Source organism: Sedimenticola selenatireducens (genome assembly GCF_007625115.1).
Lineage (GTDB): Bacteria > Pseudomonadota > Gammaproteobacteria > Chromatiales > Chromatiaceae > Sedimenticola > Sedimenticola selenatireducens_A.
In genome coordinates, this window is record NZ_VMNH01000024.1 from 1 (window position 1) to 57,671 (window position 57,671).

Consider the following 57,671-nt stretch of genomic DNA (forward strand, 5'->3'; position numbering starts at 1 on the left):
GTGGCAGCACTTTCACTACCTGAAATGTTGATCTTGCGTAAAGTCATTAAGTGGCAGGCCTTGGCACTGTTCGCCGCCGTATTGGCAACCGCGTTTGTGTTGGTTGGCTGGGTCTTTAACCTGATTGCTTGAATTGTTTTGGAATACTAAACAACACCTGTGAGCAGGCGCTAACTGCAATAAATGACACTGGTCACATTGTTTTTTATAAAATCGGTAGGGTGGGCACGCCGTGTGTGCCCACGCGGAAATTATGGAGCATGCGCGTGGGCATAAAAAACGTGCCCACCCTACCTGGCTCGGAAGTCCGCGAAGCGACCATAACAGCCCCTTGGACCTACAATCGAAGATTACGTTTCGATATGAATCAAGACCACTGCTGACACGCAGCAGTTATACATGGATTGCTTATGGAGGGTGTCAGTAAATCTTACAATTTATTATCCCACAATATTTATAATGCTGAATAAGCTGATGTTATTACTTATGTATATATTTTCTGGCTTGGATTTTGCGTTCAAATTCCCCGGCAAATAAACAGTAGGATAACTATGTTTATGAGGAGAATAATACAGATGAAAATGGCGCGAAAACTAATATTTACTTTGATGTTCGTTTCTATATTCTTCACCGGAAACGCGCAAGCAGTCTACCTTAACAATTCAAATATCTCTGTGGCTTTGGGTTCTAGCATGACTGCAGAGCCGTTTTCCAACCGAACAACTGCCGCTTCATTAGCTAGTGTGATTGACGCACCTTCGGCAATCGCGAAAGAATATCACACCCAAACCACGCACGTTTGGGTCAGTGGTGGAAGTCTGGAGCTGGATTTCGATTTTGGTACCGAGTACGACCTGACAACTCTACACTTCTGGAACTATTGGGGTGAAGGTTATGACGTAGATAATATCGCGTTTACGTTCTTCGACGACGCAATGTTATTAGTCGGCACACTCGATGTTGTTAATCCATTCCTCGGCGGTTACCTGGAGACGGGCCCATTCAGTGACAGCACGCCATTAAGCGCACAGAATTATGTGCTCAATTTTCCTACAGAGGTTCAGTTTGTGAATGCTGTACTGACAGGCTCGAACGGAGAAGTTGACTTCAACAATATCGGTTTTACTGGGCAGCTGTCGATCTGTGCTACCAATCCCTCGCTTCCGCAGTGTGCGAGCCAAGTACCAGTGCCCGGCACGGCTTTGTTGCTTGCGGCTGGCTTGGCCGGTATCGGCTTTAGACGGCATCGCAGTAAGATCACTGCATAACAGGCACACAACAAAACCCCCGCTACGACTCCACTCCAGCGGGGTTTTTTCATGTACTTTGAATGTTTCTGTTGGCCGTGTAATTTCCTCACCAAAGTCCGCTTAATCACTGTACAGGCAAGATCCATCCATAAGCTGTCGTTAACAGCGACACTCGGATTGCCAATCAATGACACTAACCAACTGTTTTAAAATGATTCTGGAGGGTGCACAGTGGAGCTATTAGTCAGGCTCAGCCTGTCAAAGTGGCCGGTAACATATAATCGAAAATGGAATTCCGCTATCCTTATAGTATGCAATCATTTGAAGATCGACAGCTTGAACCACCCGAGGTGGAGGTGGTGATAGAGATCCCACGCTTCAGCTTCCTGAAACGCGGCAGCAGTGGACATGTCGATTTCATCTCGCCATTTCCCTGCCCGTTTAATTACGGTTGTGTTCCTAACTATGTCGGCGGGGAAGGTGATCTGCTGGATGCGGTCGTGCTGGGCCCCCGGCTGCCGCTCGGGACGCGGGTCAGGGTGCGTGCCTGGGGGGCAATCGGCTTGTCGGAGCGTTTTATGTATGACGACAAACTGATCTGTAGCGCCGAGCCGTTGCGGGACAAGCAGCGCCGCTCGGCGTTGCGTTTTTTTCACTTCTACGCCTTCTGTAAAGGCTGGCTCAATTTTTGGCGGGGTCGCCAAGGGCCCTCACGTTGTGAGGGTTGGGGTACGGCCAGTGATGCCATCGCTCGTGCCAAACCGATTGGTTCGGATTGGCGCGGCCCACGGATATCTTATTAAGACCGCGCAATCAATAATCAATAAGGTCAGTGTCATTGATTTCAAAGCTGAAAGAACAGGTGGCGTAGCCACCCTGTTGTTGACATGCTAATTATTTCCAACTATGTTTATGCGCATTATTAATGCGCATAAACTATGCTGGAACCCAACATGAAGCAACCTTTAATTGATGCCTCAGCTCAAAAAAAAGCCACTAACCTTAGTATAAACAAAGAGTTATTGGCGGAAGCCCGCAACCTGAACATTAACCTTTCTGCGACACTTGAGCAGGCGCTAATTGAAAAAGTGCGCCAAGAGAAGCGCAGACAATGGTTAGAGGACAATCGTGTAGCCATTGAGGCCTGTAATGAACTTGCGGAACAAAGTGGTCTCTTCTCTGACAAGCACCGGCTGTTCTAATGGATCAATTCGACTTGTATGTTAATCCTGATAAGGATACCAATAAGACTTATCCCTATTTCATTGATATTCAGAATGGACTACTCAACACACTGAATAGCAGAGTAGTCATTCCGCTAACACCCATTGGTAAATCTGACAAAGCTTATCCCGAAAATCTTTGCCCTGTGATCAAGATCAAGAATAAGAATTTTGCGCTCCTTACACACCAACTCACAAGTGTATCAGTCAGCTTTTTAAAACAGAAAGAATCATCACTCACCTCATATCGGGATAAAATTGTCGCTGCGGTAGACTTTCTGGTTACTGGAATTTAACGCCGGTCTTCATCCAGTAACGGGTACTCAGTTCGGCACCCGGATTGCCAATCAATGACACTGCCCCCATTGTTTTGGCACTGTGAGCGTTGGCTGATACAGATCGGTAGGGTGGGCACGCCGTGTGTGCCCACGCGATAATTATGGAGCATACCCGTGGGCACAAAAAACGTGCCCACCCTACCGGGCTATCTACATTCCAATCAAATCCAGTTCTTCGATTCTGATCGCCATTGCTTCCATTGATACCTTGAATTGCATAAACAATGGGATAACATGGCGAGTGTTATACCGCTCTGCTTTAGCTAATATCCTAGCCAACTCTCTCCGGGTGATATTTTTGTTGTTAAGCTTCAGTAAGCCTGATGGATCAAGCGCAAACGCAGTTTCATGATTCAAAGCAAATCTTTCGCACATAAATATCTGCTTGAAGCGAATCCGCAGAAGTTTCTCTGGCATTAAGAAAACTGAAGCGAACTTGTCGGCCTCGACTTCAATTTGCTCCCTCCGGCCTGCGCGTGAAACGGAACCATCAATGGCTCTATCGCGGTGCATCCGGATATCATTATGAAGAATAGCGTGTCCAAGCTCATGTGCTGCCGTGAAACGCAATGTTTCATAAGGGAGATGCCGCGATATACGGACACTTTTTTTACTCTGATCAATATAACCAGCTACTTTTGTACCAGTTCCGCGATCAGGAAAATATCCTAAAGAGTCGGATAATGCGTAATTAAAACCAATTGCTCCCAATGTTATTGAAGGATCAAGCAAATCCACCGGATCTGTTGGTACGCCATCAGGCCACATTTGTTGCCGTAAATTCCATATTTCTACTTGAATTTCATGGGCCAATTGCTCTATGCGGCTAACCGGATTCTTTCCGGGCAATTTAGCTATGGAGGAGAGTTTGGCTAGTGGTAGCCTTGGAAGGGTGCTTTCACCTAAATCAGCTGTATCGAATCCACCAGTGTCGTTTAGGAAAGCATAGGGATTGCCTAACTCTCTACGTCTAGCGGCAACTGATGTGATTTTAGGAGATCGTGAGTAGGTGCGAGGAGTTTGCGCTTTAGGTGAATGATCGAAGAAACCGGTATCGTTTAAGTGAGCGTATTGATTGCCGTAGCTTTTTCTGCTTGCGGAAATATTAATCGAATCGGGTGGAGAATAAGCTGATTGCCTCTTATGTGTTTTGGGTAATGCGTCGAAGCCACCAGTACCATTTATGTGGGCGTATTGATTTTGGTATTTTCTACGGCTTGACGAAATGAGCGCTTTGCCTGTTTCTGATTGATTTGAAATGGCATCGAACTCGCCTACGTCATTTAAATACGCGTAGGGGTTGCCCAATAATAGGCGGATCATCCGGATCTGATCTCGATATTTTGTGGACATCAGCAATTTTCCTAGCATTCGATAATATTTTGCGCCAACGTCTGTCTGATACTCGTTTGGCAAAAGTTCAAGGGGGCAGACTTGTTGATTTTAAGCTCATCTTTTCTGTTTTCAATTTATGCTAGCCAATTTTGTATCTTTAAATACCGTTACCCGCACTTACTATCACCACAGTTCAAACAGGTGAGACAACCATCCATCATGATCGCCGCCTTGGTGTTGCACTTTTTGCAAAGCTGGGCGCCTTCCGGAAAATCACAGTCGTGCTCTTTGTCCCGCAAGTTGATGGACTCTTCATATTGGGCGCGTTTTTCATCGATCAACTTCTGCTGATGTTCATCAGGACCATCTTCTTTCAATAGGCCGATCATCACCAGATGACAGTGAATGGCGTCACCGATTTCGGCCACCAGTGAAGGCATGTATTTGCCGCCTTTCTTGAAGTAACCACCACTGGGATCAAATACCGAGCGCAGCTCTTCTACCAGGAAGGTGACATCACCCCCTTTACGGAATACGGCCGAGATAATGCGGGTCAGTGCAACGATCCACTGGAAGTGATCCATGTTCTTGGAGTTGATGAACACTTCGTAGGGGCGGCGGACCTCATGCTCAGTACCATGATTCAGGATAATGTCATTAATGGTGACATACAGCGCATGCTCAGAGAGTGGCGTACTGATCTTATAGGTTGAGCCGAACAGCATTTCGGGTCGGGCGACCTTTTCATGCATGTGGATAATGTTGCTTTCTGCCGCTTTCTCTTCAACAGGAGCAGGTGCCTGCTCATCTTTTGCAACACTGTAGCTTACGATTTTACTGTCAATCTTGATTGCCATGATACTTAACCCTGCCAGTATTAACTGATCGGTTGATTCCTCTCTATCAGCATCGGGGCTGATAGGTTTGTTCTCTGTTATTACGGTTTAGAATTTACCGTAGTAACCCTCTTTCATCGCGTCGAACAGGTTGGCGGCCGAATGGATCTCGCCATCATATTCGATCTCATCATTACCCTTGGCCTCAATCACGGTGCCATCTTCCAAGGTAAATTTGTATGTGGTGTTGGCCAGGTCTTCCTCTTTAACCAGGACGCCCTGGAATGCCTCGGGATTGAAGCGGAAGGTGGTGCAACCCTTCAGACCCTGTTCATAGGCATAGAGATAGATGTCCTTGAACTCTTCGTAATCAAAGTCGGTCGGTACGTTGGCTGTTTTTGAGATGGATGAGTCGATCCATTTCTGTGCGGCCGCCTGTACATCGACATGCTGTTTTGGCGAGATCTGATCGGCACTGATGAAGTAGTCAGGTAGCTTTTGCTCTGCCTCATTGGAGTAGGGCATGGCCTCTTTATTTATCAGTTCACGATAGGCCAGCAGTTCAAAGCTGAATACATCGACCTTCTCTTTACTCTTTTTGCCTTCACGTATGACATTGCGGGCATAGTGATGGGCAAAGCTGGGCTCGATCCCGTTACTGGCGTTATTCGCTAGCGACAGTGAGATGGTGCCGGTCGGTGCAATAGAGCTGTGATGGGTGAAACGACAACCGTGTTCAGCGATCTGTTCGACTAACTCAGGACGTTCTGCTGCAATTTGTTGCATGTAACGGCTGTATTTGGCGTGCAAAATCTTGCCCTTGATCTTGTCGCCGATCTTCCAGTTATCGACTGCCATCTCGGGGCGCTGGGTCAGCATCTCGTTGGTGATGGTGAATTCCTGTTCCATGATCGGGGCAGGGCCCTTTTCACGCGCGAGTTCAAGACCCGTCTCCCAACCAACAAGAGCCAACTCTTTGGTTACTTTTTCGGTAAAGCGTAAAGAGGCGGCATCGCCGTATTTCATGCCCAGCATAGTCATGCAGGAACCGAGGCCAAGATAGCCCATGCCATGCCGACGCTTGTGCTCGATCTCTTTGCGCTGCTCTTCCAGTGGTAGTCCGTTGATATCAACCACGTTGTCCAGCATGCGGGTGAATATAGCCACTACTTTGCGGAACTCAGCCCAGTCAAAGCTGGCCTCTTTGTTAAAGGCGTTTCGTACAAACTTGGTCAGATTGACCGAACCCAAGAGACAAGCGCCATAGGGGGGGAGGGGCTGTTCGCCGCAATTGTGGGCGTGCAGACCGTTGGCGTCGAAGGTGTTGATACCGGGCACCTGAACATCATAGACGGCTTCAAAACCGGCGGATTCTACAGATTCGACCCGGGCAGTGAAACGCTCACGGTTCAGACTGCGCTGGTAGTTTTTCAGCAGATATTCGAGTTTCTCCTGCTTGTTGCTGTCAGCAAAACCGATTAGCTTGTTGTACTGGCTAAGATTCTCACCACTGATGACAAGTTCATGCTGTGCCTTGACGGCATACTCTTGTAAGCCTCCATTCCCATCGGGTAGTGATTTGGTTCCTTCAGGACGACGGGCACGGTAGATCGTTGAGGCGACGCCCAGCCGCAGCAACATGCGTTGTGCCGCTTCAAGTAGAGAAATACTGGATTGGGACAGGCGTATGCTCACTCCCTTCTTTTGGTTGCCCTGGACTGAGCCGTCAGCATCGAAGAGGCCGCGTAATAGTCCGCGGTGGAAACTGCTGGAGGTCTGCTCCATTCGGGGGGTGATTGCTTTATGGCCTGGGTATATACCCATCTTTTCAGCCAGTTTTTTTATGGCGCTGGTGGACAGTCGGAATTCATTTCTTCCCGGCACTTCCATCCAGCCACTGAAATCGGAACGGTGGGGCAGGGAGTGAGCAGCGGCAAGAGCCTCTTGCATCACAGCCTCTATTCCATGGTCTAAGTTGCCATTACAGCCGTTGGCCACGGCAGCTGCTTTCCAGACAGAGAGTACAGCTTTGTCTGACTTGAGTGTGCCATCACCAATCAGTAGGCCGAGCAGGTAGCCCTCCTCATGGCTCTGTTCTCCACTCCACTCACTGTTTGATCGGTGGTCGTTGAGTAGCACCCGGTCACCTGTAGCCAGCTCTCCAGCTTCACACCACTCAGTTTCGGTACGGTAACGCGTAAATTTGGTAACACGCCGTACCCGGTGGTCGGAAGTGAGGCGCAAGCTGTGTCCTTCTGTAGTTTTCAGGTGAACGACAGCTTTATCAGCAGTTTTGAAGAAACCTTCGCTTCCAGAGTTGTGGTCATTACCATCAACGCGGGCAGCAAATGGAGTGCCAATCAACTCATTTACCTGCCGTGGGCCGGCGCTGGTTTGAATCCAGGTATCCGCTGTAACGCAGGGATTGGTGGCACGCACATTTTCACAGAACCAGTTGTTGTTCATCTCATTGACTTTGTCGATCAGGATGAAACCAGGCTCGGCATAATCGTATGTGGAAGACATGATGACATCCCACAACCTTTGCGCCCGAATGGTTTTGTAAATCTTGCAGGCCACTTTGGTGCCGGTTTCGTCAACAATAAAGTTCTCTTTGTAGGGCCACTCGCGCCAGACGACTTGATCACTGTTACTCAGACTGATTCCGTCTTCCTGCACCTCTTTCTCTGTAACAGGGAAGGCCAGGTCCCATTGCGCGTCCTGTTTTACCGCTTCCATAAACTCTTCGGTAATTAACAGGGAGAGATTGAACTGGCGCAGTCGACCGTCTTCACGTTTGGCACGGATAAAATCCATCACATCGGGATGCCCGATATCAAAGGTGGCCATTTGTGCGCCACGACGGCCACCGGCAGAAGAGACGGTGAAACACATCTTGTCGTAGATATCCATGAAAGAGAGTGGCCCAGAGGTGTAGGCACCTGCGCCACTGACATAGGCGCCTTTGGGCCTAAGGGTGGAGAACTCGTAACCAATGCCGCAACCGGCCTTGAGGGTAAGGCCCGCCTCATGCACTTTGCCAAGAATCTCGTTCATCGAGTCAAAAATGGTGCCGGAAACCGTACAGTTGATCGTTGATGTGGCCGGTTTATGTTCCAGAGCACCGGCGTTGGAGGTGATTCGTCCGGCCGGGATGGCACCTCGACGCAGGGCCCAGAGAAAACGGCCTTCCCACTCCTCCTGCAGTTCCGGTGTGGTCTCAATTTCAGCGAGGGCTTTGGCAACACGCTGATAGGTGCCATCAATGTCTTTATCAACCGGCGTACCGTCTTTGGCCTTCAGGCGGTATTTAGTGTTCCAGATGTCGAGAGAGGCCGGTTGTAGGGCAATCTCAACGGCGGCATCGGGTACTGCTTTGAGGTGGGCGCTTTTCATGTCACACAAATCCTTCGGCTCTTATATTTATAGTGTTGTCGTCTCTGCATTGGTCCAGCCGCTAGATGCTGGCGCAGCTATACAGGGTACAACTTTCAAAGTTTCTAATTCAGTATGGTCTTTAACTTAAAAATAACGGGTGCCAGGGCTGGTTTCCGTTCAATATATTAAGCTCTATCCCTATATATTGTAGCTCGGCTTTCCATTGCTGGCTGAAAAACACTATATGTTGTGTTTTGATGGGCGAAGATTATGACTTGGATTGATCGCTGTCAAGCATCAGAAATGTTTATAAGAGAATAGTAATAAACAATGAAATCAATGACATAGTTTGTCATTATTTGAGTGAAGTCCCCATAAGTATCGGAAAAAAAAGGAAAATAATAAAAACACAAGATATTGTGTTTTTATTAGGAGCGGGTCACAACTGATAGCTATTTGCCGTGAACTGGCAACAATTTACCGCCCTAATGAACTGAGTCTACGATCGGGAGAAATACCTGCTCATACATGAAGCCTGTAGAGCAGGTATTCTGTTTACCGAAAAAGTTGATCGATCCCGGTTACTTGGCTTCCTCTTTTTTTTCGGGTGCAGGCGCTTGGGGGGCGGCAGGCAGATAAGGTACGCCATAGTAGGGCGCATAGCCGTATCCATACCCAGGATAACCGTATGCCGGGTAGCCATAGCCATAACCTGGATAGCCGCCGTAATAGGGATATCCTCCCCAAGGTCCACCACCCCAGGGGCCACCCCAACCATCGTTCCATGGACCCCAGCCCCAGAAAGCATCCGCAGTGAGTGGTGCCATAGCCGCAGAGGTGGCTATGAGTGCAGCAGTCAAAAATTTGTGAGTCTTATTCATGTCATCCCTCCGATCTAAGTTGATTTGTGACGCAATTTCGCACTAAATAGCTTAATAGTAGATGTACAAATTGATATTGATTCAGATCATATAATAAGAAAACAATAATAAGTTAATATATACACAGAATTCTTTTATAAGGGAAAACGATGCCTATTGATAGCAAGCGAACACTGGTTCTTGGGATCGGCAATACGATCATGACCGATGAAGGTGTGGGCATTCATGTCATTGAACATTTACAGAAGATCTATCCAGAGAAGGAGGACGTCTCTTTCGTCGATGGTGGGACGCTAAGTTTCTCGCTGGCGGGCTTCCTTGCTGAGCATGAACAGCTCATTGTGGTTGATGCAGCCAGAACAGGAGGGGCGCCTGGTAGCGTGGTCTGTTATGAGGGCAACGAAATGGATCGCTACCTGACCGGAAATCGCCAGAGTGTGCATGAGGTTGGTTTGACTGATTTATTGGATATTGCGCGTTTGAGTGATCACTATCCCGAGAATCGGGCGCTGATTGGTATTGAACCCGAGAGCATGGATTGGGGTGATGAGCCGACAGCCAGCGTTGCGCCAGCTATTCCCCAGGCGGCTGATATTGTCATTAAACTGATTGATCGATGGGGGATGCAAAAATAGTACGTATTGCCCAGTTTAAGTTTTGTGAAGTGTTTCGATTTCTCGCTGAGGAGCGATCTGATATCGGCCGAGACATTTCAGGTTAAGTCGTTGTAATTGAGTGACTAAATAGAAATTACCTAGAAAGCATAGGGAACATGACCTACGTCATCAACGTTTAACTCAATCAGCGGTAGTCTTGTGTCAAGGGTAAATAAGCATATGAGCGTATTTGATAATAAATCTTCTGAATCACCTTCCAGTTGTGGGCTGGCGGGGATGTCACACAATACGCTGCCACTCCTGAATGAAGTGAGTCATGCGCTAAAGCGCCTGGTTCGTACTGGGGAGTCAACAATAATAGATCTTCGCGCCATTCCCTTTGGACCCGGAGATGAAGCACGATTAATCAATTTACTGGGCAAAGGAGAGGTACAAGCCACGCTGGATACACTGGGAAAGACGACAGTGACGGAGACGCGCTTTGCAGGCGTCTGGCTGGTTGATCACTATAACAGTGAGGATGAGCGTATCGCTTTTCAGATAGAAATAATTGATATACCCGAACTGTTACGGGCACAAACTGAAGATATGTACGAAAGCCTCGACTTACTGGGTGAGGTGGTTGAAGTAGAGAAGCAGAAGTTGAATGGAGGATCACCGGCGATTCAGTAACGCCAGTGTGGATGTTTACCGGAAATAAGATCAATAAAAATCAACGAACAGATATCGAAGTACATTGGGAGGTAACATGGCTGAAAAAAACACCCTGGGCGAGAGCCTGAGACGTCACGGGGTATCGAGGCGCGGATTTCTGAAGTTCTGTACCGCTACAGCCTCACTCATGGCGCTACCGCCGACTATGGTCCCGGCAATTGCCGAGGCACTTGAAAAGGCGAAAAGACCTTCGGTCATCTGGCTCTCCTTTCAGGAGTGTACAGGCTGTACCGAATCCTTGACCCGAAGTCACTCTCCCTCCGTGGAAAGCCTGATTTTTGATCATATCTCCCTGGACTATCATCACACCTTGCAGGCAGCTGCAGGTGAAGCGGCTGAAGCGGCTCGCGAAGCTGCCATGCATGAAAACAAGGGGAAATATATCCTGGTTGTGGATGGTTCTATCCCATTAGGTGATCCCGGCTATTCAACCATTGCGGGCATCAGTAACCTTGAGATGCTGAAAGAGACTGCAAAGGATGCTGCCGCCATTGTTGCGGTAGGTACCTGTGCGGCCTTCGGTGGATTACCTCAGGCCAATCCTAATCCAACTGGTGCTGTCTCAGTATCCGACATCATAAAAGACAAGCCCATTATCAATGTCTCTGGCTGTCCGCCGATTCCTACCGTCATCACGGGCGTATTGGCTCACTTCCTGACCTTTGGCAGTATCCCCGACCTGGATCAATACAATCGTCCAAAGGTTTTCTATGGACAGAGTATCCATGATCGCTGTTATCGCCGTCCGTTCTATGACAAAGGTAAGTTCGCAGAAACCTTTGATGATGAAGGCGCAAAGGCAGGTTGGTGTCTCTACAAACTCGGTTGTAAAGGGCCGATGACCTACAACGCTTGTGCTACGGCCAAATGGAATCAGGGCACCAGTTGGCCAGTAGAGTCTGGTCACGGTTGTCTCGGTTGTTCCGAGCCGCGTTTCTGGGATGCAGGCGGCTTCTACAACGCACTCTCTGTCCCAATCAGTGATAACTCACAGACGGTAGCTTTTGCCGCTGCGGCCGGTCTGGCACTCGGTGCCGCTGCTGCTGGCCTCAACTATAAAAACAAAGATGAGGCAACCAAGGCACACGGAACCGTCACTATTGACGATCTGGAGAAATCATCATGAACGAACCGATGGACTTTCTCATCTGGACACGCAGTACGGCATTCGATGTGGCCGTTACGATCTTTGTGATCGGCGTGATATTACGACTGTTTGAAATTATCTCACTCGGTCGCAAACAAAATCTGGCAGAAGCGAAAGGGACCGAGTTCGGCCCCGGCATGAGAACTATATTCAGCCGGTCTGTACCCGATCTGGGCACCTTCAGAAGACAGCCACTGACCGTGGTAACAGGCTATATGTTCCACATCGGGTTATTCATTAGCCTGATTATGTTTGTGCCACATATTGAACTGTTCAGGGCTACCTTCGGTTTCGGCTGGCCAGGTCTGCCAACACCTATTGTGGATGCTGCCGCTGTGTTGGCCCTCATAGGATTGCTGGCCGGGCTCTGGCACCGGATCATGAATCCTGTGATGCAGAAGATCACAACCTTTGAGGATTGGCTGGTATGGACGTTGACATTCCTGCCCATTCTCACAGGCTATCTCGCCTACCATCGGATGGTGGATCCCTATCCATTGATTCTCGGGCTGCATGTGCTCAGTGTTGAGGCGCTCATGATTGCGTTTCCATTTACCAAACTGATGCACACGTTCACTGTATTTCTTTCACGCTGGTATAACGGCGCGATGAATGGCCGTCGGGGAGTTGAGTCATGAGTGAAGCCACACTTGAAAGAGGCATCAATGCCCTCAAAGAGCAGATCGATGCACCCGTCGCGGCCTTCTTCTCCAGTTGCGTCAGTTGCGGCATGTGTGCCGAGGCCTGCCTGTTTTATACCGAGACGGGTGATCCAAAATACACGCCCATCTATAAACTGGAACCCTTGCGTCGTGTCTGGGAGTCTGAGTACACACTGATTGGAAAGATTAAAAAGGCCCTGGGTCTGCATAAGCCCGTTACCGATGAGATGTTGGAAGAGTGGCAAGAACTGCTCTATGACAGTTGCACAATGTGCGCACGCTGTTCGATGATCTGTCCGGTCGGTAATGATATTGCCTATATGGTACGCAAGACGCGTGAAGGCATGGTGGCTTCGGGCAATGCGCCTGAAGGCGTCAAGGGTGCGTCCATGCGTGCGGTTACCATTGGTAGTCCCATGGGTGTCAAACTCAGTGCGCTGGAAGCCCAGATAAAACATATTGAAGCTGATACAGGTCTGAAGATCCCAATGGATGCCGAGGGTGCGGATTATCTGGTACTGCTCTCATCCATGGAGATCATGAACTTCCCAGAATACCTGGAAGGCTTGGCAAAGATCTTTAAACAAGCTGGCATCAGTTGGACACTTTGCTCAACGGCCTTTGAGGCCACCAACTCGGGTATCCAGATCGGTTCAACGGATATCGCACGCATTCTGGTGCAACGCATTGTCGATGGTGCAGAACGCCTGAAAGTCAAAAATGTTATCAGCCCAGAGTGCGGTCATGCCTATACCGCGATTCGTTGGGATGGTCCCAATCTGATTGGACGTCCGTTCACTTTCCGGGTGCTGCATATTCTTGAGTTGCTGGATGAGCTTCGTGCGGCCGGTAAGATCAAGACAAAGGATCTGGAAACTGACTGTTACACCTTCCATGACCCTTGTTCATTGGCCAGAAAAGGTGGTGTGATCGAGGGTCCACGCAGACTGATGAACATGGTCACCACTAACTTTGCCGAGATGAAAGATCACGGCAAGATGAACTGGTGCTGCGGTGGCGGTGGCGGTGTCTCCAGTAATGAAGATGCTGAAGAGCTACGCATCAAGGTATTCAAGAAAAAGAAAGATCAGATAGAAGAGACCGGCGCAGATGTGCTGGTGACGGCCTGTGCAAACTGCCGTCTGGTGATTGAAGAGGGGCTCGAAGAGTACAAGGTCGAGTTACCCGTCATCGGTCTGTCTGAGTTGATTGCTGATCATCTGGTTGTGGATGAAGCACAAGCCGAAGAGAAGGGTTAACGCCGGCTTCTCCCATACCATGATAAATGGGGTGGGGGAGACTGGTTCAGATATAACAAACGATTGCAGTAGCGCACACAGGCGCGAACATCCGTCCAATTGAAAACGGACGGTTATGGGAGAACAGAGTTATGAGCGAACGCATAGTCGTCGACCCGATCACTCGTATTGAGGGCCACCTGCGTATCGAAGCGCAAATGGATGGCAACAATATTGGTCAGGCCTACTCATCCGGCACCATGGTGCGGGGTATCGAAACCATCCTCAAGGGGCGCGATCCAAGAGATGCCTGGGCTTATGTACAACGCATTTGCGGTGTCTGTACATTGGTACATGGAATGGCATCGATACGAGCTGTAGAAGATGCTCTGAATTACGAGATTCCAAAGAATGCCCAACTGATTCGTAACTTGATGATTGGGGCACAATACATCCATGATCATGTGATGCACTTCTATCATCTGCATGCACTTGACTGGGTGGATGTGGTATCCGCATTGAGCGCCGATCCAAAAGCGACATCTGATTTGGCGCAATCACTGAGTAGCTGGTCAAAATCTTCGCCGGGTTATTTTTCAGACGTTAAGAAAAAACTGAAAGGCTTTGTCGATGGCGGCCAGTTGGGTATCTTCTCCAAGGCATACTGGGGACATCCGGCTTACAAACTGCCGCCTGAGGCCAATCTGATGGCAGTGGCGCATTATCTGGAAGCACTGACCTGGCAACGTGATGTGGCAAAACTCCACGCGATCTTCGGTGGCAAGAACCCTCATCCAAACTTTCTGGTCGGTGGTGTGGCATCGCCCATTGATCTGAACTCTGATTCAGCCATTAATGCCAAGAAGCTCTCCCAGGTACAGGACATCATCACCCAGATGCGAGCGTTTGTTGATCAAGTCTATCTGCCTGATACACTCGCAGTCGCTTCGTTCTATAAAGATTGGTTCAAGCGCGGTGAAGGGCTGGGTAACTTTATGTGTTATGGCGATCTGCCCTCAACAAGCATGAGTGATCCCTCCGGTTTCTTGTTCCCCGCGGGTGTCATATTGAATCGTGATCTCAGCACTATCCATGAAGTGGATGTGCATGATGCGTCGCAGATTCAGGAATACGTCAAACACTCCTGGTATGATTATGATGAGGGCAAGGATAAAGGACTCCATCCCTACGATGGTGAAACCAATCTGAATTACACCGGGCCGAAACCACCTTATAAACATCTCGATGTGGAACAAGCCTACTCCTGGCTCAAATCACCCCGTTGGAAAAACCACTCAATGGAAGTAGGGCCGCTTGCACGCGTCCTGTTGCTCTATGCAAAGGGACATGAGCCCACCAAAGAGTTGGCAGGTTTTGCATTAAAGAAACTCGATGTGCCGATTGAAGCGCTCTTCTCAACCCTGGGACGTACCGCTGCCAGAACACTGGAATCTAAAATCCTGGCGGATGGTATGCAAGGCTGGTATGACGATTTGATTGCCAATATCAAGGCGGGTGATAGCAAGACCTTCAACGATAAGCTGTGGGATCCCTCCACCTGGCCCAGTGAGTGTCAGGGAGCGGGCTACATGGAAGCGCCTCGTGGTGCATTGGGTCACTGGATTGTTATCAAAGACACCAAGATCAAAAACTATCAGGCCGTAGTGCCATCAACCTGGAATGCAGGCCCAAGAGACCCTGATGGTGTTCCCGGTGCCTATGAAGCCGCGCTTCAGGATAATCATCAACTGCATGATCCCAAGCAACCGATTGAGATTCTGCGTACCATTCACAGCTTTGATCCCTGTATTGCCTGCGCCGTACATCTCTCTGATGAAGATGGCGAAGAGATGGTACAGGTCAAAGTGACCTGATAATCGTTACACCGTCATACGCCTCTCTCCTATGCGGGGGAGGGGCGTATAACGTATGCAGTACACGCCAATGTACACTCACGTTTATTAATCCACATACAGCAGTACGTAATGAAAGAATCCAGCAGTATCGCCATCCAACGTGATGGTATCCAATCCAATATTTCCGCGCCTGCAACAAGTAGAAAAATTACCCATCACAAGTCGGAAATTGTTGTCCGTGCCATTATCTGGGGTTTTGTCGGCAGTATTTTCGGCGGACTTTATATCGGTTTTACCAGCATGCTGGAGCCCCTCGCGTTAGGACATCTTGTGATGATACCCGCTGCTGCATTTGCCGGTGCGGTGGGTGCAGCTTTTTATGGATCGTTCCAAGTAGCCATCATCGGTACACTGGCAGGAGCCGCTTCTGGAATTGGCTATATGGTTGCCGTTGAAAATCTGCACATGAATGAACTGGCTATGCTCTCACTCTTTGCCGGCATCGTTGCAGGATTTCTTTATGGCAATACGCATGATGCCGTAAGCGGTGCATTGATGAAGGCACTCACAGGACTGATAGCAGGTACCATTGCTGGCTGTATCCTCTGGGTCGTTACCAGCGCAGGGATTACCTTCAACAGTTTTCTGGCAGGTGCACTCTTAGTGCCAATTACAGGTACGTTTTACATCTATGGCATTTTTCAAATCATCAGCAAACTGGAATGTAAACTCCCGCTGCCACTCGTGGGTTCCGTTGTTGCCGGTGCGCTTTCACTGGTCATTGCCAGTAGCATCTGGACAGTACACGAAGCAGTACTAACCAGCTATCAAGTCATAGAGCCTTCCATCGGGCAGGTAGGATTCAAACAGATCATGGGTGCCATCTTGGGTGGAGCAATGGGTGGTCTGATTGCGGGTGGACTCTATGCCTGGGTGGGCCTGAAGTGGCTTGATCGTAATTAAGATGTCTACAATTAACGGATGATTTCCCAATCCGCAATCGGCCCTGGAACAAGCTGAAACAGTGGATGTGGTTGGGGTAAAGTCACTGAGGTGAATGTTTCAAGCCATGAAGGATCGCGAACAGCCAGCTTCGCGCATAAATGTTTCCACTCATACTCAACTTGTTACCCTTCGAACAGCAGATCGTGGTTAGGCGTCAGCTTGTTTCAGAACTGGCATCAACTTCAGGATGCATTTCCAGCGCCACGGGTGTGGTACGTACCATTGGAACAAATTCTGTTTGCTGGTCGAGTGGGGGGGCAGCGCGGCGAGTTACACGATACAGCCCATATAGAGCGAGCAGAGTAACGGTTGTTGCAGAGACTACTGACAACCCTACCGGACCAAATTTCTCCATGCAGACGCCAGCCAACAGTGGTCCTGTAAAAGCACCGATGCCATAGACCAAAAGCAGTGCACGCGTTGCTTCAAGCTCGTGACCGTGTTCGATCTGATCATAAGTATGCGCAACACTGATACCATAGAGAGAGAACATGAGCCCTCCATAGATGAAGGATGACAGGATGAGTCCTGGGTAATTCCTGATCACAATGAAAGCCGAAACTGATGCTACTATCGCTGTTACAAAGCTGATCAGTATAAGAATGCTTCGCCGATCAAAACGGTCAGAAAGATGTCCGATCGGCCACTGTAAAATGGCTCCTCCAAATATGGTGGCACTCATAATCAATGCAATTTGTGATTCATCCAACATCAGGCTTTGACCAAATACGGGAGTCATACCCCAGAAGGCACCATTCACTAGCCCGGCAGACAGGGCGCCAATTGTTCCAAGAGGGGCTGACTTCAACAGCCCCATAAAATCAGACGTCTTCTCAGGTGCGATGCTGGGTTCATGTACGCGTGTTATCGCAACCGGAATTAACCCCAGAGAGATCAATATAGCGGCAATCGCAAACAGGGTCAGTTCAGAGGTATCACCCGCCATCAATAAAAACTGGCCTGCTCCCAGTGCGATTAAAGTGCTCATCATGTAAAAGGAAAAAATACGACCGCGGGATGGTCCTGCCGCTTGTTCATTCAGCCAGCTCTCTACAACCATATACAGACCAACAACACATAGTCCGTTGAGTATGCGTAGAACAAACCATGCAGCGGGGTCGATCAATAGGCCAAAAGCAAGACTTGATACGGCACCCGCAGCGGCAAAAGCAGCGAATGAACGGATATGCCCTACATTCCGAATAATACGGGGTGATAGGAGCGTTCCTGCAATATAGCCTGCATAATAGCCGGCCATAATCAAACCGGTTTCTATATTATTGAAGGATTCAAGTGTTGCACGTACCCCTAACAATGTGCCCAGCAGACCGATGCCGATAAGCAGAATACTTAAACCCGATAATAGAATTAAGATTGTAGAGGTCATTTTCCGATGGCTACTTCGATATATATACTGTTTCAGACATTTGTAAAATGGAAACCTATTCTACTACATGGCATTGCAGTCGACCCTGTGGGTTGTCCCAAAATTAGTGTAGCATCGATGATGAGGGGGCTTTACTCCTTGTGAGTAATCAACAGGGGCATAGGTGAATTCACCACCGCGCCACTTTTTATTGACCGAGTGGTGATTGTAAGAGCATTTTTCTTGCTGCTTCGAAACTGTCGTTAAGAGTCCTCGAAAAGGCTACCTTACCCAATCGCTTTCTAACCCCGGCACGTCGGAGCTTTAGTATCAAGCGTGGTTGTAGATTATTTATTACCAGTCCAATATTTTTCTTTTGTAAATCATTTGCTATTGACTCCATAGCAACGATAGCACTCATATCCAGAAGAGTGACTTCCGACATATCAAGTATCACTACCCGTACATCCGGTCGAACTGAAGCAATTGTTCTGAGTGCTTTTTGGGCAGAACCAAAAAATAATGGCCCATTAATATCATAAACTACCGTACTATCAGGCATATCATAATCTGTATGATCGCCTTCAACCATAGATGTCTGGGTCAGGCTAATACTTCTTCTAATAAACAGCATGGCCGCTAATCCCATTCCCACGGCAACGGCGACTGTCATATCAAACAGGACAGTAAGCAGAAAACACAATACCAAGACAAATACATCATCTCTTGGCGCTATTTTGACCGTGCGAATAAAATGTTTGGCCTCGCTCATGTTCCAGGCAACCATCAACAGCAATGCTGCCATTGATGCCATCGGAATATAAGACAATAAAGGAGCAAGCAGTAAGATGCTGACTAATATGAACAAACCATGAACGACTGATGCTAGCGGAAGAGTTCCACCCGACTTGATATTCGCCGCTGTACGGGCGATTGCAGCAGTAGCAGGTATTCCACCAAATAGTGGGGCGATGATATTTCCGATTCCCTGGCCAATCAGTTCATCATTTGGACTATGTTTTTTACCAGACATACCGTCGGCAACAACAGCACATAACAATGATTCCAGAGAGCCTAGGATAGCAATCGTAATCGCTGACGGAAGAAGTTGTCTGACAAGTTCAAAACTTAAACCGATAGGCGCTCCGTCCGCGCCTGGCAAATGCCACGGCCAATCAAATGTTGGGAGGATGGGTGGAATCCCGTTTCCTGTTATCCCATTTATATCAAATGAAAAGCGACTACCGATAGTTGCAACAGAGAAACCGGGCATATAAAGGCTAAGCATCCAAGCTAAAAGAGTGCCAACAAGTAGCGCAACAAGATGACCAGGGATCTTTGAGCGGAATTTTGGCCAAACTAACAAAACCGTCATCGTTAAAACGCCAATTAGGGTTTCATTCCAATCGATAGAAGGTAATGAAAATAGAATGGCCGATAACTTGTCCAGATAATGGCCATCGACAGATTCAATGCTAAGACCTAGGAAATCTTTTATTTGGAAAGTGGCAATAACCACGCCAATTCCCGCGGTAAACCCAACGGTGACAGGATATGGCACTATTTCGATCAACCGCCCAAGCTTTCCGACACCCATCAAAACAAGAATAAAACCAGCCATAAGCCCGCTAACTAACAGACCACCTAAACCGAATTTCTGAACAATCGGCAAAAGAATGACCACAAATGCGGCTGTAGGCCCAGATATGTTGACCTTAGATCCACCTGTTATCGCAATAATAATGCCAGCGACTATTGCCGTATAAAGGCCATGTTGTGGTGGTACACCACTGGCTATAGCCAAAGCCATGGAGAGCGGAAGTGCGATAACACCAACGGTTAATCCGGCTAACACATTAGCCTGGATATCTTGATACGATGGTTTGCTTTGTAACGACCTTCTTAGTGCAGATAGCATTTTGGCTCGCTTGATTTTTGCTGTGCTGTAACGAGGCAGTAGAATAATCGAAAAATCAGAATACTTTCTAGCTTTCTGTTATGTCATGACGTTCCACCTCATTTTTTTAACTGATGATTTCATTCTAATCCCACAATAAAATAAAGGGCTTAAACACAATAGCCTTTGCGTTTTATGCCTCCTTCATATATATAATGATGCCCTTATGGAGACTGGAGGCCGTATGTCCGCACAACAGAAGTTTGATAGAGCCATTGAATTGTTTGACCAGGCGAATAGCGCTGATCCAAATCAAGTCACTGTTGATGGAGAGACATGGCCAAAGGAACTTATTTATTCTCATCGGATGTCTGAAATGTTGCAGCGTTTTGCACCTGATACAGACGATGCGATGAAACTGGCTATTCGTGGTCAGCATATTCAGCGTTGGATGTCTCCTCGTAAGGATTACCCAGAAGGTCGCCAAGGTTATTTTCAATGGCGGACTAACCTGTATAAATTTCACGCCGAGACAACTGGCAAATTGATGGCGGAAGCGGGATACGATGAAACGAGCATCGAAAGGGCGATGAAGGCGGTTGGTAAGAAGGCCTTAAAGATTAACCCCGACAGCCAGCTGCTTGAGGATATTGCTGATCTGGTCTTTATTGAGCATTACATGCTTGAGTTTGTGGAAAAGCATCCTGAGTATGACGAGGAGAAGTGGCTGGATATTGTTCGTAAGACCTGGAAGAAGATGTCAGCATCTGCTCAGCAGTTTGCACTCTCAGGCGCTGTAAAGTTACCGGAGCCACTTGTCCCTCTGATTCAAAAGGCTGTGGCGGCTGATTGACGCTTCTATTAGAAATCGACAAGTATCTTGTAAGCCACTGTTCCCTGCAAACGCTAATTAAAATTTTCCATCCTTGGATTATTTGATAATAGTTACAGCAGTTTAGTGATATTTTTTTCTATACTATTTCTATTAGTATGATATATAGTAATTACAATCTGTCCGGGCTTAGCACGGTAGGGGTGGTCGTTATACATAATTACTTGGTGTATCGAAAAACACCCATGATGGAGTTCTGTAAAACCAGACAGCTCGAAACATGGAATTGTTGCATAAAAACAATAGACCCAATAACACTACCACAGATGCACCCCGTGGTGAAACTGCATGGCGTGTTATTCTTGTTGCAGGTGTTTACATAGCAGCGGCAATGGCCGGCTTCCTGCTCAGAATTCCTTCCAGTTACATTTCTCCATTCATGCCCGCGACCGGCTTCGCATTGGCCGTAGTATTAATATGTGGTGTCCGTTGCTGGCCCGGTATCTGGATCGGTGCCTTTCTTGTCTATTTCTGGTTGGACAGTTCGATAGAAGGCGTTATGGTGGCGGGGTTGTTGGCCACAACAGTTTCCCTGCAAGCGATTCTTGGAGCCTATTTAACGCGCCGGTATATCACCACGAGTCAGCCATTGGCAGATGAGCGGGATATTTGGCGTTTTCTCATACTGGGCGGTCCTGTCGCCTGCCTTTTCGCTGCGACACTAAACAGCACCATACTGGAAGGCATTAACCGATCCCCAGACCTGAACTTCCTGACCCACTGGCTCTACTGGTGGTCGGGCAATACGCTGGGTGTGTTATTTTTTACCCCGATTACACTCATTGCTTGGCCTGCTAGTAGATTGCTGGTACAGCGCAAATTCGGCGACGCCGCGATGCCGCTGGTTGTTTCCGCGGCAGTAATAGCGGCAGGACACGCAGGGTTTGCCCGCTATGAAACAAGCCAGGCTCAAACAGAGATCTATGATTTGATGAGCACTCTGTACGAGCGTGGGACCGATGTCCTGCCCGCCATTATTGAACCGATTCGCAGTGTGGAACGTTTCTTCAGCGCCAGCAAGGATGTTTCCCAAAAAGAATATGCCATCTTCACGCGACGCATGATCACTCAACCAGGGATCGATTCAATCGACTGGGCCCCGTATGTTTCTTCGACTGAACGCAGTACTTTCGAAGAAATACAACAGCATCGAGGGGTTATCAACTACCGTGTCTTTGAGCTCGACGACAGGGGTATCCCCAGTAACGCAAAGGATCGATCCGAGTACTTCCCAGTTGCTTTTACGGCTCCAATAAAAGAAAACGAAATACTACTGGGCCTTGATCACGCTTTTGAAGTATCTAGAAAAAAAGCCATTATCCAGGCCGTTGCAAGTGGGGAAATATACTCCAGCTGGTGCTACCAATGCGTTCTGCCCAGACGCAACAAGATGCTGGTGTACCAACCGGTATTTCAGCCTGGTTTCAACAACGAAGGCGCAACCGAAGCTGGCAGGCGCAGTTCGATTCGCGGCTTTGTTGTAGGGGAGATCAATGTAAACGCACTCTTCGCATCCCTCACAGACTCGGCCACGCGAAAACACATTGCGTTTCGTATCACGGATGTCACTCCGGGAGACGAATCCGGAGTAGTACTTGGCAACCTGCCTAAGGAAAAAATGGCCGACTGGAACCGTGAACTTGCCTTCACTAACCGGCTTTTCCTCATCGAGATGGATCCGGTTCATGGCTATTGGAATCCAGGCAACACCATGATGTCTCGGCTGTTTCTTCTGTTTTCGGTTATCACGGGCCTGTTGATTGTCTTTTCTATATTGAGTTCTTGGAGTCGGAGAGTGGCGGCTGAGACGCTTGTTGTTACTCGCACGGCCGAGCTTGAGAACGAACTTAACTCCAGACTGGCTGCACAACGCGCCCTGCGCGAAAGAGAAAATGATCTATCGATTACACTCGACTCAATAGGCGATGCAGTTCTTTCGACGGATCTTGATGGCAAGATAACCCGCATGAATCCGGTAGCCGAACACCTGACCGGATGGGCGATTGCGGATGCGATGGGAAAGCAGATCAGCGAAGTGTTTCATATTATCAATGCAGAGACACGCAATCCGGCACGGATTCCGGTAGACGACGTGTTTCGTACCGGCAAGATACAAGGGTTGGCAAACCATACCGTGATCATTTCACGCAATGGGGTTGAATACCACATTGCAGACAGTGCCGCACCGATCCGTGACGACGATGGAAACATACGTGGTGTAGTGTTGGTTTTCCGCGATGTGGGCAAGGAACGTGAGTCCGAGCAGGCGCTTCAGGCCAGTGAGGAGAGGTACCGCACGCTCATCGAGTCGGCCCCGTTCGGGGTATTTGTACAGTGTCAGGGAAAGTTTGTGTTCGCTAATCCGAAAGCCACAGCCCTGCTCGGTGTGAATGCATCCGAACAACTGGTTGGCAGACTGGTTCTTGATTTCATTCACCCAGAATGCAGAGATGCAGTCAGCGAACGCATCAGTCAACTCAATGTTCAACGCAAGGCGGTTCCCGCACAGCAAAACACCTGGTTTCGACTCGATGGCTCCCGGTTCGAAGGTGAGGCCACGGCGGTACCTTATATGCACGAAAACCAGTCTGGTGCACTGGTCATACTGCAGGACGTTACCGCTCGTAAAGAGGCAGAGACACAGTTGATCCAAGCGAGAAAGGAGGCCGAAGAGGCGAATCGTGCAAAATCTGCCTTCCTTGCCGCCATGAGTCATGAAATCCGTACACCCATGAACGGCGTTATCGGAATGGTGGAGATACTCGCGCAGAGCCGGCTCTCCAGCCACCAGAAAGATATTGTGAATACAGTCCGGAAATCGGCGTCGACCCTACTCACTATCATTGATGACATCCTGGATTTTTCCAAGATCGAGGCGGGCAGGATGGAGCTCGACTATGCCCCGGCATCGATCTCCGAAATCGTTGAGGGATTATGCAATTCCATGGTGCCGGTAGCCGCGTCTAAGAGCGTGGAACTGAGTCTCTTTATAGCGCCCGACATACCCGAACGATTGGTGACTGACGATCTGCGCCTGCGACAGCTACTGTATAATCTTGTCGGTAATGCCATCAAGTTCTCCGCGGGATCCGATGATCGTGGGGGACGGGTCTCAGTGAGGGTGGAGTACAAGAGTAGAGATCCATTGAGCCTGGTATTTCGCATTTCAGACAATGGCATCGGAATAAAGCCCGAAGTACTTGAAAATCTGTTCACCCCCTTCACCCAGGCTGAAGTATCAACTACACGCCGTTTTGGGGGAAGCGGTCTTGGCCTCGCTATCTGCAAGCGTTTGACTAAGTTGATGAACGGGGAGATTCAAGTGGAAAGCGTCTATGGCGAAGGCTCTGAATTCAGTATTACCCTGCCTTTTGAAGTCGCAAAAACCCAGCCAAAGCCTTCGGAGAAATATCTCACCGGTCTCGATTGTATCCTGGTTGATGAACCCAGACTTCACGCAGCTGATCTGGAAGCTTACCTGAAACACGACGGCGCCCGTGTTTCTATTGCTGATAGCATCGATAGTGCATTACAACTGGCTGCCACCAGAGAAGGTACGGTGGTTATTCTGCATTGTGCTGAACGCAAGGAACCTCCGGAAACAAGAACGTCGGATTCACCACCCAACGTGCGCCACCTTGTCATTACCCAGGGTCGCAGGCGTCGTGCGCGGGTAGAACAAGAGAACCTGGTTACCCTAGATGGTAGCGCTATAAGACGGCTTTCACTTTTGCGTGCGGTGGCGGTTGCGGCAGGTCTGGCCTCACCCGAGATCTTCTATAACGTGGACGAGGAGTGGCTCGTAATGGAGGATACGAAACCGTTGCCGACAGTTGCCCAGGCCCGTGCGCAGGATCGCTTGATCCTGATCGCTGAAGACGACGATATAAACCAGCATGTTATTCTGCAACAGCTTCGTCTGCTGGGCTATGTCGGGGAGGTGGCCAACAACGGGGTAGAGGCACTAAAGCTGTGGAAAAGCGGGAACTATGCCCTCCTGCTTACGGATCTCCACATGCCCGAGATGGATGGTTATACCCTGGCTCAGACCATCCGCAACGAAGAGCGGGATCGCCGTATGCCGATCATCGCCCTGACCGCCAATGCCCTGCGGGGTGAGCAAAACCGAGCACGCTCTGTCGGAATGGATGCCTACCTGACCAAGCCAGTATCCCTGAAACTGCTCAGATCCACTCTCGAAGAGTGGCTTACGCCACCAAAAATGGAGGCTCGTAATACTGGATTCTTGCCTGATGATAGCGAACACCAATCTATCCGCCTCGTGGATGTGAATGTTTTGAAACAGCTGATAGGCAGTGAAAAAGAGACTATCCAGGAGTTTCTAGCCGAATACCTCGATTCGGCTAGAACACTGACCCGGGACATATTACTGGCTTTCAAGGCTGATGATGTTCGTCATATCAGCGCCATCGCGCACAAACTCAAGTCGTCATCCCGTTCAGTCGGTGCGCTTGCACTTGGCGACCTGTGTGCCGGCCTTGAAAATGCCGGTAAAGAAGGAAACAGAGGGTATATTCGTGAACATCTGCAGGAGCTTGAGCAGGTATTAACTGCAATAGAGATCGAGATTCGCGAGCTGCTGACAGAACAGGGCTGGAACAACAGGAATGGGATCATATGAATATTTTACTCATTGATGACGACACCTTCATACTGAAGATCATTCACCAGCAGCTGACCAACCTCGGATTTCATAAAATCACCGCCGTCGATAATCCAGCCAACGCATTGGCCATGCTGGAGGAGACTGGCAATACATTCGATATTCTGCTGCTGGATTTGCAGATGCCCGGTATTGATGGTGTTGAATTCATCCGTCACCTTGATCGCCTTGAATATCCAGGCGGCGTTGTTCTGATAAGCGGACAGGATGAACGAATTCTGCTTACGGCGAAGCGGCTCGCCAGCTCACAGAATCTTCGAGTGCTTGGTGCCCTACATAAACCTGTAACTCCGAGCCAACTCGACAAAGTACTGAAACACATACCGGATAAGGCGAATAATTTACCGCGGAAGATTTATGGCCGCGAAGCGCTGCAAAATGGACTGGACAGGCATGAGCTGATTAACCATTACCAACCTCAGATTGATATGCATTCGGGTCGATTTATCGGCGTTGAGACTCTGGTACGCTGGCAACACCCACACGACGGATTGGTCTTTCCCGATCAGTTCATTGGTACGGCAGAAGATCACGGTCTGATAGACGAACTGACCAGGCAGGTGCTGATGAACGCCCTGCAGCAAGGTAAAATCTGGCAAGATGCTGGGTTGAGGCTGCGTCTATCGGTAAATATATCCATGGACAACCTCGACTCTCTTGATTTTGCCGACTATGTAATTAAATTGGTAGAGCAGGTGAATATTCCACTCTCGGACATTGTTCTTGAAGTCACCGAAAGCCGGCTCACAAAGAACATCCTCGCACCCATGGATATCCTTACACGCATCAGATTAAAACATATCGGTCTCTCGATCGATGATTTCGGAACTGGACACTCTTCCTTGGTCCAGTTACGCGACTTTCCCTTCGACGAACTGAAGATCGATAGGGGTTTTATACATGGCGCACATAACCACAGCGCATTGAGAGCAATCGTTGAAGCCAGCCTATGCATGGCGGGACAGCTGGGTATTCGAACCGTTGCCGAGGGTATTGAAGATCTGGCGGACCTGCTGTTCCTGAAAACCACAAGTTGTGATCTCGGCCAAGGCTACTTCATCGCCAAGCCGATGCCAGCTGAAGAAATCCTCTTGTGGATGACAGACTGGGGGGCTCGCCGTGATGAGGTTTTTCAATCCTAAAAATGGCCAACAACTCTTTTCATTCTCGCCTTCAATTCACTTAAATAGGCAGAACGCTGTTATCTCGGCCTGTATCGATTAAGTAACCGGATACATACTACTCCACACCGCACACTGATACTTCAACAGGTAAACAGCGATTGGCGGAATTTGTCTATTAGCCATAGAGTGCTCAGCTGAACGATCCTCGAATTCTAGCGGGTGTCTCTCAATCGACCGGATAGGCCGTACTCTTACAAACCGTTCTAATACCAATGGCTGTCTTGATTCTGGCCACGCCGGGCAGGGCTGACAGATGATGCTTATGGAGCCGCTCATAATCGGTAGTGCCTCCTGCGGCAACCCGTAGTAGATAGTCAGCCTCACCCGTCATCAGATAGCACTCCATTATTTCGGGGTTTTTTCGAACAGCGGCCTCGAATGCCTCCTGGCACTGTACTGACTGACTCTCCAGTGTAATCTCTACAAATATGGTGGTGGGTCTGCCGATGGCAGTCGGGTTAACCAGCATCACATACCCATCAATGATCCCTGACTCTTCCAGTTGTTTGACCCGCCTGAGACAGGCAGAGGGGGAGAGATTGATGTGCTCTGCAAGTTCGGCATTGGTTAAACGGCCATCACTCTGGAGTGCTTTCAGTATCTTACGATCAATGGTATCCAGTTTCATATGCGCCATACTATTCGAATTAATTGCCAATATATCGCATATAGTTGTGTGATAGGCAAGAATGGCCGTTGAATAAGCAAGCACATATCAATCGCTTTCTCGTATTCTTTGTGCCAGTTTTGGTCATTCATCTTTGGAGCAGGCAGCAATGAAAGTTGTGATTCTTGGTAGTGGTGTGATCGGTGTAACGAATGCCTATTATCTGGCGAGGGAAGGGCATGAAGTGACGGTGATTGATCGCCAGCCTGAACCCGCGCTAGAGACCAGCTTTGCCAATGCAGGTGAGGTTTCCCCTGGATACTCCGCTCCCTGGGCTGCTCCGGGTATTCCGTTGAAGGCGATCAAATGGCTGATGATGAAACACAGCCCACTGGTTATTAAGCCTTCTCTCGACCTTTCCATGTGGGCATGGAGCCTGCAAATGCTGCGCAACTGTACGCCGGCACGCTACGAGACTAATAAGGGTCGTATGGTGCGTCTGGCGGAGTACAGTCGGGATGCGATCAAGGCACTGCGAAGCGAGATTGGAATCCAATACGACGAACGCAGTCGCGGCACCTTGCAGATGTTTCGTAATCAGAAACAGCTGGATGCGGCAGCAACTGATATGGCCATTCTTGATCGCTTTGGTGTTCCCTATGAATTACTGGATCGGGAAGGCTGTATCAACGCTGAGCCTGGACTTATCCATGTAAAAGAGAAAGTGGCGGGTGGGTTGCGACTGATCAATGACGAGACCGGTGACTGTTTCATGTTTACCCAAACCCTCGCAAAGGCGGCAGAGGCGATGGGTGTTGAATTCCGCATGGGTGTTAACATCCGTCGCTTAATCACTGATCAGGGAAACATCAGTGGCGTTGAAACTGATCAAGGCGTAATCACTGGCGATGCCTATGTAATGGCACTGGGTAGCTATTCACCCTTGTTGTTGAAAGCGGTCGGTATCAAGGCACCCATCTATCCTGTTAAAGGCTACTCAATTACATTGCCAGTTGTGGATAGTGATGCTGCACCTGTATCCACCATCATGGATGAAACGCATAAGGTGGCCATCACCCGGTTGGGCGATAGAATCCGTGTAGCCGGTACTGCAGAGCTGGCAGGGTATAATACGGATCTGAACGAAAGCAGAAGAGAGACGGTTGAGTTTGTGGTATCGGATCTGTTTCCTAAAGGTGGCGATATTAGCAAGACCGAATTCTGGTGTGGATTACGTCCGATGACGCCGGATGGTACACCCTGCGTCGGGGCCACAAAGATCCCTAATCTCTATCTGAATACGGGCCATGGCACATTGGGTTGGACGATGGCCTGTGGATCAGGCCGTCTGCTGAGTGACCTGATATCCAATAAGCAACCCGAGATTGATACTGAAGGACTTTCCATTGACCGCTATGCGGCATAATTACATAAACGTGGGATTAGAATATTTATGAAAACTATAGCGACAACAGATGCACCTGCGGCGATTGGGCCATACTGCCAAGCCATTCATGTTGATGGGTTATTATTTGCATCGGGACAAATACCCCTGACAGCTGAAGGCCAGCTCGTAGAGGGTGATGTTCAGGTTCAGGCAAGACAGGTGTTCAGTAATATCCGCGCAGTGTTAGCCGCAGCAGGCGCCACGCTGAACAATGTTGTAAAAGCCACCGTATATGTTCAAGACCTGAATGATTTTGCACTGTTAAATGCAGTCTATGCGGAGGCATTTGGTGATCATAAACCTGCACGTTCCACGGTTCAGGTTGCGCGTCTGCCATTGGACGCTAAGGTAGAGATTGAAGTTATCGCAAAACTCTAACTTCGTATGCGTGTTGCTTCTCCATATGGGAGAGGCAGCATGCTTGTTCGTTGATTTATTATTTCAAATGTTAGAGCGGCTGCTTTTTAAGGTCGCCTAGTGCCCCTTCGATTTTTTTGAACTGCTCCTCCATCTTCACGCGTTTTTTTTCATTGTCAGCACCATCAAGATGACCCAAACAGGTTTGGTGATATTCAGTCATTATTGATTCAAGAACCGCTAGTTTTGAAGTTAGAGCATTTTTCCCAGACGCCTCTTCGTCCATCTTGGTTTTGCTTCTTGCTAATTCAACAGATGCCGCACGCATGATCATTTTTTCTGTGCCGGTTGTTTTATCTATGGCCTGCAATGGCCCAATTTTTGTGTATTCAACACCCTTATAGAGAAAGGTATCACCTGGAGTGAGTTGACTGAATTTCATAATAAAAAAAAGATTTCCTGGTAAATAAAAGTAATATTACTCAGTATTTTACAGTGCTTTGTCATTTATTTATATCCAAGATAGCGAAACGGCTTCACCTCTATATTCTTGAGTTATATCAAGAAATAAGGCCTTTTTTCAGAGAAAAGAAAAGCGTTCCCGACTTTGTTGCTATAAACCGTTCGAAAATTGATGTTATGTATTGCGCTACAGCAAAAGCCTTACTAGAGTAGGCGCTTCTAAAAAAGTGTAACAAGAATAATTCTCAAATGGACCATCTAAATCATGCCCATCAACTGCTCGCAGCACCAGCAGAAACGGATAAAGAGTTTTTTGAACATGCTGCCCAAGCTATTGCTGTTGCATCGCAAAGCCGCTGGGGTGGTGTAGGTTTTTGCGAGCCAGAATGCGATGATGTTGATGTGGTTGCGCTATGGGATGGCGATGGCCTAGGGCACGCTTTTGCCTTTAGCATGCACGGCTCTCCATGCGAACAATTTTATGCTGAACATGTGGACACATTGCATATTCATTATGAAGATAATATTAGAGAACACTTTGCCAATAGTGATCTGATCGACTTGCTCAAGGGCGATAGCTATCGAGCGCATGCCATATTTGGTGATCAAGAAAGAATTATCGGACATATTTTTGCTCTTGATGATAAACCACAGCACGACCAGGTCGAACTCCGTACTTTTTTTGAGTTGCTGAGTCAGCGTATTAGTACAGAGTGCAAGCGTTACCAACATCAGAAATCACTGCAACGCTATGCAAAGATGGTTTCCATAACCCGTAACATGCTCTCGTTTGTTGACAATTCGTTTACCTATCATGCCGTCAGTCAAGGTTATGTCGATACGTTTGGCCAGCCACATGAGCAGTTAATTGGAAAACAGGCCAAGGATCTTCATGGGGAGGACGCATTTAATAACGTGCTAAAACCGTTGCTAAAGCGTACTTTTAATGGTGAATCAGTCAACTCACAGATCTGGATACATCCTCCCAACAACACACCTAAGTACCTCGATCTTATTCAGACACCTTACTATGAGCCGGATGGCACCATCAGTGGTGTAGTTGTAAGCGGCCACGATATAACGGCGCAGAAGAAGACAGAGGAAACGCTCCAAAAATTATCACTGGCGGTAACCCATAGTCCCGTTTTAACCGTCATCACTGACCCAGATGGTGTCATTGAATATGTGAGTCCTATTGTTGAAAAAATAACGGGTTACACAGCAGAAGAGGTAATCGGGAATACACCGCGGCTTTTCAAATCAGGGCGAACAGATATTGCTGTTTATGAATCCCTCTGGCAGGCCATTAAAAACAAACAATCTTGGCAGGGCGAGATTGAGAATCGACGTAAGGATGGCCGTTGTTATTGGGAGCACATTTCCATTGCACCTGTTTTAAATGATAACAACGAACTGATCGCTTTTGTAGGCAGCAGCACGGATATTACGGAGAGAAAACATTTAGAACAGAAATTGCAAGAACTCGCTTCAACAGATCCTTTGACAGGAATTTATAACCGTCGCCATTTTTTGGCAGAGATAGAGACACACCTGGAATATTCAAAGCGTTATAAATCACCACTCTCTTTATTGATTATTGATATCGATAATTTTAAGTCTATTAATGATGAGGGAGGGCACGCCTTGGGTGATGCTGTAATTCAACAATTTACTCAGGTGTGTGAGCAGACTATTCGTAACGTTGATCTACTGGGACGCTTAGGCGGTGATGAATTTGCTATCCTCATGCCAGAAACAGATCGCAATGAAGCGTTGGTACTGGCTGAACGCATTAAAGAAGAGGTCAGTCAGTTTGAACTCCAGTATGAGTCACATACGCTACACATTACGGTCAGTATCGGTCTATCAACCTTCCGCAAAGATCCGATACAGGATGATACCGTAGAAAGTCTGATGGCCCGTGCAGATGAAGGACTCTATCAGGCCAAGCGTGGTGGCCGTAATCTCATCGGGGTTATCTAATGATACCCATGTCACTTGTCGAAAAAGCGTTGGATCGATAACATAGCGCTTCTGGTTAACTATCAATTACCAATATTCATGGTAGAGCGTACGCAGCCCACATTACAAAATAATTATCGAGAAGACCAAGCACTTCTTCTCTACAACAGCTATCTCCATTTAACCGGAAAAAGGTTAATTGATGGCCCTGAAAATGAAGTGAGTCGGCGTCTCTATTTTGCACCGTTCGCGCTGGTATCACACGACACGATGCGTGATCCAATCTTTAACTACGCCAATCAGACTGCACTTGATCTGTTTGAGATGAACTGGGAACAGTTTACGTCACTCCCTTCCCGAAAGTCAGCGGAACAACCATTACAGGAAGAGCGTGAACGCCTATTGGCTGAAGTCAGTAGTAAGGGCTTTATCAATAACTACACCGGTATCAGGATTTCCAGTTCAGGAAACCGGTTTTTTATTGAGAATGCCTTTGTTTGGAATCTTGCTGACGAGGGCGAACACCGTGGACAGGCCGCGATGTTTAGCACATGGCGACCTGTTACCTGAATGGCTTTAAGCCGTGGAGTCGGTGACAATTTCATAGCAGGGTATGTAGTCTCCTTGTACCTTCATACGCCCCTGTTGTGCAAATGAGGTAAGTAGTTCGTCCATCGCCTGCATCAACTCTGGCTCACCGGTTATTTGGAACGGGCCATGCTCTCTTATCGCATTAATGCCTTGTTCTTTTACGTTACCGGAGACGATGCCAGAGAGTGCCCGGCGCAGATTGGCTGCCAATACCTGAGTGGGAAGATCGCGTGACAATTGCAGTTTGGCCATGGATTCATGGTCTGGCAGGAAGGGTTCCTGGAATGCCTCATCAAGATGCAATGACCAGTTATAATGAAATGAGTCATCCCGTTGTCTTCGTTCACGAGTAACATGCAGTAAGGCATCATTGACAAGTTTCGCAATCAACTCAGGATCTCCGATCACCTTACGAATCAAATTAAGGGATGTGGCACCCAGCGTCATCTCGATAAAGCGAATGACGGAATCAAAGTAGGGTCCTGAACTGGCTGGACCTGTTAAAAAGATGGGCAGTTCAATATCCTTGTTCTCTGGATGCGATAACACACCCAGGACAAAGAGCAACTCCTCCATTGTACCCACACCGCCCGGGAATATGATCAATACATGCCCAAGTCTGATAAATGCCTCAAGGCGTTTTTCAATATCAGGCATCACAATAAGCTCATTAACAATGGCATTCGGTGCTTCTGCCGCAATAATTCCTGGCTCAGTGAGACCGATATGCCGCCCGCTTTTATGGCGTTGCTTGGCATGCGCGATGGCGGCCCCTTTCATTGGGCCTTTCATTGCGCCCGCACCACAACCGGTACAGATATCGATGCCGCGTAGCCCCAGGTAATAGCCGATCTCTTTGGTGTAGTCATACTCTTCCACGGGTATTGCATGTCCGCCCCAACAGACTACGGTGTTCGGCTTGACACCTGGATGAAAGGCGCCAGCATGACGTAATCGATAAAATATCTCATGGCTGATCTGCAAGTTAGGGGAGATATTTTTATGATTACTGGTGATATCACGCAGATAGAGAATATCGCGCAATATGGAAAACAGGTGATAGCGAATACCTTCAATGAGCTGATCATCAACAAAGGCACCCGCCGGTGCATTATTAACCTCAAGAACAATTCCCTGATGTCGCTCACTGACCTGGATATCAAAATCTGGATACATGGACATCAACTCTTCACAGCTATCAACTTGTGATCCAGAGCTGAGCACGGCTAATGCGCATTTACGGAACAGTTTATGTAAACCTGTTCCAGTAACATCGCGTAGTTGTTCAATCTCGCGGCGGGACAGTACAGCCATGTGGGAGGCGGGGCGGATGGTGCTATTTACAACTTTTCGAACGATGGTCTTTGTGAGCATAACAATCCTGGGTGGGCCGGCATTGTCCGGCCACAAATACGAAAAACTGGGGTAGTGCGGTTACTGCCAGCGCTCCCTCTCTTTTATTATGAATAGTCTAAGCATAGCTGATTCTGGTAGGGCACGCTTAGTATATTGGGGCTTTCTTACAGGCATGTGAAGGGGGGCTTCAGCTATTGACTGAGTAGTTTCATGCCTTTTTCCAGCCCTTCCAGTGTCAGGGGAAACATGCGATTCATCATGATATCCCGGATAAGCTGTATAGAATGGATGTGATGCCAATGGTTCTCGGGCTGTGGGTTGATCCAGATGGCATTCGGATACTTTTCCAGCAGCCGCCCCATCCAAACCATACCGGTCTCTTTATTCCAGTGTTCGACAGAACCGCCTTGGTAAGTGATTTCATAGGGACTCATGGTGGCGTCACCCACAAAGATCAATTGATAATCTGAACCGTAGGTATGAATAACATCCCAGGTTGATAAAGGCTCAGACCGGCGACTACGGTTATCTTTCCATACCGCCTCGTAGACGCAGTTATGAAAATAGAAGTGCTCAAGGTGTTTGAATTCGGAATGCGCTGCTGAGAAGAGCTCCTCGCAGACTTGTACGTGATCATCCATAGAACCACCCGCATCCAGAAACAGCAGTACTTTGGCTTTGTTATGTCGCTCCGGGACCATCTTGAGATCAAGCAGACCACCATGATGGGCGGTGGATCGGATGGTCTCTTCAAGATCCAGTTCTTCAGGCGCACCTGTCCGCGCAAAACGACGCAGGCGCTTCAGTGCCACCTTGATATTGCGCGTACCCAATTCAACCGAGTCATCCAGATTGCGAAACTCCCGTCTGTCCCAGACTTTCACGGCCTTGCGGTTTCTTGAGCGATCTTGACCAATGCGGATACCTTCGGGGTTGTACCCATAGGCGCCAAAAGGTGAGGTACCCCCGGTGCCAATCCATTTACTCCCGCCCTGATGGCGCTCCTTCTGTTCTTCAAGGCGCTCTATCAGCGTCTCCATCAGTTTCTGCCAACCCATGGCGTCGAGTTTTTTCTTCTCCTCTTCACTGAGGTATTTTTCCAACTGTTTACGCAGCCACTCCTCAGGAATCTCTGCGGTGATATTCCCCCCTTCGCCGATGATACCTTTGAAATAACTACCAAAGGCTTGATCAAATCGGTCAAACAACCGTTCATCTTTAATCAGGCAGATACGGGAGAGATGATAGAAATCATCGACACTGGAAAAAATGACCTGCGCTTTCATTGCAGCAAGCAGATCAAGAAATTCCCGTATCGTGATCGGTAGGCCCGAATCTTTCAGGTGATAAAAATAGTCAACCAGCATCGTTTGATCAGGTCCTGGTTCTGCGATGCATGAAGGCCAGACGTTCAAACAGGTGAATATCCTGCTCGTTCTTTAGCAGGGCGCCATGTAGCGGCGGTATTGCTTGGCGTTGATCGTCACTGTGCAGGGCCTCTGCGGGGATATCTTCTGCCATTAACAGTTTTAACCAGTCCAGCAGTTCGGAGGTGGAAGGTTTTTTCTTGAGCCCAGGGACTTCACGCAATTCAAAGAAGGCTTCTAATGCACTTTTTAGCAGATCTTTTTTCAGATCAGGGTAGTGGACCTGGACGATCTGCTCCATTGTCTCCTTATCAGGGAATCGAATGTAGTGAAAGAAACAGCGCCGCAGGAATGCATCGGGTAACTCTTTTTCATTATTGCTGGTGATAATGATTAAGGGTCGATGTTTTGCCTGTATCAGTTGCTGGGTCTCGTAGACATAAAATTCCATGCGGTCCAGTTCACGTAACAGATCATTGGGAAACTCGATATCGGCCTTGTCAACTTCATCAATCAGGACGACAGAGTGATCGTCGTGGGCAAAGGCATCCCATAACTTGCCCCGTACGATATAGTTACTGATATCGTGCACACGATCATCGCCTAATTGTGAATCACGCAGACGAGAGACGGCGTCATATTCATACAACCCATGCTGAGCCTTGGTGGTTGATTTAATGTGCCACTGGAACAGGGGATGTCCCAGTGATTTGGCAACCTCTTCGGCCAACATGGTCTTACCCGTGCCAGGCTCACCCTTAATAAGAAGCGGTCTTTCAAGTTGGATGGCGGCGTTGACGGCGAGCATCAAATCGTCTGTCGCTACATAAGTGTCTGTTCCGTTAAATCGCATATCAGTTTCCGGGTTATTTGAATCGGTATACGGCCCATTCTCCAATAAACTCGTTTCAATTGAAATAAAGTGATGAATGAGGCGTATGATTAAATTGCTTGACGTTCTATGTTAGTTCTCTATATAATTTTCCCCAGATCAGAAATAAGCCATTTATTGTTTCAGATGGCATTTGCAAGGGTTAGCGAACCTGGGTGAGGGTGTTATGGCCGTATTACCAATGTGGAAATGTGATAGAGATAGCAGCATGTTTGACAACAAGAAAGAGGCTGATGCCTATGACAAAATGCTTGAACTCGGGGAGCAGTTTTCACTGTTGCTGGAAAAAGTAATTCCCCAAGTTGATGAGAAAGCCGCAGAAGAGTTCGGTCTGGTACTTGCTCGTAATAAGGAGTTGGTCCTACAGGCCTGCAAGGGAAGACCTGAGGCAATTGCCGAAATCTTTAAAGAGAAAGAGAGTGGCAACGTCACTAAATTAAAGGCCTCCTGATCGCGTTTTTGGAAGTCGGTAGCACAGAGTTTCCCCCCAATCCCACTCGCTATCGGCTTCCGCCTATCTACGGTATAGTTGCACTTCGATAATTGACAGCATCGATGTGACATACCTTCTGTTGGTTTCTAACTCGCACTGTCGTATACAACAAGATCTGAATCGATGGGCGATTTTGCCGAGATAATCCTGCGTTCTGGCAAGGCTGGTGTTGAACTGGCCTTCTTTGTGTTTTTGCCAGTGATGGTAGTCATGCTGACCTTCATGCGGCTACTGGAAGCCAGAGGTGTTCTGGACTGGATTACTGCGAGGCTCTCGCCCTTATTACATCCGTTTGGGCTCCCTGACCTAGGGATATTTGCGTTGTTGCAGATATTATTTGTCAGCTTTGCCGCCCCTGTAGCGACATTGGCTATTATGGACAGGGGAGGTACATCCAAACGACATATAGCTGCATCCCTCGCGATGGTGCTCTCCTGTGCCCAGGCCAATGTTGTATTCCCGATGTCTGCGATAGGCCTTAATGGCCTTGCAACTATTCTTATTTCCGCTATCTGCGCCATTATCGGCGCGTCGGTCACCTACTATCTATTCGCCAAAACATTAGATGATGCCGATAAACTGCCTGAGCCAAAACCGGAACACCCTGTAGCTGATGACACTAAGGGCCTCCTAACTGTTATTAATCGGGCAGGGCGAGAGGCCATAGAGATCTCAGTGGGCGCTGTACCCATGCTGATTCTGGCACTGCTACTGGTGAATCTGTTGCGTAGTGGCGGTGTGGTGGATTTTCTCGAACCAGTGCTGGCTCCGGTTTTTTCGCTGTTTGATCTGCCTTCCGCAGCACTGTTGCCGATTGTGACCAAGTTTATCGCCGGTGGCACAGCAATGATGGGTGTTACAATGGAATTCGTTCAGAGTGACCTGTTTACACTCTCAGAGCTCAATCGTTTGGCTGGATTTCTGATCAGCCCCTTTGATATTGTGGGCATTGCTATACTCATATCGGCCGGACCACGTGTTGCTGCGGTACTGCGTCCAGCACTCTATGGTGCCATAGTGGCCATTCTGTTAAGGACAATTATCCATGGACTGCTGTTCTGATAAGGCCTGTTTATCACACCGGACTATAGCCTCACGCTTAGTCGTGATAATCACGACCTGGATACCGATTAAATGAATATCGTATTTTTTCTTCTCGTATCCATTGCATTTCTGACAGCCGCATGGCGGCAGCTGACTATGACAACAGGCGACGTTTCGCCTATGGACGCACTTTCCAGCGCCATGATCGAATCGGCTACCGGGGCTGTTGAACTTGCAATAGGTTTGGTCGGTGTAATGGCGCTGTTCTTAGGCTTGATGAAGATTGCGGAAGTGGGTGGTCTGCTTAAAATACTGGCGAAGCTTATCCGACCCCTTATGATCCGGCTGTTTCCAGATGTTCCTGCAGATCATCCTGCTATGGGTGCCATGATACTGAACATGTCGGCAAACATGCTGGGACTGGGTAATGCGGCAACACCTTTTGGAATCAAGGCGATGCAAGAGCTTAACCGGCTTAACCCGGTTAAGGGCTGCGCAACCGACTCTATGGTCTTGTTTCTTGCGATCAACACCTCAAGTATTACGTTACTCCCGACCGGTGTGATTGCCCTGAGGGCTTCGGCGGGTTCAATGGATCCAGCCGGTATCCTGCCAACCACACTGTTCGCTACACTCTGCTCAACAGTGGCGGCGGTTATTGCGGTAAAAAGTTATCGCCGCTTTTTCCCGGTGACGGCTGAAGCTACTGATGACAATCAAACAGAAGCTGTTACCGATACTGAGGATATACCTATCACCGTTGAGACATCTGAAGGTTATCCGACCTGGGTTTCACTGCTGGCACTGCTGGGATTCTTGTTACTGATTCCATTAACTGTATTTTTTGGTCAGATAGTTTCGCCCTGGATTTTGCCGGGACTAATGCTGGGCTTTTTGCTCTTTGGCGTAATTCGCAGAGTGCCCATCTATGAAAGTTTTGTGGAGGGTGCAAAAGAGGGGTTCCAGGTTGCACTGAAGATCATCCCCTATTTGGTCGCGATCCTGGTAGCCGTCGGCATGTTTCGGGCCAGTGGTGCGTTGGAGTGGGTTGTTAGCCACATCGGCCAGGTGACCACATTGATTGGATTACCCGCTGAGGCATTACCGATGGCCTTATTGCGCCCGTTATCCGGCTCCGGAGCTTATGGCGTAATGGCCTCCATCATCAATGACCCGGCAGTCGGTCCCGATAGCTATATCGGCTATCTCGTGTCGACCTTGCAGGGCTCAACCGAAACCACTTTTTATGTTCTGGCGGTCTATTTTGGTGCTGTGCAGATTCGCCGTATCCGCCACGCACTTGCTGCTGGATTGACCGCAGATGTTGTTGGCGTTATTGCTGCTGTGGCCGCTGTCTCTTATCTCTACGGCTGAATCTAGTGACGAACCATGTTACATCTGACCAATAACATCATCATTCCAGAACGTGAGCTGGAGTTTAACGCGATTCGCGCGCAGGGCGCGGGTGGGCAGAACGTTAACAAGGTATCGACAGCGGTTCATCTGCGTTTTGATATTAACCGTTCATCGCTCCCAGAAAGCTATAAAGAACGCCTGTTGCACTTCAATGATCAACGCATCTCCAATGAGGGCGTAATCATCATCAAGGCACAAAAATACCGTAGCCAGGAGAAGAACAGGGAGGAGGCGTTACAGCGCCTTAAACAGTTAATTCTACAGGCAAACACCGTGCAAAAGCCCCGAAGAGCCACCAAGCCGACCAAAGGTTCTCAACAAAGACGCTTGGAGAGTAAAGAGCGAAAAGGGAAAATCAAGGCGCTGCGTGGCCGTGTAATAGATTGACGTCTCAATATTCTGGCCGTTTGGTCGCTATTCTTTTGATATAACTCAAACATTCAACAGGGTCTACTATCTCCTTAAGAGATATGACGGCAGTATAGACCGTTAACACATTCGTGAATGAGGGGGTGATTCGTGGCAAAAGATAACAAGAAAGGTAGTAAAAACAAGAAAGCAGAAGTTCTCTATGTAGAGGATCCATTAAGTGAAGTTGCTGATGCACCCATCAAGAAGATCAAGAATTCAGTTTATGAAAAAGAGCTGTTTCGACTGCAACTTGAATTGGTAAAGTTGCAAGCCTGGATAGCCAAAGAAAAACTCAAGGTAGTGGTGATCTTTGAAGGGCGGGATGCAGCCGGAAAAGGCGGTGTGATCAAACGCATTAACCAGCATCTCAATCCACGTATCTGTAGAGTAGTGGCCTTGCCGGCACCAACAGAACGGGAAACTACACAATGGTATTTCCAGCGTTATGTCCCCCATCTACCGGCCGCAGGGGAGATGGTTCTGTTTGATCGCAGTTGGTATAACCGGGCGGGTGTGGAACGCGTTATGGGGTTCTGTGATAACGAAGAGTACAGTGAGTTTCTCCGTTCCTGCCCTGAGTTTGAGCGCATGTTGGTTCGATCAGGCATTATGGTGATTAAGTACTGGTTCTCCGTCTCAGACGAAGAACAGGAGAAACGCTTTCAGAGTCGACTGGAAGAGCCGCATAAGCGCTGGAAACTGAGCCCGATGGATCTGGAATCTCGTTCACGCTGGGTCGAGTATTCCAAGGCAAAGGATATGATGTTTGCCCATACCGATATCAAGCAGGCACCCTGGTATGTGGTGAAATCGGATATTAAAAAACATGCGCGGCTTAACTGTATCGCCCATCTTTTAAGCATGATCCCGTACGAAGATCTCACACCCAAACCTATTGTCTTACCGAAACGTAAAGACAGCGCAGGCTACGTACGTCCTCCGATGTCTGATCAAACCTTTGTACCGGATGCCTACCCTTGATCTGATATCAGGTATAGCGAAATAAAATAAAGCCATGGCCAACACCATGGCTTTATTCTTCAGTGACGTTTTTGATGCGAGGTGATGTATTGCGAATAACCAGATACACGCCGTAGGCCGTCAGGCAGACGCCGGCGGCACCCCAGGGGGTTAACTGCTCATCAAACAGGATCCACGCGAGTAACGCGGTGACGGGAGGTGTTAGGTAAAAATAGGCCGCCACTTTTGTGGCCTCGCCTTCGCGGATCATCAGCATGAGCAATAGGATGGCGCTGAGAGAGAGCCCAAACACGAGCCAGAGCAGGGCGATAATGAATTGCGGTTCCCATTGGACCTCGCCTGTTTCGAACAACAGTGACAGGCAAGACATAATGATGGCATTCGCCAAATACTGATAGAAAGTACCGGGCAGGAGATCAATCTTTCCGCAGAAGCGTTTTTGATACAGCGTCCCTAGGGTAATTCCAAACAAGGCCATCAAGGCAAACAACAGCGATACTGTCGTCACATGCAGTGCGTTATTAGTGGATTTACCGAGTAGTAAAACGATCGACACGCCAGCAATACCCAATAGCAACCCGGCCAGCTGTTTCTTACTGATCCTGTCACCCATCCAGCCCCAGGCAATCAACGCCGTAAGTATCGGTTGTAAACCTACCAATAACGAGGAAAGACCCGCAGACATTCCCGCATTTATGGCGGCAAATACTCCCCCCAGATAAGCCCCGTGTACCAGTGCGCCAACAACCATGGAGTGCGCGGTTTCAGTAGGGTTTGGCCATCTCGGTCGGTAGATCTTAATCAGGGCTAGAAAAACCCCCAGCGTGATGTACATGCGTATGGCCAGCACCGTAAAAGGTTCAGCATACGGAAGCGCATATTTGGCGCCAATGAACCCCGTACTCCATAGGAGGACGAACAGGAAGGGGATCCATCTAATGAGGTGTGGTGGCAACATTACTCAATTCCATATCACAATGGTAAGAATATAAAGGGGGGCAGTTCGAAGCTGTAGGGGCAGTTATGCGATAAATAGTAGGGTACAGATAGGTTAAAAACCCTATCTAATTGCGAAACATTCATTTTGTACCTATTCTAGACTGTACAGTTTAGCCATTTTTAATATCCAAGAGACGGTGATTCAGTGCACCTCTATCAACAGCTTATCGAGCAGATTCAGGTCCAAATCCAATCGGGTGTCTTGCGACCGGGACAGTCATTACCCTCAATTCGTGATTTATCCTCACAAAGAGCTGTTAGCCGAAATACCGTCATTCAAGCCTATGAGCGTCTGACTGAAATGGGCTTGGTGGCATCCAGAGACAGGGCCGGTTTTTTTGTCATCTCCCCTATCCCAAGTGAGGAGAAATCGTCCCTTATCAACAATCTGATGCCATCGACACCACGCCACGATCAATTGGCACTCTCCGTGGTGCGTTCTGCCGCTTCACGCATGCTGGCTCCGCTTGGGAGTGCTCATCCCAGCGGGGAGTTTCCGGCACTACAATCCTTTCGGCGGATCTATAATCGTCAGCAACGCATTGCCCGCAAGGAAGAGGTCAAACTCACCCAATATGAAGTCCCGCCCGGGCATGCCGGTTTGCGTCAGCAGTTGGCCAGACATATGGCGCGCTCTTCCGCCGTTGTTGATCCAGAAGAGATTGTTATCACCAATGGCTGTCAGGAGGCGCTGAGCCTGGCCCTGCAAACCGTGGTAAAGCCAGGAGAGATTGTTGTCGTTGAGGCGCCGAGTTTCTACGGCACACTGCAATGTCTTGAAGTGTTGGGCATGCAGATCATTGAGATACCGGCCGATCCCATACTGGGTATGGACATGGACATGCTCGAACAGGCGCTGGCACACTGGCCTATAAAAGCGGTACTGATTAATCCCACGTTTAATAATCCACAAGGTCAAGTGATGCCTGAAGAGTCAGCCAGACGGTTGCTGGCCTTGACCCGTCCTTATGATATTCCAATCATTGAAGACGATGTCTTTGGTGATCTGAGCTATGAAAAAAACCGCCCCAGAAGTGTACGCTCATGGGATCATGAGGGCCGCGTGTTACTCTGCTCTTCATTGTCTAAGAGTCTCGATTCCGATCTTCGATTGGGATGGGTGGCGGCGGGTCGATACAGCGAACAGCTCTGCTATCGAAAATATGTGACGACCATGGCAGGACGGGGACAGATACAGGCGGCCGCTGCAGATTTTTTGTCTGGCAGTCGATTTTCCAGGCATTTAAAGCGGATCACTCACTGCTATAAGGAGCGGCGGGACTTTACCCTGGATAGCATCAGCCGACATATTCCGAGCATGTCACTTGTGAATATTCCTCGAGGCGGATTTCACTGCTGGGTAGCATTACCTGATAACGTCAACTCCAGTCATCTGTATACTGAGCTGATGAAGCAGGGGATAAGTACCGCACCAGGATCGCTTTTTGGTACCCAGGGGCAATTTGATCATTTTCTCAGGATTAATTACTCTTGCATCAATGATAAAGACAAATATACAAGTATATTCAAAAAGATAAACAGTATTATTAATGTATTAAGTTATGATAAATAGTAAAGAGTTGTACGCAGTAGGTCGTTTGTAATGGCCAAAGAAGATGCACGCCTGCCCGCCGATATCGGATGTCTCGATACAGAGAATTTACGAGTGACGTTAATCTCAACCGTGGGTGCACATTGTGATGTTTGGCAAACGGCCGGATATCACTTTGAAAAAGAGAAGAATCGTACCTTTGATATGGTAATAAAACGCCATACGTTGAGCTGTACGCCGATGGAAGCGAAGATCTATCGGCGAGACTACTCGCAATTGAAAACACTGCTGCACGATATCATTCCCGAGGCGATATTTGTGCGAACACGCGTAGATGGTGAACACAACATCCTGGTCTTTGCCCGTGCATTTACTCCCTGGTTCAATCTGGCGAACCCTGCCGTTGCCGAAGATGCCATCCCGCTGATGGCCAAATTACCCAAGGCGCGCCGTCAGCTCTGTCTGTTTCTAGACATTGTGAAGCGGATCAGAGAAGTCGATCATAAAGTAATCGATCTCTATGGGCTCGATAACTTAGTCTTGGATAAGAATAAAGATGTGCGCTACCTGGATAGTTTTGAGGTCTTTTTCCATGAAGATATGCTCTACATCCTCGACGATCCGTGCGAAGACCTGCGGGAGAAGATTCATGTATCGCTAAAGCGACTCGAATACCTGGAGGATTTGCTGGAAAAATCGACGGCGTTAGCCGTGTCGTTGGATGCTGAAAGCAGTCTAGAGACCGAAGGTATGCAGTAACAAACAATGCTCCGTTGTTACTGCATATAATTTATTCAAATACCTAATTCATCCAGCAGGTTATCTGAATCGGAAGACGCCTCATCAGCCGCTGGAGTTTCCCGAGCAAGCGCAGCACGCTTGTTCGCCTCACCTTCAAGAATATCGTCTGGATCAAAGTCTTCTTGCTGTTCAAATTCATGAAGCTGGATGAACTCAGTCTTGTCCATTGCCAGTTCCAGATAGAAAATATTATTACGCTCAGTGGTAAACGTCACTCGTCTTGCCTGAGGGCGATCAAGATTGGTGTTGATCGATAGTAGAACCTCTTTATTGATGGTCAGCATCTTCGGCTGGTTTTGATTGATTGGTGTCTGTAGCTGTTTGCCTACATTACTGATGAAATCACCAATCATCTGGTTCATCAACTCACCCAGCACATTACCCACCTCATCGGAGGTATGACTTACCGCTAGTTCTTCACGTGGAATACCCATATTTGAGAGATAGGCTTGATAGAGTTCGAGTGCAGCGCCCGCAGTAAAATTAATCACGACCAGCCCAGAAAATCCCCCATCAAATAGCACAAAACAGCCAATATCCGGCTTGAGACAGGTTCGATTAATCTTCTGAACCATGGCCGAATAACCGATCTCATTGGAGGTGGCTGTAGTGAGTACTGAGGTGACAGACTTACAAAGCATCAGTAGGATATCGTCTGTCGAAACAATTTTTGTTTTTGCCATCGAGATAAAACCTCGTATTCTTTTAGTTATGCTATATATTGTAGATAAGATATAGCGGCGGCACGGCTGAATTCTTGAAAACGATACACACCCTATGACACCACAACAACTCATTACTGAAGCAGGAGAGCTCCTCTCTTTGCCGGAGGTATGCATACGAATCAATCAGTTAGCCGATGACCCGAAGAGTTCGTCCGATGAAATGGGGCAAGTAATCAGTCAGGATGCGGCGCTCAGTGCACGCTTGTTGAAGATCGTTAACAGTGCCTTTTACGGCTTTCCAGGAAAGATCGATACCATCTCCCGCGCCATTACCATAATCGGCACAAAAGAGTTGCGTGACTTGGCCATGCTAACGGCTGCTTGTGGGGTCTTTGGCGGTATTCCGCGCAATCTGATTAACATGGAAACCTTCTGGCACAGCTCTATTACGTGTGGTGTCCTGGCCAGAAACCTGGCGCGGACCTGTCAGGTTTTGCATCCAGAGCGGCTTTTTTTGATGGGTGTGTTACACGATATTGGCCGTCTATTAATGTTGCAGCAACTTCCAAATGAATCGCGGGATATAATGCTGATCAGTAAAGGGCGCGATGATCTGATTGCAACAGCCGAGCGTGAAGTGCTGGGGTTTACGCATTTGGATGTTGGCTACGAATTGGCCTCCGCCTGGGGCTTTCCAATTCCCATCCAATCCGCTATCCGTTGGCATCACGCTCCCGAGCAATCAACCCGCGATAATCTTGAGTGCTACATAATCTATATCTCCAACATATTGGCTGACGCCCTGGTTTGGGATGGCGATCTTGATCAGGCGAAAGAACAGATTGTGCCGAGTGTCTGGCAATTCACTGGTTTAACACCGAAGCAATGTGACCAGGCGATCGCAGAGATCAGCGGTGAAGTGAGGGAACTTTACTCGATTCTGATGGAGCAATCGGTGTCCAACGGGCGACGGAACCAGTCGACTTAGACCAACCCCTTACTCTCAAACAGGGCTTGCATCTCCGGCTTATTTGCCAGTATCTCCTGCATCTCCAAGCCTTTCATCTCATGCGGAAATACCAACCATTGATCCGTAACATGGATATAGTAGTCAGGCTTCAATGTCGTCTGATTATTGCCGGGCTTATACCAGGGGGTAGCAATGCGGATATCTTTAGGCATATTGCGTCGGCTTTTTGAGCGAAGCGTGTCGAGGATCGCCTGCAGGCTTAAACCAGAATCAAATACATCATCAACAATCAACAGCGCGCTATCATAATTCATATTACGAATCAGATAGCCTAATCCATGTACGCGTACTTCTTTAGTGCGCTGTCCAATGCCCGTGTACGACGATGTACGTATGGCGATGTGGTCTGATTTGATATCAAAATAATCCAGAATCTCTTGCACAGCAATGCCCACCGGCGTGCCTCCTCGCCATACACCGACAATAAAATCGGGTTTGAATCCACTTTGCAGGATATCAATACCCAGGCGAAATGAATCCGTCAGTAGATCCTGTGCAGTAATGTAGTATTTGTCAGTCATATCTGATTCTGATTATAAACGAAGTATAAAAACTAGCCCCATTCACACGCTGAGGCAACCCATTATTAGCAACGCCCTTAAGCAACCGAGCGTTTGCCCACCTGTTGTAAGGCGTTACCAGCAATGATCAGCAGAAGCCCCAAACCACTTGACCAATGGATATCTTCACCAACAATAAAATGAATCAGAAACAGCGAGAGGATAGGCGAGAGAAAAATCAAATTGGCTACTTTCGACGCGTTATCAGTCAATCTCAGTGCTTTCAACCAGAGGACAAAGGTGATGCCCATTTCGAACACGCCAACATAGGCCGCACCATAAAGGCCATCAATTGATTCGATCATGAACCCGGTAGTTGCCCAGGTAATTAAAGCAATGAAAGGCAGGGCAAAGAGGAAATTCAGAAAAAGTCCTACAACCGGTTCGATATGGCTGCGGGTATTGAAAATCCAGAACAGTGACCAGATTAGCGTACTGCCTAATGCAAGTGATACTCCGAATCCGTCACTAAAATGGAGTGAGAGGGGTGATCCATGCGTAGCAATAACCAGGATACCAAAATAGCTGACGCCGATCGCCAACAGATCAATTTTCCGCAGATGTTGTTTAAGCAACGGAACGGCCAAGATCGACAGGGTAATGGCCCAGGTGTAATTAAGCGGCTGCGCCTCCTGGGCCGGCAATAGATCATAGGCCTTGAATAGCACCCAATAATAGAGTGCAGGATTGAGTAACCCCATAGCAGCCGAAAACTGTAACGCTTTGCGTGGCGTATTCCTTAACAGGGTGAGGTGCCCCTGAATAACCAACACCAGAAAAAGTACCAGTGTCGATGAAATGCTGGCATAAAACAGCAGCTGTATGGGCTCCATATGGCGCAGCGACAATTTGAAAGCTGTTGCAACCGTTGACCAGAGCAGTACGGCGCATAGGCCAAAGAGATAGGCTTTCGACTGTTGTTTCATGCTAGGTCACACAGCGCACTGTTAGAGTTGGCTCAGACTATTCAGTATGAGTTGCAGGTGTGCAGGCTCTGACAGTCGGTGATCACCTTGCTTGATCAGCGTGAGGGTGGCGTCGTGACTCTCCAGCCGTTCGCATGTTTTACGGCTGAAATCCCAGGGAACATCGGGGTCTTGCATGCCATGAAACAACCTGACGGGACAGCGTATGGGAATGGGGCCGTCCAATAGCATGTGTTGCTGTCCCTCTTCGATTAAGTTCTGGGTAATCGGGTAGGGTGTTTTATCATCATAATCGCAGGGTATGAGTACACTCCCGCCCTCAATCAGTTGTTGTTTCTGTTCCTGTGAAAACATGGGCATTAACAATCTCTGGGTAAAGTCAGTAGCGCAGGCCAAAGTCATCAACGCATGGACGCGTTGTGGCCTTGCTATTGTTGCCAGCAGTGAAAGCCAACCGCCCATGCTGGAGCCAATCAGAATCTGTGGGCCTTCTGTTAATTCATCCAGCACTGCTAATGCATCACTCAACCATTCACCAATGGTTCCAGATTCAAACGAGCCTGAAGATTGACCGTGTCCCGAATAATCAAAGCGAACAAAGGCACGGTGATGCGTCTGGCACCATTGCTCAATGGCAACGGCCTTGGTGCCCGTCATATCCGATTTGAAGCCACCAAAAAAGAGCACCCCTGGGCCATCACCCTCACTTTTCTGATAGGCGATTCGCTTATCATTTTGCAGATCAAGAAAGAGGGTGGTCTGTTGTTTCACTGGGTGTTATCTCAAGCCAGAAGAAGTATGGAATCATACGCGTCAGGGGAGCTATTTCAACCGAGAATAGAGCGGTTTATTGATAATCGCTGCGCACCCGTCGTATGGCCTTATCCCATCCATGTATGAGTTCGAGCCTGAGATCCTGATCCATGCTCGGAGAAAAGGTTGCCTCTTCCACCCAATTATCTTCAAGATCCTCGAATGAGTCATAAACACCGCACTGTAGCCCTGCCAAATAGGCCGCACCGAGTGCCGTTGTTTCTGTCTGCATTGGGCGTTGTACGGTTATCTCAAGGATGTCTGTCAGAAATTGACAGAGCCAGTCATTCCTGACCATACCGCCATCGACTCGTAGATGAGTTGGGTGAATGCCGTCATCGGTCATGGCACAGAACAGATCATTGGTTTGATAACAGACTGATTCCAGTGTAGCCCTGACGATCTCTTTAATCCCAGTGCCGCGGGTTAATCCAAACAATGCCCCTCGAGCATCAGCATCCCAATGTGGTGCACCCAGACCAGTAAATGCTGGAATCATATAAACACCTTGATTGTGTTCAGTTGTTTGGGCGATAGCCTCTGTCTCTTCGGCACTCTTGATTAATCCAAGTCCATCTCTTAGCCATTGAATTGCTGCACCGGCCACAAAGATTGAGCCTTCAGTTGCATAGGAGGTCTCGCCATTGAGTCGATAACCCACAGTTGTCAGCAGCCTATTGTTGGATGCAATGGGCGTCTCACCGGTATTAATCAGCACAAAGCAACCTGTGCCATAGGTGCTCTTGGTCATCCCGGTTTGAAAGCAGGCCTGGCCAAAGGCAGCGGCCTGTTGATCACCTGCCATGCCGCAGATAGGTAGAGATTCTCCCAGTAGCGCTTTACTGGTTTGACCGAATTGTGCAGAACAATCTTTAACCTCAGGCAGTACAGAAGAGGGGACATTCAGCAGTGATAATAATTCTTCATCCCAGCGGTTTGTATGAATGTTAAACAGCAGAGTACGGGCCGCATTAGTGGCGTCGGTAGTGTGTTGTGTGCCGTGAGTTAATCGCCATAAAAGAAAACTGTCTACAGTGCCAAAAGCAAGATCACCCTGGTTAGCTTTGTCCCTTGCACCCGCTACGTTATCCAGAATCCAGGCAATCTTGGTCCCTGAAAAATAGGGATCCAACAACAGACCTGTTTTATCCTTAACGGTTTGCTCGTGGCCTTCTTGCTTCAGTTGGTTGCACTGCGCAGCAGTTCGCCTGTCCTGCCAGACGATGGCGTTATAGATCGGTTTGCCACTGCCTCGCTCCCACACCACGGTGGTTTCGCGTTGGTTGGTGATACCGATGGATGCAATGGGTCTACCCATGTTTTTGCTGGCCGCAATCGCCTCACGCGTTACGGACAGGGTGGTTGACCAGATCTCCTCAGGATCATGTTCAACCCATCCTGACTGAGGAAAAATCTGTCTGAATTCCAGCTGTGCGGTAAAACGTGACTGGCCGTTTTTTTCAAACAGGATTGCCCGAGAGCTGGTGGTGCCTTGGTCAATGCTGAGAATCAGTGGGTTCAAAGACATGAAATAGACCACCTTAGTATAGTGACGCTATAGTATTGATGTATAAAGGACATACTATAGTAGATCATCTGTAGGATGATATCGTATGACACAAGAGACACAAACACCGCAGTTTGACCTCCTGGTAATCGGAGGAGGGATCAATGGTGTTGGCGTTGCTCGGGATGCGGCAGGCAGGGGATTGCAGGTCTATCTGTGTGAAAAGGATGATTTGGCACAGCATACATCCTCAGCCAGTACCAAATTAATCCACGGTGGATTGCGTTATCTCGAGTTGTATGACTTTAAATTGGTTCATCACGCCCTGCAGGAGCGTGAAGTCTTATTACGCTCGGCTCCTCACATTATTCACCCCATGCGTTTCATCTTGCCCCATCACAAGGCACTGCGCCCAAAGTGGATGATCCGCATTGGCCTGTTTCTTTATGATCATCTAGGCGGGCGCAAACTACTTCCATCCTCGAATGGCGTTGATCTTAAAAATCATGTTGCAGGGTTACTATTAAAAGAGCGTTACAGCGCAGGCTTTGAGTATTCAGACTGCTGGGTGCATGATGCCAAGCTCGTAGTGCTCTCAGCAATGGATGCGGAAGCTCGAGGCGCAACCATCCGTACACATACTCGATGCATATCATTGATACGCCACGGTAAACACTGGTGTGCAACGCTAAAGGATGAGAGAGACGGTGGCACATTTGAAGTACAGGCCAAAACCGTTGTAAATGCAGCCGGTCCTTGGGTAGAGAAGGTATTGAGTCTGGGTATCAATGCCGACGAAACTCACGGTGTGCGTTTTGTAAAAGGGAGTCATATCGTGGTCCCAAAATTATTTGATCACGATTACGCCTATATTTTTCAACACACGGATGGTCGCGTACTCTTCGCGATTCCCTTTGAGCATGATTATACCTTACTGGGTACCACCGATATCGAACTGGATAAGCTGCCTGAAATTGTCGCCATTAATCAGGGCGAGGTGGATTACATTTGTCGTGCCGTGAGTGAATATTTCCGTAAACCCATTGATCCAGAAAGTGTTGTGTGGAGTTTCAGCGGCGTGAGACCACTCTATGATGACGCAGCTAGCAACGCCTCGAAAGTTACCCGCGATTACAATCTGCATCTTGACCAAAGGCAGGCACCGATTCTCTCAATCTACGGGGGGAAAATCACCACCTATCGCAAACTGGCAGAGGAGGTATTGGACATGCTCTCAGAGTGCATGAAGATTGAAGGCACCGCCTGGACCTCGTCCAGTCATCTGCCTGGCGGGGATATCGCCAATGGCAACTTCGGCCTGTTTCTAAGTCAGTGCAGTAGACGCTATCCGTGGTTAAACAAAAAACTGTTGTTAGATTACGCAGGCCATTATGGAACCTGCATTCATCAACTACTTGATGGCTGTGCATCAGAAGCTGATTTAGGTGATCACTTTGGCGGAGAGCTCTATGAAAGAGAAGTACGCTATCTGATAACCTATGAATATGCCGAGAGTGCTGAAGACATTCTTTGGAGAAGGACCAAGCAGGGATTGAGATTGACTGCAGAAGAGGTAGGCAAGCTTGAAAATTGGATTAACAGTAACAGCAAGGCAAGTGGATAGACTCTATTCACGGCATTGTAATTGGGTAGGTTTAACATTTAACATAATATGTATTATGCGCAATTATGAAACGAGATACAATCCTCTATATCCAGTGTGGTGTTTGACATCGCAGATGAAAATCTGTGATCTCCATGAAAACCTTATGTATTGAAATATCTTTGTTTTGCGCTCACGCTACGTGAAATCTGATAATGCTTGTGTGTATAGATACCATAGATTTTACGTAGCGTTACTCGGATGACGAAGTAAAAACCACCCCTATTTAAATTTTTCACTGATCCCAGTTATTTCTGCCTATTAACTATTTATATCAAACATGCCGTATCATTCGACCATGACAAGCATTATTTCAATATCGAATCTTAGCAAAACCTATGAAGGTGGCCATCAGGCGCTTAAACGGGTCAATCTCGACATCAATAAAGGCGAAATACTCGCCCTGCTCGGCCCCAATGGCGCGGGTAAAACCACACTGATTTCAGTGATATGTGGACTGGTGTCACCCACCTCTGGAACGGTAGCGGTAAATGGTTTTGATATCATTGAAAACTATCGACACGCCCGCGAGCAGATTGGACTAGTACCCCAGGAGCTCACCCTGGCTGCATTTGACCGGGTCTTTGATACGTTACGCTTTAGCCGAGGTCTGTTTGGTAAAAAACCGGATGACGCTTATCTAGAGCAATTACTCAAGGATCTGTCGTTGTGGAATAAGAAGGATAGCGAACTGCGGGCGCTATCGGGTGGTATGAAGCGCCGAGTGCTGATTGCCAAGGCGCTTTCTCATCAGCCGAATATCCTGTTCCTGGATGAGCCTACGGCCGGGGTTGATGTTGAGTTACGTAAAGATATGTGGCAAATCGTGAACAAACTACGCGACTCTGGTGTCACTATCATCTTGACCACGCATTACATCGAAGAGGCAGAACAGATCGCCGATCGTGTCGGTGTTATCAATGACGGAGAACTCTTACTGGTTGATGATAAAGTCAACTTGATGCAGGAACTTGGTCGTAAACAATTGATTATAGAACTCAAGGAACCGATTAATAAGATACCTGCGTCGATGGCTTCACATGCGCTTCACCTTTCTGATGATGGTCATGAACTGATTTATACCTATGACACTCAGGGTAAAAGCACCGGTATCACTGCACTACTCCAGGATATGCATAACGCTGGGATATCCATGAAAGACCTCAACACAACACAAAGTTCACTGCAGGATATCTTTGTCAATCTGGTGCAGGCAGACCGATGAACATACAGGCAGTAAAAGTTATCTACAAATATGAGATGTTAAGAACCTGGAATACCCTGTTCCAGAGTATTGCATCACCTGTAATTTCAACTGCACTCTATTTTATTGTGTTTGGTTCAGCTATCGGGTCACGTATACAGTCAGTTGAGGGCGTAACCTACGGGTTATTTATTGTGCCTGGCTTGATGATGCTATCGATACTGACACAAAGCGTTTCGAATGCGTCCTTCGGTATCTTTTTTCCGAAATTCAGCGGAACGGTTTATGAGGTTATGTCAGCACCGATCTCGTTCTTTGAAATTCTACTGGGATATGTTGGAGCCGCCGCATCAAAGTCTCTCATTCTAGGCGCGATCATTTTGATTACCGCCAGCTTTTTTGTTGAGTTACGTATAGATCACCCAGTATGGATGGTCCTGTTTCTAGTCCTTACCTGCGTCTCATTCAGTCTGCTGGGTTTTATTATCGGATTGTGGGCAACCAACTTTGAAAAGCTACAGGTGGTACCCTTATTAATCATTACTCCACTGGTTTTTCTAGGCGGGACGTTTTATTCAGTGAGTATGTTACCCCCGGTGTGGCAAACCGTTACCCTATTTAATCCCGTACTCTATCTGGTGAGTGGCTTTCGCTGGAGTTTTTTTGGGGTTTCAGATGTCCATGTAGGCATTAGTCTGGGCGTCATTCTATTGTTTTTGGGAATATGCTCGGGGGTCGTGTGGTGGATGTTTAAAACAGGGTATCGCCTTAAACAGTAATAATTGAGACGAGTCGATTAGTACTGAAAGCCTATTACGTGTAAGGTATTTCCAGTCGAAAAACGGTACCTACACCTGGTTCACTCTCGACGCTTATACTGCCCTGATGTGATTGTATAATGCCTTGCGCCATTGACAAACCAAGCCCAGATCCTTCACCAACCTCCTTCGTAGTGAAAAAAGGATCGTAGATTCTTCTTGCTACATCTGCGTCCATCCCTTTCCCGTTGTCGTGTATTTCAACTTGAATCACTGTATCGGCATGCTTTATACGGGTTGCAATGTTGATAATGCCATTGTCAGTAATAGACTGCTCAGCATTTTTTAGCAGATTTATGAAGAGTTGTTCCAGCTGATGAGCTAATCCCTTCATTAATGGAAGCTCAGTCAATTCCCAACAAACTTTAATGTTTTTTTCGGTACAGGCTGGTGTGATCTCAGAAATTGAATGTTTAAGAATTTGATTGATATCAACCATTGAGTACTGTTCATCATCGGATGAAGAATGTTCTCTTAATTGATTGATTATATAACTAATTTTATTAATTCCTTCATTTGATTGTTGTATTAATGAGGGAAGGTCTTCTTTGATGTAATCCAGCTCCACTTCCTGCTCTAGCGCGACTAACTTTGGATTTAAAGAAAGTTTATTGTCTTTCAAAATCTCCTGCTGTTTTTCTATCAGTCTTAGAAGGTCCGTCGTGTATTCATCAAGGGCTTGGAGATTGAGTTTTATAAACCCGATGGGGGTATTGATTTCATGGGCTGCACCTGCTGCAAGTTGCCCTATTGAAGCCAGTTTTTCCGACTGAAGAAGTTCGACTTTGGTTTGTTCGAGAGCAATTTGCGTTTCTATGCGTTCTGTTTCATCAGTCCCTGTACCCACATAACCTAAAAAATCACCCTGAGATGAGAAAACTGGCTTTCCGTTAATACGGACGTAGCGTGTTAAGCTGTGAATGCCTTGAATTCCGTACTCAAAATTTCGGAATGGTCGCCTGTTCTGCAAGTCCTCCAAGTGTTTCTTCCACAGCTCAGGGCGTCTATTCTGCTCTTTTTCAGGAACCAGATCGAAGCGCGTTTTCCCAATCACATCGTTAGCCGGAACACCCGTAATTTCGAAATAACGACCACTAACCTCGGTAAATCGCATTTTGTCATCTGTCGCCCAAAACCAATCAAGACTCACGTCAGATAGCACCTTTAAATGTTCTTCTGTTGCTTGAAGTTTTTCTTTCAATTCCTTGATATTTTTAATTAATCCATCATATTCATGATGTGATACGTCCATTTATTCCTTATAATTTGTGTGGTGGATAGGAGAAGTGTAGACCAGCTAATCTGTTTTGTACTTAAAATTGGACAATAACATGTACAGTAAAGAGTTTTCCCTTAATGACAACTTGATCTATCTAAACCATGCAGCTGTAGCACCCTGGCCCGCCAGAACGGCATTAGCGGTAAGCCAGTTTGCGCAAGAGAATGCTTCACAAGGTGCTACTCACTATCTTAAATGGTTAAAGATTGAAGAGGCACTACGAACCCATCTCAGTTGGTTGATCAATGCGCCTTCTGTCGATGACATTGCCCTACAAAAAAGCACATCTGAGGCCCTCTCAACCATTGCGTTCGGGCTCGACTGGAGCGCCGGAGACAATGTGGTCATTTATCAGCAGGAGTTCCCCTCTAATAGACTCGTATGGCAGATGCTTGAGCCGTATGGCGTTGAATGTCGATTGTTTGATCTGGATTCAGCCGAAAACCCTGAAGAGGCACTTTTGAAGCAGTGTGACGAACATACCCGTCTCATCAGTGTAAGTTCTGTTCAGTATGCATCTGGCCTGAGAACTGATTTGCTAAGGATCGGTGAGTTTTGCAGGCAGAATCGGATCCTGCTTTGTGTTGATGCTATTCAAAGTCTCGGGGCTTTTGAGTTTGATGTACAGAGCATCGGGGCCGATTTTGTTGTGGCGGATGGTCATAAATGGATGTTAGGACCAGAGGGCATTGCCCTACTCTATGTTAACCCTGAACTGCGCAACAACATGAAACTCCACCAATTCGGCTGGCATATGGTCGAACCTGTGGGTGACTATGACAGCATGGAAACAACACCAGCCAAGACAGCCCGACGGTTCGAGTGCGGTAGTCCCAACATGTTGGGAATTCATGCCCTCTATAGCAGTCTTTCGCTCATTAAGGAGGTGGGGCTGGAACAAATATCCTCAGCCATTTTGCATAACAGTATGTATTTGAATGAGTTAATCCTATCTCATCCTCAATTGAAATTGATCAGCAGTACTGATAAAGAAAGGGTATCCGGGATTGTGACATTCCAGGTAAAAGGGGGTGATCATCAGCGCATCTATAAAGAGTTAATGAGCCGAGGAGTAATCTGTGCTCCTCGGGGTGGTGGTATTCGTTTTTCACCCCATTTCTATATAAGCAGGGATGAATTAGCCCGTGCTATGCAGATTGTCGATGAGATTATAATATAATATATAGGATTATATATACGATATAACATACTGTATAATATAAATATTACTACTTAATGTTAGAGCCATTTATGAGCAAATACCCTATCGAAGAAAGAAATCCAGGTGAACGGCAGCTCACGGTGAGAGTACTTGCTATGCCTGCTGACACTAACCCCTCGGGTCATATTTTTGGTGGCTGGCTGATGTCACAAGTAGATATCGCCGGCAGTATTGTGGCTATGCAGGTGGCCGATGCGCGTGTGGTGACTGTCGCGGTGCATGACTTTCAATTTGAAAAGCCGGTTCATGTTGGCGATTTGGTCAGCTGCTATGCGGAGATCGAACGCATGGGTACTACTTCAATACGCGTAAAGGTGGAGGTCTACGCGGAGAGAGACCGAAACCCTCACACAGTCGGAAGGGTTGCAGTGGCATCAATCACCTATGTTGGTCTGGATGAACATTCCAAGCCCAAAAAATTACTATAAGCACCCCGAGTCACACACTGCTCGGTGCTCTATTGGCTGCTTGAAAGAGATTATAGAAATTCTGAGTGGTTAGCTCGTCAACAGCCTCACGTGAGACACCACGTAATTCGGCTATTTTATCTGCAACGTGACTGACGTACATTGGCAGATTGGATTTTCCGCGATGAGGGATGGGCGCTAAGTAGGGCGCATCCGTCTCTATTAAGATGCGATCTGCGGGTACCTTTTTGGCGACTTCCCTCAAGTCAACTGCACTGTTAAAGGTAATAATGCCTGAAAATGAGATATAAAAACCCAGATTCAGTGCCTGCTTGGCCATTTCCCAATCTTCAGTAAAACAGTGCATTACCCCACCGACGGTTTGCGCACCCTCCTCTTTCATGACCTGGATGGTATCGGCCTTGGCCGCACGGGTATGAATAATCAATGGTTTCTGTGCCAGTTTGGCACCGACAATATGATTTCTGAAGCGTTCGCGCTGCCAATCCAGATCACCGTCGCTGCGAAAATAATCCAGTCCCGTCTCACCTATGGCCACATTCTTTCCGTGTTTAGCTAATTCTGCCAACTGATCAGGGGTTGGTTCCTGGCGATCATGATCATTAGGGTGAACACCTACCGATATCGAGATATCAGGATATTTTTCCACTAATTTAAGCATGGATGGATAGCTTTCAAGGTCAATACAGACACAAAGAATATGCCCGACGCCGGCTGTTCGGGTGGATTCAATCAAATTATCGAATTGATTTTTAAACGGGGTCAGGTCCAGCCTGTCCAGATGACAATGGGAATCAACAAGCATTACAAAACTCTTATGGGCGCGGAAAAAAGCCCGTAGATTACATCGTGTGTGTCGGGCGTTCAGATTTCAGTGCACCCGCAAGATAACCCTCGATCTTGTTTCTGGCCATACCACCATCCTGATCGCTGAACTGCACCCCAATACCGGCCGCTCTGTTCCCCTCAGCACCAACAGGGGTAATCCAGATGATTTTACCTGCAACCGGTATGCGCTCTGTCTCTTCCATAAGTGTCAAGAGCATAAATACTTCGTCACCCAGATTGTATTTTTTATTGGTAGGTATAAACAGACCACCATTCTTTACATACTGCATATAGGCTGCATAGAGGGCATTCTTGTCTTTGATGGTCAAAGAGAGAATACCCTGTCTTGCTGGCGGTGCATTCGTCACGGACATACCTATTTCACTCAACTCCGATGTCAGCCCAGTCTAGTAACAGGCTTTCCAGTTGCATCTGTGTGTTCAATTGTGCCCCAAGAGTTCGATTCGCCTCAAACAGTCGATCCATGAGTGCATATAATCTCTTAGAGTTTACCTTTCGGGACAACGCTTGCAAGCGTTCCCTTTGGTCAATATTAATAATAGCGGCAGATTCTGATGCGATCTTAACCCGAATCAAATCAATCACCCAACCGCTAAACCATTTAACGACACTCTTTTGATCAAGATTACTCCAGCGCTGCGCGATCCCGATGGGATCATCGGTCTTTTTGAATATGGCCGTAAGCTCCTGAATCATTTGTGCTCGTTCTGCGAGTACCCCATCATGGGCATATTCCAATGACAGCAAGGGCGCACCAGAAGCAAGTGAGAGCAGTAATGCCGTATCAGCAGCACCCTCTAGCCGATTATTGAGCCATTCGGTAGCAATAGCTGTATCCGGTGGCATAAAGTGATACTGCTGGCAGCGACTGCGAATAGTCGCGGGTAGTCTTCCTGCATTAGCCGTTACCAGGATCATGACCGTGCGATCTACGGGCTCCTCCAGTGTCTTGAGCAGGCTGTTAGCCGCCGCCGTGTTCAATGCGTCAGCCGGTTCGATGATAATAGCCTTATAGCCCCCAGACTGACTAGTGAGCGAACCACGCTGTGTGAATGCCCTGATGACATCGATTTTGATCCCCTTTCCAGGCTCTTCAGGGGTAATTAAGGTAAAATCCGGGTGCGTATCTGCCTGAACAAGTCTGCAAGCTTTACAGGCGCCACAGGGCATTCCATTATCTTGTACATCGGTGCATAACAACGATGCCGCCAGCAAATGGGCAAAATGTGACTTGCCAAGGCCTGCGCCGCCCGTTAACAGCAAGGCGTGCGGAAGGCGACCACGCTGCTTAGCATCGTAGAGCCTTTGCCATTGATCCATCTGCCACGGCAACAGTTTGTAATCCTTAATTAAGTTTAGCTCAGTCATTCAGATTGCCCTGCACCTGAATAAATTCAGTTATTGCCCGCTCAATCTGTTTTTGAACTTGTGACAATGAGACTCCGGCATCAATGATTCTTACGCGA

Annotated in this window: 53 protein-coding genes and 1 pseudogene (1 of these 54 running past the window's edge); 32 read left to right on the top strand and 22 right to left on the bottom strand. The window is 47.9% G+C overall.

What is annotated here, in order from left to right:
- The 5 genes and pseudogenes from FHP88_RS19410 to FHP88_RS16220 form a co-directional block, all read left to right on the top strand.
- A pseudogene (locus FHP88_RS19410) lies at positions 1–132 on the top strand (permease); the annotation flags it as partial.
- Between the two features lie 443 nt (positions 133–575).
- A complete protein-coding gene (locus FHP88_RS16205; protein ID WP_260843346.1) occupies positions 576–1,268 on the top strand; it encodes a PEP-CTERM sorting domain-containing protein in 693 nt (230 codons plus the stop codon).
- 293 nt (positions 1,269–1,561) lie between these two features.
- Entirely contained in the window at positions 1,562–2,053 is a 492-nt protein-coding gene (locus FHP88_RS16210) for an inorganic diphosphatase (protein ID WP_144360146.1), read from the top strand.
- A gap of 150 nt (positions 2,054–2,203) precedes the next feature.
- The gene (locus FHP88_RS16215; protein ID WP_144360147.1) at positions 2,204–2,452 is read left to right on the top strand and encodes a type II toxin-antitoxin system CcdA family antitoxin; all 249 of its coding nucleotides are present in this window, start codon (positions 2,204–2,206) and stop codon (positions 2,450–2,452) included.
- Positions 2,452–2,769, top strand: a complete 318-nt coding sequence (locus tag FHP88_RS16220; RefSeq protein WP_144360148.1) for a CcdB family protein — start codon at positions 2,452–2,454, stop codon at positions 2,767–2,769. Before FHP88_RS16215 ends, FHP88_RS16220 begins: the two co-directional genes overlap by 1 nt.
- Positions 2,770–2,961: 192 nt before the next feature.
- Here the strand turns inward: FHP88_RS16220 and FHP88_RS16225 are convergent, their stop codons facing one another.
- The 4 genes from FHP88_RS16225 to FHP88_RS16240 form a co-directional block, all read right to left on the bottom strand.
- Positions 2,962–4,164 carry an ImmA/IrrE family metallo-endopeptidase gene (locus tag FHP88_RS16225; RefSeq protein WP_186297764.1) on the bottom strand — a complete coding sequence of 401 codons (1,203 nt, stop codon included), beginning with the start codon at positions 4,162–4,164 and terminating at the stop codon, positions 2,962–2,964.
- Between the two features lie 149 nt (positions 4,165–4,313).
- Positions 4,314–5,003 (bottom strand): NrdJb, encoded by a 690-nt coding sequence (locus tag FHP88_RS16230; protein ID WP_144360150.1) that lies wholly within the window; start codon positions 5,001–5,003, stop codon positions 4,314–4,316.
- Between the two features lie 87 nt (positions 5,004–5,090).
- A complete protein-coding gene (locus tag FHP88_RS16235) occupies positions 5,091–8,378 on the bottom strand; it encodes an LAGLIDADG family homing endonuclease (protein ID WP_144360151.1) in 3,288 nt (1,095 codons plus the stop codon).
- Positions 8,379–8,941: 563 nt separating this feature from the next.
- Positions 8,942–9,241 (bottom strand): hypothetical protein, encoded by a 300-nt coding sequence (locus tag FHP88_RS16240; RefSeq protein ID WP_144360152.1) that lies wholly within the window; start codon positions 9,239–9,241, stop codon positions 8,942–8,944.
- A gap of 149 nt (positions 9,242–9,390) precedes the next feature.
- Between FHP88_RS16240 and FHP88_RS16245 the strand changes: the two genes are divergently transcribed.
- From FHP88_RS16245 to FHP88_RS16275, 7 genes are all read left to right on the top strand, one after another.
- Positions 9,391–9,876: a HyaD/HybD family hydrogenase maturation endopeptidase gene (locus tag FHP88_RS16245; protein WP_144360153.1), complete on the top strand. Its 486-nt coding sequence runs from the start codon at positions 9,391–9,393 to the stop codon at positions 9,874–9,876.
- Between the two features lie 201 nt (positions 9,877–10,077).
- Entirely contained in the window at positions 10,078–10,530 is a 453-nt protein-coding gene (locus tag FHP88_RS16250) for a hydrogenase expression/formation protein (protein WP_260843347.1), read from the top strand.
- Between the two features lie 76 nt (positions 10,531–10,606).
- Positions 10,607–11,698, top strand: a complete 1,092-nt coding sequence (locus tag FHP88_RS16255; protein WP_144360154.1) for a hydrogenase small subunit — start codon at positions 10,607–10,609, stop codon at positions 11,696–11,698.
- Positions 11,695–12,357 (top strand): hypothetical protein, encoded by a 663-nt coding sequence (locus FHP88_RS16260; RefSeq protein WP_144360155.1) that lies wholly within the window; start codon positions 11,695–11,697, stop codon positions 12,355–12,357. Before FHP88_RS16255 ends, FHP88_RS16260 begins: the two co-directional genes overlap by 4 nt.
- The gene (locus FHP88_RS16265) at positions 12,354–13,640 is read left to right on the top strand and encodes a (Fe-S)-binding protein (RefSeq protein WP_144360156.1); all 1,287 of its coding nucleotides are present in this window, start codon (positions 12,354–12,356) and stop codon (positions 13,638–13,640) included. Before FHP88_RS16260 ends, FHP88_RS16265 begins: the two co-directional genes overlap by 4 nt.
- Positions 13,641–13,771: 131 nt before the next feature.
- The gene (locus FHP88_RS16270; protein WP_144360157.1) at positions 13,772–15,493 is read left to right on the top strand and encodes a nickel-dependent hydrogenase large subunit; all 1,722 of its coding nucleotides are present in this window, start codon (positions 13,772–13,774) and stop codon (positions 15,491–15,493) included.
- 111 nt (positions 15,494–15,604) lie between these two features.
- Positions 15,605–16,438, top strand: coding sequence for a hypothetical protein (locus FHP88_RS16275; RefSeq protein WP_144360158.1), 834 nt, complete (start codon positions 15,605–15,607; stop codon positions 16,436–16,438).
- A 196-nt stretch (positions 16,439–16,634) separates the two neighbouring features.
- Here FHP88_RS16275 and FHP88_RS16280 read toward each other — a convergent pair whose 3' ends face one another.
- Complete coding sequence (locus tag FHP88_RS16280; RefSeq protein ID WP_144360159.1) at positions 16,635–17,867, bottom strand: MFS transporter; 1,233 nt, start codon at positions 17,865–17,867, stop codon at positions 16,635–16,637.
- Between the two features lie 187 nt (positions 17,868–18,054).
- Positions 18,055–19,812: a C4-dicarboxylic acid transporter DauA gene (dauA, locus tag FHP88_RS16285; RefSeq protein ID WP_335341571.1), complete on the bottom strand. Its 1,758-nt coding sequence runs from the start codon at positions 19,810–19,812 to the stop codon at positions 18,055–18,057.
- A gap of 175 nt (positions 19,813–19,987) precedes the next feature.
- Here dauA and FHP88_RS16290 point away from each other — a divergent pair, with 175 nt between their 5' ends.
- The 3 genes from FHP88_RS16290 (at position 19,988) to FHP88_RS16300 (ending at position 26,461) form a co-directional block, all read left to right on the top strand.
- Positions 19,988–20,596 (top strand): DUF4202 domain-containing protein, encoded by a 609-nt coding sequence (locus FHP88_RS16290; RefSeq protein ID WP_144360161.1) that lies wholly within the window; start codon positions 19,988–19,990, stop codon positions 20,594–20,596.
- A gap of 259 nt (positions 20,597–20,855) precedes the next feature.
- Positions 20,856–25,277, top strand: a complete 4,422-nt coding sequence (locus FHP88_RS16295) for a PAS domain S-box protein (RefSeq protein WP_144360162.1) — start codon at positions 20,856–20,858, stop codon at positions 25,275–25,277.
- Entirely contained in the window at positions 25,274–26,461 is a 1,188-nt protein-coding gene (locus FHP88_RS16300) for an EAL domain-containing protein (protein ID WP_144360163.1), read from the top strand. The genes FHP88_RS16295 and FHP88_RS16300 overlap by 4 nt, the downstream gene beginning before the upstream one ends.
- 208 nt (positions 26,462–26,669) lie before the next feature.
- Here FHP88_RS16300 and FHP88_RS16305 read toward each other — a convergent pair whose 3' ends face one another.
- A complete protein-coding gene (locus FHP88_RS16305) occupies positions 26,670–27,131 on the bottom strand; it encodes an Lrp/AsnC family transcriptional regulator (RefSeq protein WP_144360164.1) in 462 nt (153 codons plus the stop codon).
- 148 nt (positions 27,132–27,279) lie between these two features.
- Here FHP88_RS16305 and FHP88_RS16310 point away from each other — a divergent pair, with 148 nt between their 5' ends.
- Positions 27,280–28,536, top strand: coding sequence for a D-amino acid dehydrogenase (locus FHP88_RS16310; protein ID WP_144360165.1), 1,257 nt, complete (start codon positions 27,280–27,282; stop codon positions 28,534–28,536).
- Positions 28,537–28,563: 27 nt separating this feature from the next.
- Positions 28,564–28,935, top strand: coding sequence for a RidA family protein (locus FHP88_RS16315; RefSeq protein ID WP_144360166.1), 372 nt, complete (start codon positions 28,564–28,566; stop codon positions 28,933–28,935).
- Between the two features lie 70 nt (positions 28,936–29,005).
- On the opposite strand, the gene FHP88_RS16320 is transcribed toward FHP88_RS16315, so the two are convergent.
- Entirely contained in the window at positions 29,006–29,356 is a 351-nt protein-coding gene (locus FHP88_RS16320; RefSeq protein WP_144360167.1) for a hypothetical protein, read from the bottom strand.
- 269 nt (positions 29,357–29,625) lie between these two features.
- Here FHP88_RS16320 and FHP88_RS16325 point away from each other — a divergent pair, with 269 nt between their 5' ends.
- Both FHP88_RS16325 and FHP88_RS16330 read left to right on the top strand, forming a co-directional pair.
- Entirely contained in the window at positions 29,626–31,359 is a 1,734-nt protein-coding gene (locus tag FHP88_RS16325) for a diguanylate cyclase (RefSeq protein WP_144360168.1), read from the top strand.
- Positions 31,360–31,374: 15 nt separating this feature from the next.
- Positions 31,375–31,908, top strand: coding sequence for an MEKHLA domain-containing protein (locus FHP88_RS16330; protein ID WP_313957298.1), 534 nt, complete (start codon positions 31,375–31,377; stop codon positions 31,906–31,908).
- A gap of 6 nt (positions 31,909–31,914) precedes the next feature.
- On the opposite strand, the gene ppnN is transcribed toward FHP88_RS16330, so the two are convergent.
- The 3 genes from ppnN to FHP88_RS16345 form a co-directional block, all read right to left on the bottom strand.
- Entirely contained in the window at positions 31,915–33,303 is a 1,389-nt protein-coding gene (gene ppnN / locus FHP88_RS16335; protein ID WP_144360169.1) for a nucleotide 5'-monophosphate nucleosidase PpnN, read from the bottom strand.
- Positions 33,304–33,476: 173 nt separating this feature from the next.
- The gene (locus tag FHP88_RS16340) at positions 33,477–34,652 is read right to left on the bottom strand and encodes a vWA domain-containing protein (protein WP_144360170.1); all 1,176 of its coding nucleotides are present in this window, start codon (positions 34,650–34,652) and stop codon (positions 33,477–33,479) included.
- Between the two features lie 7 nt (positions 34,653–34,659).
- Complete coding sequence (locus FHP88_RS16345; protein WP_144360171.1) at positions 34,660–35,505, bottom strand: AAA family ATPase; 846 nt, start codon at positions 35,503–35,505, stop codon at positions 34,660–34,662.
- 205 nt (positions 35,506–35,710) lie between these two features.
- On the opposite strand from FHP88_RS16345, the gene FHP88_RS16350 reads away from it, so the two are divergent.
- The 5 genes from FHP88_RS16350 to ppk2 all read left to right on the top strand — a co-directional run bounded on the left by FHP88_RS16350 (position 35,711) and on the right by ppk2 (position 39,889).
- Positions 35,711–35,995 (top strand): YebG family protein, encoded by a 285-nt coding sequence (locus FHP88_RS16350; protein ID WP_144360172.1) that lies wholly within the window; start codon positions 35,711–35,713, stop codon positions 35,993–35,995.
- A 165-nt stretch (positions 35,996–36,160) separates the two neighbouring features.
- Complete coding sequence (locus FHP88_RS16355) at positions 36,161–37,099, top strand: nucleoside recognition family protein (RefSeq protein WP_144360173.1); 939 nt, start codon at positions 36,161–36,163, stop codon at positions 37,097–37,099.
- 72 nt (positions 37,100–37,171) lie between these two features.
- Positions 37,172–38,455, top strand: coding sequence for a nucleoside recognition domain-containing protein (locus FHP88_RS16360; RefSeq protein WP_144360174.1), 1,284 nt, complete (start codon positions 37,172–37,174; stop codon positions 38,453–38,455).
- 15 nt (positions 38,456–38,470) lie between these two features.
- The gene (gene arfB, locus FHP88_RS16365; RefSeq protein WP_144360175.1) at positions 38,471–38,884 is read left to right on the top strand and encodes an alternative ribosome rescue aminoacyl-tRNA hydrolase ArfB; all 414 of its coding nucleotides are present in this window, start codon (positions 38,471–38,473) and stop codon (positions 38,882–38,884) included.
- Positions 38,885–39,106: 222 nt separating this feature from the next.
- A complete protein-coding gene (ppk2, locus tag FHP88_RS16370) occupies positions 39,107–39,889 on the top strand; it encodes a polyphosphate kinase 2 (protein WP_260843351.1) in 783 nt (260 codons plus the stop codon).
- Positions 39,890–39,941: 52 nt separating this feature from the next.
- On the opposite strand, the gene FHP88_RS16375 is transcribed toward ppk2, so the two are convergent.
- Positions 39,942–40,847, bottom strand: a complete 906-nt coding sequence (locus FHP88_RS16375; RefSeq protein ID WP_144360177.1) for a DMT family transporter — start codon at positions 40,845–40,847, stop codon at positions 39,942–39,944.
- 186 nt (positions 40,848–41,033) lie between these two features.
- Here FHP88_RS16375 and FHP88_RS16380 point away from each other — a divergent pair, with 186 nt between their 5' ends.
- Positions 41,034–42,461, top strand: coding sequence for a PLP-dependent aminotransferase family protein (locus FHP88_RS16380; RefSeq protein WP_144360178.1), 1,428 nt, complete (start codon positions 41,034–41,036; stop codon positions 42,459–42,461).
- Between the two features lie 30 nt (positions 42,462–42,491).
- Positions 42,492–43,199: a hypothetical protein gene (locus FHP88_RS16385; RefSeq protein ID WP_144360179.1), complete on the top strand. Its 708-nt coding sequence runs from the start codon at positions 42,492–42,494 to the stop codon at positions 43,197–43,199.
- 35 nt (positions 43,200–43,234) lie between these two features.
- Here FHP88_RS16385 and FHP88_RS16390 read toward each other — a convergent pair whose 3' ends face one another.
- On the bottom strand, positions 43,235–43,924 hold the full coding sequence (locus FHP88_RS16390; protein WP_144360180.1) for a DUF3334 family protein: 690 nt from the start codon (positions 43,922–43,924) through the stop codon (positions 43,235–43,237).
- A 94-nt stretch (positions 43,925–44,018) separates the two neighbouring features.
- On the opposite strand from FHP88_RS16390, the gene FHP88_RS16395 reads away from it, so the two are divergent.
- Complete coding sequence (locus FHP88_RS16395; protein WP_144360181.1) at positions 44,019–44,894, top strand: HDOD domain-containing protein; 876 nt, start codon at positions 44,019–44,021, stop codon at positions 44,892–44,894.
- Here the strand turns inward: FHP88_RS16395 and FHP88_RS16400 are convergent.
- The 4 genes from FHP88_RS16400 to glpK all read right to left on the bottom strand — a co-directional run bounded on the left by FHP88_RS16400 (position 44,891) and on the right by glpK (position 48,763).
- Complete coding sequence (locus FHP88_RS16400; RefSeq protein WP_144360182.1) at positions 44,891–45,457, bottom strand: phosphoribosyltransferase; 567 nt, start codon at positions 45,455–45,457, stop codon at positions 44,891–44,893. The two genes, FHP88_RS16395 and FHP88_RS16400, sit on opposite strands and share 4 nt — an antisense overlap.
- A 77-nt stretch (positions 45,458–45,534) precedes the next feature.
- Positions 45,535–46,422, bottom strand: a complete 888-nt coding sequence (locus tag FHP88_RS16405) for a DMT family transporter (protein ID WP_144360183.1) — start codon at positions 46,420–46,422, stop codon at positions 45,535–45,537.
- A 21-nt stretch (positions 46,423–46,443) separates the two neighbouring features.
- Positions 46,444–47,193 carry an alpha/beta fold hydrolase gene (locus FHP88_RS16410; RefSeq protein ID WP_260843348.1) on the bottom strand — a complete coding sequence of 250 codons (750 nt, stop codon included), beginning with the start codon at positions 47,191–47,193 and terminating at the stop codon, positions 46,444–46,446.
- Between the two features lie 76 nt (positions 47,194–47,269).
- Positions 47,270–48,763 carry a glycerol kinase GlpK gene (glpK, locus tag FHP88_RS16415; RefSeq protein WP_144360184.1) on the bottom strand — a complete coding sequence of 498 codons (1,494 nt, stop codon included), beginning with the start codon at positions 48,761–48,763 and terminating at the stop codon, positions 47,270–47,272.
- A gap of 85 nt (positions 48,764–48,848) precedes the next feature.
- Here glpK and glpD point away from each other — a divergent pair, with 85 nt between their 5' ends.
- The 3 genes from glpD to FHP88_RS16430 all read left to right on the top strand — a co-directional run bounded on the left by glpD (position 48,849) and on the right by FHP88_RS16430 (position 52,388).
- Positions 48,849–50,366, top strand: a complete 1,518-nt coding sequence (glpD, locus tag FHP88_RS16420) for a glycerol-3-phosphate dehydrogenase (RefSeq protein WP_144360185.1) — start codon at positions 48,849–48,851, stop codon at positions 50,364–50,366.
- Positions 50,367–50,703: 337 nt separating this feature from the next.
- Positions 50,704–51,630 (top strand): ABC transporter ATP-binding protein, encoded by a 927-nt coding sequence (locus FHP88_RS16425; RefSeq protein WP_144360186.1) that lies wholly within the window; start codon positions 50,704–50,706, stop codon positions 51,628–51,630.
- On the top strand, positions 51,627–52,388 hold the full coding sequence (locus tag FHP88_RS16430; protein WP_144360187.1) for an ABC transporter permease: 762 nt from the start codon (positions 51,627–51,629) through the stop codon (positions 52,386–52,388). Before FHP88_RS16425 ends, FHP88_RS16430 begins: the two co-directional genes overlap by 4 nt.
- Positions 52,389–52,422: 34 nt before the next feature.
- Here FHP88_RS16430 and FHP88_RS16435 read toward each other — a convergent pair whose 3' ends face one another.
- Positions 52,423–53,679, bottom strand: coding sequence for a PAS domain-containing sensor histidine kinase (locus tag FHP88_RS16435; RefSeq protein ID WP_144360188.1), 1,257 nt, complete (start codon positions 53,677–53,679; stop codon positions 52,423–52,425).
- 79 nt (positions 53,680–53,758) lie between these two features.
- On the opposite strand from FHP88_RS16435, the gene FHP88_RS16440 reads away from it, so the two are divergent.
- Together FHP88_RS16440 and FHP88_RS16445 are read left to right on the top strand one after the other, a co-directional pair.
- On the top strand, positions 53,759–54,886 hold the full coding sequence (locus FHP88_RS16440; protein WP_144360189.1) for an aminotransferase class V-fold PLP-dependent enzyme: 1,128 nt from the start codon (positions 53,759–53,761) through the stop codon (positions 54,884–54,886).
- A 71-nt stretch (positions 54,887–54,957) separates the two neighbouring features.
- Entirely contained in the window at positions 54,958–55,356 is a 399-nt protein-coding gene (locus FHP88_RS16445; RefSeq protein WP_144360190.1) for an acyl-CoA thioesterase, read from the top strand.
- Between the two features lie 10 nt (positions 55,357–55,366).
- Here the strand turns inward: FHP88_RS16445 and FHP88_RS16450 are convergent, their stop codons facing one another.
- The 4 genes in view from FHP88_RS16450 to tmk are tightly spaced (at most 37 nt apart) and all read right to left on the bottom strand, a layout consistent with a single transcriptional unit that may run on beyond the window.
- Positions 55,367–56,161, bottom strand: a complete 795-nt coding sequence (locus FHP88_RS16450; RefSeq protein WP_144360191.1) for a TatD family hydrolase — start codon at positions 56,159–56,161, stop codon at positions 55,367–55,369.
- Between the two features lie 37 nt (positions 56,162–56,198).
- On the bottom strand, positions 56,199–56,558 hold the full coding sequence (locus tag FHP88_RS16455; RefSeq protein ID WP_144360192.1) for a PilZ domain-containing protein: 360 nt from the start codon (positions 56,556–56,558) through the stop codon (positions 56,199–56,201).
- 7 nt (positions 56,559–56,565) lie between these two features.
- Positions 56,566–57,573: a DNA polymerase III subunit delta' gene (locus FHP88_RS16460; protein WP_144360193.1), complete on the bottom strand. Its 1,008-nt coding sequence runs from the start codon at positions 57,571–57,573 to the stop codon at positions 56,566–56,568.
- On the bottom strand, positions 57,566–57,671 hold the 3' portion of the coding sequence (tmk, locus tag FHP88_RS16465) for a dTMP kinase (protein ID WP_144360194.1). Its footprint extends 545 nt past the window's final position; the window shows 106 of its 651 coding nt (coding positions 546–651); its start codon lies off the right edge, out of view; the stop codon is at positions 57,566–57,568. Before tmk ends, FHP88_RS16460 begins: the two co-directional genes overlap by 8 nt.

Bases quoted from the DNA above. Each gene is read 5' to 3' on its own strand.
- FHP88_RS16205 (WP_260843346.1), top strand. From the start codon at position 576: ATGAAAATGGCGCGAAAACTAATATTTACTTTGATGTTCGTTTCTATA.
- FHP88_RS16210 (WP_144360146.1), top strand. From the start codon at position 1,562: ATGCAATCATTTGAAGATCGACAGCTTGAACCACCCGAGGTGGAGGTG.
- FHP88_RS16215 (WP_144360147.1), top strand. From the start codon at position 2,204: ATGAAGCAACCTTTAATTGATGCCTCAGCTCAAAAAAAAGCCACTAAC.
- FHP88_RS16220 (WP_144360148.1), top strand. From the start codon at position 2,452: ATGGATCAATTCGACTTGTATGTTAATCCTGATAAGGATACCAATAAG.
- FHP88_RS16225 (WP_186297764.1), bottom strand. From the start codon at position 4,164: ATGTCCACAAAATATCGAGATCAGATCCGGATGATCCGCCTATTATTG.
- FHP88_RS16230 (WP_144360150.1), bottom strand. From the start codon at position 5,003: ATGGCAATCAAGATTGACAGTAAAATCGTAAGCTACAGTGTTGCAAAA.
- FHP88_RS16235 (WP_144360151.1), bottom strand. From the start codon at position 8,378: ATGAAAAGCGCCCACCTCAAAGCAGTACCCGATGCCGCCGTTGAGATT.
- FHP88_RS16240 (WP_144360152.1), bottom strand. From the start codon at position 9,241: ATGAATAAGACTCACAAATTTTTGACTGCTGCACTCATAGCCACCTCT.
- FHP88_RS16245 (WP_144360153.1), top strand. From the start codon at position 9,391: ATGCCTATTGATAGCAAGCGAACACTGGTTCTTGGGATCGGCAATACG.
- FHP88_RS16250 (WP_260843347.1), top strand. From the start codon at position 10,078: ATGAGCGTATTTGATAATAAATCTTCTGAATCACCTTCCAGTTGTGGG.
- FHP88_RS16255 (WP_144360154.1), top strand. From the start codon at position 10,607: ATGGCTGAAAAAAACACCCTGGGCGAGAGCCTGAGACGTCACGGGGTA.
- FHP88_RS16260 (WP_144360155.1), top strand. From the start codon at position 11,695: ATGAACGAACCGATGGACTTTCTCATCTGGACACGCAGTACGGCATTC.
- FHP88_RS16265 (WP_144360156.1), top strand. From the start codon at position 12,354: ATGAGTGAAGCCACACTTGAAAGAGGCATCAATGCCCTCAAAGAGCAG.
- FHP88_RS16270 (WP_144360157.1), top strand. From the start codon at position 13,772: ATGAGCGAACGCATAGTCGTCGACCCGATCACTCGTATTGAGGGCCAC.
- FHP88_RS16275 (WP_144360158.1), top strand. From the start codon at position 15,605: ATGAAAGAATCCAGCAGTATCGCCATCCAACGTGATGGTATCCAATCC.
- FHP88_RS16280 (WP_144360159.1), bottom strand. From the start codon at position 17,867: ATGACCTCTACAATCTTAATTCTATTATCGGGTTTAAGTATTCTGCTT.
- FHP88_RS16290 (WP_144360161.1), top strand. From the start codon at position 19,988: ATGTCCGCACAACAGAAGTTTGATAGAGCCATTGAATTGTTTGACCAG.
- FHP88_RS16295 (WP_144360162.1), top strand. From the start codon at position 20,856: ATGGAATTGTTGCATAAAAACAATAGACCCAATAACACTACCACAGAT.
- FHP88_RS16300 (WP_144360163.1), top strand. From the start codon at position 25,274: ATGAATATTTTACTCATTGATGACGACACCTTCATACTGAAGATCATT.
- FHP88_RS16305 (WP_144360164.1), bottom strand. From the start codon at position 27,131: ATGAAACTGGATACCATTGATCGTAAGATACTGAAAGCACTCCAGAGT.
- FHP88_RS16310 (WP_144360165.1), top strand. From the start codon at position 27,280: ATGAAAGTTGTGATTCTTGGTAGTGGTGTGATCGGTGTAACGAATGCC.
- FHP88_RS16315 (WP_144360166.1), top strand. From the start codon at position 28,564: ATGAAAACTATAGCGACAACAGATGCACCTGCGGCGATTGGGCCATAC.
- FHP88_RS16320 (WP_144360167.1), bottom strand. From the start codon at position 29,356: ATGAAATTCAGTCAACTCACTCCAGGTGATACCTTTCTCTATAAGGGT.
- FHP88_RS16325 (WP_144360168.1), top strand. From the start codon at position 29,626: ATGGACCATCTAAATCATGCCCATCAACTGCTCGCAGCACCAGCAGAA.
- ppnN (WP_144360169.1), bottom strand. From the start codon at position 33,303: ATGCTCACAAAGACCATCGTTCGAAAAGTTGTAAATAGCACCATCCGC.
- FHP88_RS16340 (WP_144360170.1), bottom strand. From the start codon at position 34,652: ATGCTGGTTGACTATTTTTATCACCTGAAAGATTCGGGCCTACCGATC.
- FHP88_RS16345 (WP_144360171.1), bottom strand. From the start codon at position 35,505: ATGCGATTTAACGGAACAGACACTTATGTAGCGACAGACGATTTGATG.
- FHP88_RS16350 (WP_144360172.1), top strand. From the start codon at position 35,711: ATGGCCGTATTACCAATGTGGAAATGTGATAGAGATAGCAGCATGTTT.
- FHP88_RS16355 (WP_144360173.1), top strand. From the start codon at position 36,161: ATGGGCGATTTTGCCGAGATAATCCTGCGTTCTGGCAAGGCTGGTGTT.
- FHP88_RS16360 (WP_144360174.1), top strand. From the start codon at position 37,172: ATGAATATCGTATTTTTTCTTCTCGTATCCATTGCATTTCTGACAGCC.
- arfB (WP_144360175.1), top strand. From the start codon at position 38,471: ATGTTACATCTGACCAATAACATCATCATTCCAGAACGTGAGCTGGAG.
- FHP88_RS16375 (WP_144360177.1), bottom strand. From the start codon at position 40,847: ATGTTGCCACCACACCTCATTAGATGGATCCCCTTCCTGTTCGTCCTC.
- FHP88_RS16385 (WP_144360179.1), top strand. From the start codon at position 42,492: ATGGCCAAAGAAGATGCACGCCTGCCCGCCGATATCGGATGTCTCGAT.
- FHP88_RS16390 (WP_144360180.1), bottom strand. From the start codon at position 43,924: ATGGCAAAAACAAAAATTGTTTCGACAGACGATATCCTACTGATGCTT.
- FHP88_RS16395 (WP_144360181.1), top strand. From the start codon at position 44,019: ATGACACCACAACAACTCATTACTGAAGCAGGAGAGCTCCTCTCTTTG.
- FHP88_RS16400 (WP_144360182.1), bottom strand. From the start codon at position 45,457: ATGACTGACAAATACTACATTACTGCACAGGATCTACTGACGGATTCA.
- FHP88_RS16405 (WP_144360183.1), bottom strand. From the start codon at position 46,422: ATGAAACAACAGTCGAAAGCCTATCTCTTTGGCCTATGCGCCGTACTG.
- glpK (WP_144360184.1), bottom strand. From the start codon at position 48,763: ATGTCTTTGAACCCACTGATTCTCAGCATTGACCAAGGCACCACCAGC.
- glpD (WP_144360185.1), top strand. From the start codon at position 48,849: ATGACACAAGAGACACAAACACCGCAGTTTGACCTCCTGGTAATCGGA.
- FHP88_RS16425 (WP_144360186.1), top strand. From the start codon at position 50,704: ATGACAAGCATTATTTCAATATCGAATCTTAGCAAAACCTATGAAGGT.
- FHP88_RS16430 (WP_144360187.1), top strand. From the start codon at position 51,627: ATGAACATACAGGCAGTAAAAGTTATCTACAAATATGAGATGTTAAGA.
- FHP88_RS16435 (WP_144360188.1), bottom strand. From the start codon at position 53,679: ATGGACGTATCACATCATGAATATGATGGATTAATTAAAAATATCAAG.
- FHP88_RS16440 (WP_144360189.1), top strand. From the start codon at position 53,759: ATGTACAGTAAAGAGTTTTCCCTTAATGACAACTTGATCTATCTAAAC.
- FHP88_RS16445 (WP_144360190.1), top strand. From the start codon at position 54,958: ATGAGCAAATACCCTATCGAAGAAAGAAATCCAGGTGAACGGCAGCTC.
- FHP88_RS16450 (WP_144360191.1), bottom strand. From the start codon at position 56,161: ATGCTTGTTGATTCCCATTGTCATCTGGACAGGCTGGACCTGACCCCG.
- FHP88_RS16455 (WP_144360192.1), bottom strand. From the start codon at position 56,558: ATGTCCGTGACGAATGCACCGCCAGCAAGACAGGGTATTCTCTCTTTG.
- FHP88_RS16460 (WP_144360193.1), bottom strand. From the start codon at position 57,573: ATGACTGAGCTAAACTTAATTAAGGATTACAAACTGTTGCCGTGGCAG.